Below are 52,273 nucleotides of genomic sequence, written 5' to 3'. Positions count from 1 at the left end.
GCCGCACGCCCCCGGCGTCGTCCGCGGGACGATGCCCGCGTCAGCTCACTCCGCCATCGCGGACAGGTCGCCGTGGCTGCCGACCTTGTGCACCAGGATCGAGTTCGTCGTCCCCGGAACGCCCACGGGAGCACCCGAGACGATGACGACGCGGTCGCCCGGCTCGGCGAGCCCGTTGGCGCGCAGGGTCGAGTCCACCTGGCCGACCATCGCGTCGACGCTGTCGACCTTCGGCACCTGGTAGGTGGTGGTGCCCCAGGTGAGCGCGAGCACGCTGCGCACGCTCTCCTCCGGCGTGAAGGCGAGCAGGGGGATGCCCGAGCGCAGGCGCGACATGCGCTTCGCCGAGTCGCCCGACTGGGTGAAGGTCACGAGGTACTTCACGCCCAGCGAGTCGCCGATCTCGGCCGCCGCCCGCGTGATGACGCCACCGCGGGTGTGCGGCGACGAGCCGAGCGGGGCGATGCGCTCGCGGCCCATCTCCTCGGTGGCCTCGATGATCCGGGCCATCGTCTGGACCGTGACGATCGGGTAGTCACCGACGCTCGTCTCGCCCGAGAGCATGACCGCGTCCGCGCCGTCGAGCACCGCGTTGGCGCAGTCGGACGCCTCGGCGCGCGTCGGCGTCGGGCTGGTGGTCATCGACTCCAGCACCTGCGTGGCGACGATCACCGGCTTGGCGTTGCGGCGGGCGAGCTCCACGATGCGCTTCTGCACCAGCGGGACCTGCTCCAGCGGCATCTCCACGGCGAGGTCGCCGCGCGCCACCATGAAGCCGTCGAAGGCCGCGACGACCTCCTCCAGGTTCTCCACCGCCTGCGGCTTCTCGATCTTGGCGACGACGGGGACCGTGCGGCCCTCCTCCGCCATGATCGCCGCGACGTCGTCGTAGTCCTTGGCGGACCGCACGAACGACAGCGCGATGATGTCCGCGCCGAGGCGCAGCGCCCACCGCAGGTCGTCGGTGTCCTTCTCCGAGAGCGCCGGCACGGAGACCGCGACGCCCGGGAGGTTGATGCCCTTGTTGTTCGAGACCGGGCCGCCGACCTCGACGGTCGTCACGACGCGCGGGCCCTCGACGGCGGTGACGCGCACGCGCACCTTGCCGTCGTCGATGAGGAGCGGGTCGCCGACGCGGGCGTCCTTCGCCAGGCCCTTGTGGGTCGTCGAGACGAGCTCCTTCGTCCCCTCCACGTCCTCCGTGGTGATGGTGAAGGTGTCGCCCTCGTTCAGGAAGTGCTTCTGGTCGCCCGCGAACCGGCCGAGCCGGATCTTGGGGCCCTGGAGGTCGACGAGGACTGCGACGTTGCGGCCGGACTCCTTCGCCGCCTCTCGTACACCGTGGTAGACGGCCTCGTGCTCGGCCTGCTCCCCGTGGCTCCGGTTGATCCGGGCCACGTCCATGCCCGCGTCGACCAGCTCACGGAGCTTGGTCGGCGACGCCGTCGCGGGTCCGATGGTGCACACGATCTTCGCTCTGCGCATGTCTCCAGCCTCGTCGTCGATCCGCCCCGGCGCGAGCCGGGGCGGCCCCCGGGGGGCGCTCGGCCACCCGGTACGGGGTCTTGGGTGTTAGTATTTTACAAGCAGCGCGACCGTCCGCGGGCCCACCGGCGCGGGCAGCTCGCTGCTGCCCTGCAGGTAGGCGTCGACCGCGGCCGCCGTCGCACGGCCCTCCGCGATCGCCCAGACGATCAGGGACTGCCCGCGACCCGCGTCGCCCGTCGCGTACACGCCGGGCAGGCTGGTGGCGTAGTCGTCGCCGCGCCGGACCAGCCCGCGGGTGGTGAGCTCCGCGCCGGTCTGGGTGACCAGCTCGTCCGTCTCCGGACCGGTGAAGCCCATCGCGATCAGGACCAGGTCGGCGGGGATCTCCCGCTCGGTGCCCGCCCGGGGCACCCGGCGGCCGTCCGGCAGGTACTCCGTCTCCGCGACCCGCAGGGCCCGGACGTTCCCGTCCTCGCCGCCCACGAATTCTACCGTCGAGGCCAGGTAGCTGCGCTCCCCACCCTCCTCGTGAGACGTGGAGACCTCGAACACGATCGGGTCGGTCGGCCACGGCTGGCCCGCCGGACGCTCGAGCGGCGGCTTCTTGCCGATCGCCAGGGTCGTCACGCTCGCCGCACCCTGGCGCAGCGAGGTGCCCAGGCAGTCCGAGCCCGTGTCGCCGCCGCCGATGATCACGACGTGCTTGCCCTCGGCCGTCGGGGCGCCCTCGACAGGGTTCCCCGCCGCGGCCTTGTTCGCCGGCGTGAGGAAGTCCATCGCGAAGTGGATGCCCGGCAAGTCGCGGCCCGGCAGCGCCAGGTCGCGCGGCACGGTCGCGCCGGTGGCCACCACGACGGCGTCGAACCGGCGGCGCAGCGCGTCCCACGTGATGTCACGCCCGATGGCGACGCCCGGGCGGAACCGGGTGCCCTCGGCCTCCATCTGCGCCAGCCGGCGCTCGATGTGGAGCTTCTCCAGCTTGAAGTCCGGGATGCCGTAGCGCAGCAGGCCACCGATGGCGTCGTCGCGCTCGTACACGACGACGGTGTGGCCCGCCCGGGTCAGCTGCTGGGCCGCCGCCAGGCCCGCGGGGCCGGACCCCACCACGGCCACGGTCGAGCCCGTGAGGCGCTGCGGGACCTGGGGCGTGACCAGGCCGCGGGCGAACGCCTCGTCGATGATCGAGACCTCGACGTTCTTGATCGTCACCGCGGGCTGGTTGATGCCGAGCACGCAGCTGGTCTCGCAGGGCGCCGGGCAGACGCGACCGGTGACCTCGGGGAAGTTGTTGGTCGCGTGCAGACGCTCCACGGCGTCGGCCCACTGACCGCGCCACACCAGGTCGTTCCACTCCGGGATCAGGTTGCCCAACGGGCAGCCCTGGTGGCAGAACGGGATGCCGCAGTCCATGCAGCGTCCCGCCTGCTCCTTGAGGAACGGCTGCCCGTCCTCCCGGTGGGCGTGCGTGTCCTTCCAGTCACGCAGCCGCACCTCGACCGGGCGGTTCGGCGGGAGCTCGCGCTCCCGCACCTTCAGGAATCCGCGGGGGTCAGCCACGCGCCACCTCCATGATCTGCTCCCACATCGCCGGGTCGAAGTCGTCGCCCTCGCCCAGCGTCTTCCCGGCGGCCTCGGCCTCGGCCAGCGCCGCCCGCACGCGGGCCCAGCCCGCGGGCAGCACCCGCGAGAACCGCGCCCGCGCGCCGTCGTCCTCGAGGAGCTCGGCCGCCACGGGCGAGCCGGTCTCCGCGAGGTGCCGCTCCAGCAGGGCGCGCACGCTGTCCCAGTCGGCGTCGTCGAGCGGCCCCACCTGGAGCTCGCCCGCGGCCACCGACTGCGTGTTCATCGCCACGTCGCGCAGGTTGAGCACGTACGCGACACCACCCGACATGCCCGCGCCGAAGTTGCGGCCCGTCGGGCCGAGCACCAGCACGGTGCCACCGGTCATGTACTCGCAGCCGTGGTCGCCCACGCCCTCCACGACCAGCGTGGCGCCCGAGTTGCGCACGCCGAAACGCTCGCCGACGCGACCGCGCAGCAGGATCTCGCCCGAGGTCGCGCCGTAGCCGATGACGTTGCCCGCCACCACGTTGGCAGCACCCTCGAGCACGGCCGAACGGTCCGGGCGGACCACGATGCGGCCGCCCGACAGGCCCTTGCCGACGTAGTCGTTGGCGTCGCCGTACAGGCGCAGCGTCACACCGTGCGGGAGGAACGCGCCGAGCGACTGGCCGGCGGAGCCCGTGAGGGTGACGTCGATCGTGTCGTCCGGCAGGCCGGCGCCGCGGTACCGCTTGGTCACCTCGTGGCCGAGCATCGTGCCGACCGTCCGGTTGACGTTGCGCACGGGCAGCTCGATCCGCACCGGCAGCGCGTCCTCGAGCGCGGGCCGCGCCTGGTCGATCAGCTGGTTGTCGAGCGCCTTGGCCAGGCCGTGGTCCTGCGTCACCGCCTGGTGCAGGACGGCGCCGTCCGCCGCCGACGGTGCAGCGAGCACCGGGGCCAGGTCCAGGCCCTCTGCCTTCCAGTGGTCCACGGCCTTGCGGGTGTCGAGCGCCTCGACGTGACCCACGGCCTCCTCGATCGAGCGGAAGCCGAGCGACGCCAGGTGCTCGCGGACCTCCTGCGCGATGAACTCGAAGAAGTTCACCACGAACTCGGGCTTGCCCGTGAACCGCTTGCGCAGCTCCGGGTTCTGCGTCGCGACGCCCACCGGGCAGGTGTCGAGGTGGCAGACGCGCATCATGACGCAGCCGGAGACCACCATCGGCGCCGTGGCGAAGCCGAACTCCTCGGCGCCCAGCAGCGCGGCCACGACGACGTCGCGCCCGGTCTTCATCTGGCCGTCCACCTGCACCACGATGCGGTCGCGCAGGTTGTTCAGCACGAGGGTCTGCTGGGTCTCGGCCAGGCCGATCTCCCAGGGCGTCCCCGCGTGCTTGAGCGACGTCAGCGGGCTCGCGCCCGTACCGCCGTCGTGGCCGGAGATGAGCACGACGTCCGCGTGCGCCTTGGACACGCCCGTGGCCACGGTGCCGACGCCGAACTCGGAGACGAGCTTCACGTGCACACGGGCCGACGGGTTGGCGTTCTTGGCGTCGTGGATCAGCTGCGCCAGGTCCTCGATCGAGTAGATGTCGTGGTGCGGCGGCGGCGAGATGAGGCCGACGCCGGGCGTGGAGTGCCGCGTCCGGGCGACCCACGGGTACACCTTGGGGCCGGGCAGCTGGCCGCCCTCGCCCGGCTTCGCGCCCTGGGCGAGCTTGATCTGGATGTCGTCCGCGTGCGTGAGGTACTCGCTCGTCACGCCGAACCGGCCGGACGCGATCTGCTTGACCCGCGAGCGACGCTCGGGGTCGTACAGGCGCTCCGGGTCCTCGCCCCCCTCACCGGTGTTGGACCGTCCGCCGATACGGTTCATGGCGATCGCGAGGGTCTCGTGGGCCTCGGCCGAGATCGACCCGTAGGACATCGCACCGGTGTTGAACCGCTTGACGATCTCGCTGACCGGCTCGACCTCGTCGATCGGGACCGGCTCACGGTCGGGCGTGAACCGCAGGAGGCCGCGCAGCGTCATGAGCCGGCGCGACTGCTCGTCCACGCGACGCGTGTACTGCCGGAAGATGTCCATCCGGCCCGTGCGCGTGGCGTGCTGGAGCCGGAACACGGTCTCCGGGTCGAACAGGTGCTCCTCGCCGTCCCGGCGCCACTGGTACTCGCCGCCGCTCGTGAGGCGCTGGTGGGGCTTGTGGTTGCCCGACGCCGGGTACGCCTCGGCGTGGCGCGCCGCGACCTCGGCCGCGATGACGTCGAGCCCGATGCCGGCGAGCCGGCTGGTCGTCCCCGTGAAGTAGTCGTCCACCAGCTCGTGCGAGAGCCCGACGGCCTCGAAGATCTGGGCGCCCCGGTACGACATGATCGTCGAGATGCCCATCTTGCTCATCACCTTGAGCACGCCCTTGCCGAGGGCCTTGATGAGGTTCGCGACGGACTTCTCGGGGCTGACGTCGAGGTACCCGCGCAGCGCGAGGTCCTCGACCGTCTCCATGGCGAGGTACGGGTTGACCGCCGCCGCGCCGTAGCCGATGAGGAGCGCGACGTGGTGCACCTCGCGCACGTCCCCCGCCTCGACGACCAGCGAGATCCGCGTGCGGGTCTGCCGGCGCAGGAGGTGGTGGTGCACGGCGCTCGTGAGCAGCAGCGACGGGATCGGCGCCAGCTCGGAGTCCGAGTCACGGTCGGAAAGCACGATGTGCGTGGCCCCCGCCTCGATCTCGGCGTCGACCTCGGCGAAGATCTCCTCGAGGCGGGCCTGGAGCGCACGTCCGCCGCCCGAGACCTCGTACAGGCCCCGGACCATGTGCGCCCGGAACTCGCCCTCGAGGCGCTCGTCGCGGTCGATGCGCACGATCTTGGCCAGCTCGTCGTTGTCGAGCACCGGGAACGGCAGCACGAGCTTGCGCGCGTGCTTCGGGTCGTCCGACAGCAGGTTCGGCTCGGGACCGATCGCGCCGCCGATCGACGTGACGAGCTCCTCGCGGATCGCGTCCAGCGGCGGGTTGGTCACCTGCGCGAACATCTGCGTGAAGTAGTCGAACAGCAGGCGCGGCCGGCTGGAGAGCACGGCCACCGGCGTGTCCGACCCCATGGCGCCGAGGGGCTCCGCGCCCTGGTTCGCCATCGGGGTCAGGATGATCTTGAGCTCTTCGGAGGTGTAGCCGAAGGCCCGCTGGCGCCGCTGCACCGAGGCCGGGCTGTGCGCCACGTGCTCGCGCTCGGGCAGCGACTCGAGCGAGATCGAGTTCTCCTCGATCCAGCGCGCGTAGGGGCGCTGGGCGGCGAGCTGCGACTTGAGCTCGTCGTCCTCGACGATCCGTCCCTGGGCGGTGTCGACCAGGAACATGCGGCCCGGCTCCAGGCGACCCTTGCGCACGATCGTGGCCGGGTCGAGGTCGAGGACACCGGCCTCGGACGCGAGCACGACGAGCCCGTCCTCCGTGACCCAGTAGCGCCCCGGGCGCAGCCCGTTGCGGTCCAGGACCGCACCGATGAGCGTGCCGTCCGTGAACGTGAGGCAGGCGGGCCCGTCCCAGGGCTCGATGAGGTTCGCGTGGTACTGGTAGAACGCCCGGCGCGCGGGGTCCATCTCGGCGTGGTTCTCCCACGCCTCCGGGAGCATCATCAGCACCGCGTGGGGCAGGGAGCGCCCGCCCAGGTGGAGCAGCTCCAGCACCTCGTCGAGGCTCGCGGAGTCGCTGGAGCCCTCCGTGCACACCGGCAGGAGCGACGTGAGCTCGCCGAGCTCCTCGCTGACCAGCGTCCCCTCGCGGGCGGCCATCCAGTTGCGGTTGCCGCGCACCGTGTTGATCTCGCCGTTGTGCGCCACGAGCCGGAACGGCTGCGCCAGGGGCCACGACGGGAACGTGTTCGTGGAGAAGCGCGAGTGGACCAGCGCGATCTCCGACGCGTAGCGCGGGTCGGACAGGTCCGGGAAGAACGGCTCGAGCTGCGCGGTCGTGAGCATGCCCTTGTACGTCAGGGTGCGGCTCGACAGGGACGCGAGGAACAGGTCCAGCTCGTGCTGCGCGCGCTTGCGCAGGCGGTACGTGCGCCGGTCGAGCTCGAGGCCCGCCAGCTCGCGCGACGGCGCCGCGACGACGACCTGCCGGAACAGGGGCATCGACGCGCGTGCCGTCGGGCCGACCAGGTCGGCCGTCACCGGCACGTCGCGCCACGCGAGCACGTCGAGCTTCTCCTCCGCCGCGATCGCCTCGAACTGGCGCGCGAGGGCGTCGGCCTCGGCGACGTCCTGCGGCAGGAAGGCCATGCCGATCGCGTAGTGGCCGGCGGGCGGGAGCTCCGCCGCGACGACGTCGCGGACGAAGGCGTCCGGTATCTGCGTGAGGATCCCTGCCCCGTCACCGCTGTTCTCCTCGGCGCCCACCGCTCCGCGGTGGTCGAGGTTCAGCAGGGCCGTCAGGCCTGCGTCCACGATGTCTCGGCCGGGCGTCCCTCGCAGGGTCGCGACGAACGCGACACCGCACGCGTCGTGCTCTGCCGTGGGGTCGTAGAGGCCCTGGGCCGAGGGCCGCGCGACCCGATGCTGCGGCGTGGTCATCAACACCGTCCTCCTGCACGCCCGCACGCGGGCGCGTCATGCTCAATGGTGGTCGGGACGTCGTCGGCCCGTCGGAAACATCAGACGCCCCGCCCGGGTGGTACCCCGGGTGGGAGTCGCCTCAGGCGCGGCCGGCCGGACCCTGGTCGGGTCCGGCGCCGTCCGCGTCGGCACGGTGCGGGCCGCCACCGCTGTCGCGGCGGTCGTCCCGGCCGGGGGCGCCCGTGGCGGCCCCGGCGTGCGCGGTGCTCGAGGTGTCGAGCTCGGTGTTCTGCTGGTCGTCCGCGTCGGCCTGCGCCGACCCGTCCCGGGTGTCCTGCTCCCCCACCTGCCCGCCGCGTCCGCGACCCGGCAGCTCGACCCCGTCCTCCCGCTCCGGGTGACGCCTGCCGATGAGGACGAACGCGACGAGGGCCCCGAGGCCCACGATGATCGACGTCCACACGTTCAGACGCAGCCCGAGCACGTGCTCGGCGGTGTCGATGCGGAGCATCTCGATCCACACCCTGCCGAGAGTGTAGAGCGCGACGTAGGCCCAGAATACCCGCCCATGACCGAGCCTGTACCGACGGTCGAGCCAGACCAGGAACGCCGCCGCGGCGAGGTTCCAGAGCAGCTCGTACAGGAACGTGGGGTGGAAGAGCGTCCCCTCGGCGTACGCCGCGCCCGTGGACGGGTCGATCGGGAGGTACTGCGGGTCGATCCGCAGCCCCCAGGGCAGGGTCGTGGGGGCACCGAAGAGCTCCTGGTTGAACCAGTTCCCCAGGCGCCCGATCGCCTGCGCCACGAGCAGGCCAGGGGCCAGGGCGTCGGCGAAGCTGCTCAGCCGCACGCCCTTGCGGCGGCAGCCGATGAGCGCCCCGATGGCGCCGAGCGCGACGGCGCCCCAGATCCCCAGGCCGCCCTCCCACACGTACAGGGCCCGCACCGGGTCCCCGCCCTCGCCCCAGTAGGGCTCCGGGGTGCTGATCACGTGGTACAGCCGGCCGCCGACGATGCCGAACGGCACGGCCCAGAACGCGATGTCGAGCACGTCGTCCGCCACGCCGCCCCGGGCGACCCAGCGCTTCGTGGTGATCCAGATCGCGACCGCGATGCCCGCCAGGATGGCGAGCGCGTACGCCCGGATCGGGACCGGGCCCAGGTACCAGGTGTGCTGCGGCGGGCTCGGGACGGCGGCGTGCACGGACGCCGCGAGGATCACGGGGCTCACGGACGCTCCTCCGAGGGCAGGGCCGGCTCCCGGCGCGACCGGCGCACGCCGTCGGCGAGGTCCGCCACCGTCGCCCGCAGGGCGTCGAGGCGCTGCGACCAGGGCTGGTCGGTGAGCAGCGGGCGCACGAAGGCCGACCCGACGATGACGCCGTCGGCGTACCGGCCGACCTCCGCCGCCTGGTCGCCCGTCGAGACGCCGAGACCGACGCACACGTGCTCGGCGCCGGCCGCGCGGGTGTCCGCGACGAGCTGCTCGGCCCGCGGGCCTACCTGGGCCCGCGCTCCGGTCACACCCATCGTCGACGCCGCGTACACGAAGCCGCGCGAGGCGCGCGCGGTCAGCGCCAGCCGCTCGGGGGTGGAGCTGGGGGCGACGAGGAAGACGCGGTCGAGCCCGTGCGCGTCAGAGGCGGCGATCCACTCCTTGCCCTCGTCGGGGATCAGGTCGGGAGTGATGAGGCCCGCGCCGCCGGCGCCGGCGAGGTCGCGCGCGAACGCGTCGACACCCTGGCGCAGCACCACGTTCCAGTACGTCATCACGAGGGCCGGCACCCGGCCGCCCGAGCTCTCGGCCACGGCCTCCACCACGCGGAAGACGTCGCGGACCCGTGCCCCGCCGGCCAGCGCCGACTCCGCGGCACGCTGGATCACGGGCCCGTCCATGACGGGGTCGGTGTACGGGACGCCGATCTCGACGACGTCCACCCCGGCCTCGACCATCGCCAGGACCGCCTCGACCGAGCGGTCCACGTCGGGGAAGCCGACGGGCAGGTAGCCGACGAGGGCAGCGCGCCCCTCGGCACGCAGGGCGTCGAGCCGCGCGGCCGTGGGCGAGCCCGCCGGCGACACGGCCGTCGGTGCGGCGTCGGTGCTGGTGCTCACTGGTCCCCCTCCGGCGTCCCCGGGGCGTCGGGGTCGGCCTGCTCGTCGAGCAGCCCGAACCAGCGCGCCGCGGTCGCCACGTCCTTGTCGCCGCGACCCGACAGGTTCACCAGGACGATCTCGTCGGTGCGACCCGCCTCCGCGGCGGCCCGGCCGACGCGCAGCGCCCCGGCGAGGGCGTGCGCGGACTCGATCGCGGGGATGATCCCCTCGGTGCGGCACAGGAGGCGGAACGCCTCCATGGCCTCGTCGTCGGTCACGGGCTCGTACGTGGCCCGGCCCAGGTCGTGCAGCCACGAGTGCGCCGGCCCCACGCTCGGGTAGTCCAGGCCCGCCGAGACGGAGTGGCTCGGCAGCGTCTGGCCGTCGTCGTCCTGCAGCAGGTAGGAGCGGGCGCCGTGCAGCACGCCCGGGGCGCCGCCGGAGAACCGCGCGGCGTGCCGACCGGACTCGACGCCCTCGCCGCCTGCCTCGAACCCGTAGAGCGCGACGCCCTCGTCGTCGAGGAAGGCGTTGAAGATGCCCAGCGCGTTCGACCCGCCACCCACGCACGCCGCGACGACGTCGGGCAGGCGCCCGGCGCGCTCGAGGATCTGGGCGCGCGCCTCCTCGCCGATGATGCGGTGGAACTCGCGCACCATCTCCGGGAACGGGTGCGGCCCCGTGACCGTGCCCAGCAGGTAGTGGGTGGTCTCGACGTTGGCCACCCAGTCGCGCAGCGCCTCGTTGATCGCGTCCTTGAGGGTGCGCGACCCGATCTTGACCGGGATCACCTCGGCGCCGAGCAGCCGCATCCGGGCGACGTTGAGCGCCTGGCGCTGCGTGTCCTCCTCGCCCATGTACACGACGCACTCGAGGTCGAGCAGGGCGGCCGCGGTGGCGGTGGCGACGCCGTGCTGGCCGGCGCCGGTCTCCGCGATCACGCGGGTCTTGCCCATCCGCTTGACCAGCAGCGCCTGGCCGAGCACGTTGTTGATCTTGTGCGACCCCGTGTGGTTGAGGTCCTCGCGCTTGAGGAAGACCCGCTGGCCGCCGGCGTGCGCGGCGAACCGGGGCACCTCCGTCAGGGGCGACGGACGGCCGGTGTACTCACGGTGCAGCCGGGCCAGCTCGTCGGTGAAGGCGGGGTCGCCCAGCGCCTTGCGGTACTCGGTCTCGAGCTCGTCGAGCGCGGCGATCAGGGCCTCGGGCACGAATCGGCCGCCGAACTGCCCGAAGTACGGGCCCTCGACGTCCGCCAGCCGCCCGAGCACCTGGTGCGCCAGGGTCTCGGTCAGCGCCTCCCGTACGGGTTGTTCGGGCACGGGTCCTCCGTCTCTCGTCGTCACCGCTCGGCGGGTCTGCATGAAGGGTCGTCCGAGGGTACCGGTCGGCAGGACCTCGGCGGTGCGGCGTCCTACGACCACCGGAGCGGCCCGCCGCGGGCCGTCCGGGCGGACGTCACGGCTGGGCCGCCGGGCGGACCGACCACAGGGCGGGGTGCTGCCCCGCGGCGACCAGGTCGGCGACGGAGCGGCGCGGCGCACCGTCGGTGACGAGCGCCTCCCCGACGAGGACGGCGTGCGCGCCCGAGCGCGCGTAGTCGAGCACGTCGTGCGGTCCGCGCACGCCCGACTCGGCGACGCGCACGACGTCGTCCGGGATGAGCGGGGCGAGCCGCGCGAAGGTCGAGCGGTCTACCTCGAGGGTCTTGAGGTCACGGGCGTTGACCCCGACGACGCGGGCGCCGGCGTCCAGCGCCCGGCGCACCTCGTCCGCGGTGTGGGCCTCGACCAGCGCCGTCATGCCGAGCGAGTGCACCCGCTCGATCAGCGACGTCAGCACGGTCTGCTCCAGGGCCGCGACGATCAGCAGGACCAGGTCCGCCCCGTGGGCGCGCGCCTCCCACACCTGGTAAGGCGTGACGACGAAGTCCTTGCGCAGCACCGGGACGTCCACCCGGGAGCGCACCGCGTCGAGGTCGGCGAGGCTGCCGCCGAACCGCCGCTGCTCCGTGAGCACGGAGATCACGCTGGCGCCGCCGCGGGCGTACTCCTCGGCCAGGGCCGCCGGGTCGGAGATCGGTGCCAGGTCGCCCTTGCTGGGGCTGGATCGCTTCACCTCGGCGATCACCGCGACCCGGTCCTCCGAGAGCAGGCGTCCGCAGCACTCGAGCGCGCCGGGCACGCGTGCCGCGCGCTCCTTGAGCTCGTCGAGCGACGTCCGCGCCTGGCGCACCGCGAGGTCCTCGCGGACCCCCGCGACGATGTCCTCCAGGACCGTCATGGTCTGCCTCCCCGTCCCGTGACGCCGCACCGACGTCCTGCCAGCCATCGTAGGCCCGTCCGCGGGACGGCCCGGACACGTCTCCGACCGTGAGACGCCGGTGGAACGCCGACGGCGCGCACCCTCCTCGCGGAGGCCGCGCGCCGTGGCACGTCAGGTCCTGCGCTCAGTGGCGCGAGCTCGCCTTGCGGGGCGTCACGCCCGGCTTCGCCTGGCCGAAGCCCAGGTTGCGCAGCACGGCGCCGAGCACCAGGGCGCCCGCGACGATCACGGCGCCCACCCAGACCAACACGTCGGAGACGTCGGGGAGCATCCCCACGGCGCCGATGGCCACGCCCACCATGATGCCGATCATCGCCGTCCACGCGGCGGTGGTGTGGCCGTGGTTCGTGGGCGGGACGGCCGGGGGCAGGTAGGCGACCTCGGCGTTGCGGTTGTCGGTCATTGGAATGTGATGCCCTTTCGTGACGTGGTGCGCGGTCCAGCCTAGCGGTCCGCGGACGGGTCCGTGCCCCGGGAGAGCGCGTCCCAGGCGTCGTGCGGGTCGTGCTGTCCGGCCTCGTCGGCGTCCTGCGCCGCCCCCGTCGCGCCCGGGGCCGTGGCCGCGGGCCGGGCACCGGTCTCGGCAGCGCCCGCCCGAGGCGTCGCGGGCGCGCGCTCGTGGCGCCCGGACGTCGCTCCCCAGGCCGGGGCGCCGGCGGCGGCGAGCACCACGACGACCACCGCCAGGGCGCCGAGCACGACGGTCAGCCACGGCCACACCGCCACCGCGACCGGCGAGGTGAGGTCCGTCACCCCGGCCGTGTCCGAGGCCCCCGTGGTCGCGGCGGGCAGCGGGTCGGCCAGCACGGTGAGTGCCGACGCCGCGGCGAGGGCGCCCGCCAGGGCCACCACGACGAGCGCCACCCAGCGCGCCGCGCGGCCGGCGATCGCGAGCGCGACGCCGCCGGCGACGACCACGAGCGCGGCAGCGGCGACCGCAGGTGCCGCCGTCGTGCCCGGCACGGTGATGTCCACCGTCGGCTCGAGCGCCGTCGACACGGTGGTGCTCACCCAGGTGGGCGACGCCGTCGCCAGGGTGAGCCCGCCGACGGCGACCACCGCCCACACCGCGCGCGACCGTGCCCGCAGCGGCCCGCGGCCCCGTGCGGGGTGGGGGCCGGCCGTGCCCGCTGCCTCGTCGATGTCGTCGATGTCGTCCGTACCGTCCATCTGCCCTGTCCGTCCGTCCTGCCCGTCAGTCGTGCGCACGGCTCACAGCGCCCGGAACCGCGCGGCCAGCTGCACGGCGCGCACCGCGGCGGCCGCCTTGTTGCGCGACTCCTCGTACTCCAGCGCGGGCACCGAGTCCGCGACGATCCCGCCGCCGGCCTGCACCCACGCCCGGCCGTCGCGGATGCACGCCGTGCGGATCGCGATGGCCATGTCCATGTTGCCGCCGAAGTCGAAGTACCCGACGGTGCCGCCGTAGATCCCGCGGGACGCGGGCTCGAGCTCGTCGATCAGCGCGATCGCCCGCGGCTTGGGCGCCCCGGAGAGGGTGCCCGCGGGGAACGTCGCGCGCAGCGTGTCGAGCGCCGTCGCACCGGCCCGCAGCCGGCCGACGACGGTGGAGCACAGGTGCATGATGTGGCTGAACCGGCGGGTGGCCATGAACTCGACCACCTCGACCGACGTCGGCTCGCACACCTTGACGAGGTCGTTGCGCGACAGGTCGACCAGCATGAGGTGCTCTGCGCGCTCCTTCGGGTCGGCGAGCAGCTCCTCACCGAGCGCGACGTCCTCCTCCACCGTGGCCCCGCGCGGACGCGAGCCGGCGATCGGGTACGTCGTCACGTGCCCGTCGGTCACCTTCACCAGCGTCTCCGGGCTGGACCCGACGACGGAGAGCTCCCGCCCGTCCGGCCCGGTGAGGCGGAAGTAGTACATGTACGGGCTGGGGTTGATGGTGCGCAGCGCCCGGTAGACGTCCAGCGGCGCCGCCGGGCAGTCCAGGCCGAGGCGCTGGGAGAGCACCACCTGGAACACCTCGCCGTCGCGGATCGCCTCCTGGCCCGATCGCACCGCCGCCTCGAACTCTGCCCGCGTGGAGCGGAACTCGAGGTCGGGCTCGGCCACCTCGTCCGGGCTGCGCAGCACCGTCGGCACGGCGGGAGCCGGGGCGGCGAGGCGCGCCTGCATCGCGTCGAGGCGGGCCACGGCGTCGGCGTGCGCCTCGTCCACGCGCTCGTCGGTGCCGTCGCCGTTGATCGCGTTGGCGATGAGCCACACGGTGCCGGTGTGGTGGTCGATCGCGACGAGGTCGGTCGCGAGGCTCAGGGCGACCTCCGGCACGCCGAGCTCGTCGGGGGCGTTCGCCGGGAGCGTCGGCTCCCAGTGCCGCACGACGTCCCACCCGAGCGCGCCGGTGAGCCCGCCCGTCAGCGGCGGGAGCCCCTCGACGGGCGGCGTGCGCAGCGCCTCCAGCGCCGCGCCGAGCACGTCGACGACGTCGCCCTCGGTGGGGATGCCGGCGGGCACGTCACCGTGCCACACGGCCTGCCCGTCACGGGCGGTCAGGGTGGCTCGCGAGTCGACCCCGACGAAGGACCACTGCGACCAGCCCCCCGACGACTCGGCGGACTCCAGCACGAAGGTGCCCGGGCGGTCCTGCGCGAGGGTGCGGTAGAGGCCGACCGGGGTCACGTCGTCGGCCAGCACGCGCCGCACCACGGGGATCACGCGCCGGTCGGCGGCCAGCGCGCGGAACGTGCCCAGGCCCGGCCACGTCGCGCCCCACGCCAGGTCCTGCGCCGAGGGGCCCGCCACGGGGGCGGCCTCGGGGGCGGGGTGGGGCTGCGTGACGGCGGGCGTGGTCACCGGTCCTCCTGGGTGGTGTCGGTCGGGCTGTCGGCGGGGGTCGGGCTCGCGGGCGGGAGGGGCGCGACGACGGCTCCCAGGTCCCCGCCCGCCTCGAAGCAGGTGCGGGTGCCGGTGTGGCACGCGGCACCCACCTGGTGCACGCGCACGAGCAGGGCGTCGCCGTCGCAGTCCAGGGCGACGGACCGCACGAGCTGGGCGTGCCCGGAGGTGTCCCCCTTGCGCCAGTACTCCTGCCGCGACCGGCTCCAGAACGTCACCCTGCCCTCGGTGAGGGTGCGGCGCAGCGCCTCGTCGTCCATCCAGCCGAGCATGAGCACCTCGCCCGAGTCGTGCTGCTGCACGACAGCGGCGACGAGGCCGTGCTCGTCGCGCTTGAGCCGTGCTGCGACCGCAGGGTCGAGCGAGGCGTCGTGCGCGGTGTCGTGCGCAGCGACGAGGGGTGCGTCAGGGAGGGCGGGCGTGGTCACCCGAGCATCTTGACACGTCGGCGACACCCCTCGGGACGAGGTCCGCCGGTCAGCGTCCCTCGCCCAGGGCCCGGGAGGCTCAGCGCGTCTGCGCCACCCAGCTCGCGTGCATCCGGGCGTACACGCCGCCCGCCGCGGCCAGCTCGGCGTGCCCGCCGACCTCGACCACCCGGCCCTCGTCGACCACCACGACGAGGTCGCTCGCCTCGGCCGTCGAGAGGCGGTGCGCGATCGTCAGGGTGGACCGGCCCGAGGTCAACGAGTCCAGCGCCCGGGCGATCCGGACCTCGGCGGCGGGGTCCACGGCGGAGGTGGCCTCGTCCAGCACCAGCAGGTCCGGCGCGGCGAGGTAGGCGCGGGCGATCGCGACCAGCTGCCGCTCCCCCGCGCTGAGCGCCTCGCCGCGCTGCCCGACCGTGGTCGCCAGGCCCTGCGGCAGGCCCGCGACCCAGTCCGTCAGCCCGAGCGCGTCGACCGCCTCCGCGACCCGTGCTGCCACCGCGGCACCCCCCGCCCCGGTCGCGGCGTCGTCGCCCCGCAGGCCGTACGCCACGTTCTCCGCGACCGTGCCGTCGAAGAGGAAGCCCTCCTGGGGCACCAGGACCACGCGTTCCCGCAGCGAGTCGAGGGTCAGGCCGCGCAGGTCGGCACCGTCCAGCAGCACCTGGCCCGCGGTCGGGTCCATGAGCCGGGTGACGAGCTTGGCCACCGTCGTCTTGCCGGACCCCGTCCGCCCGACGACGGCGACCTTGCGGCGCGCGGGGATCTCCAGGTCCACCCCGTGCAGCACCTCCGGGCCGCCCGGGTACGCGAACCGAACACCCCGCAGCGTCACCGCCGCGGGGCCGCGCGGGCTGGGCTCGGCGTCCGCGGCCTCCGCCACGTCGACCGGCGTCTCCAGGACGGCGAGCACGCGCCGCCAGCCGGCCACCGCGTTCTGCAGCTCGTTGAGGATCTCGGTGGCCTGCTGCACGGGCCCGGTGAAGAGCTGCACCAGGAACAGGAACGCCACCACCTGCCCCGCCGTGAGCCCCCCGCCCACCCCGAGCAGGGTGCCGACGACCACCACCACGGCGAGCACCAGGTTGGCGACCAGCACACCGCTCGAGAACACGGTCGACACGAGGAGCTGGGCGCGAGCCTGTGTCGCGCGGGTCTCCTCGATCGCCGCGTCCACCCGGCGGCCCGTGCGGCGGGCCACGCCGTAGGCACGCACGGTCTCGGCGCCGACCACGGCCTCGGAGATCGCGCCGAGCATCGCGCCGACGGCCTGCCGCACGGCCGCGTAGGCCCGGTTGACCGAGCCCTGCGCCCGGCGCAGCAGGAGGAACAGCGGGACGAAGCACGCCCACACCACGAGGGTCAGCTGCCAGGAGTACACCGCCATGAGCGCCGTGGCGACGAGGACCTGCAGCGTGGAGACGAGCAGCTGGATGCCGCCCCACTGGACGAACAGCGAGATCGTGTCGACGTCGGAGGTCACCCGCGACACCAGCGCGCCCCGCCGCTCCGTCCCCTGCGCCAGCGTGGACAGGTCGTGCACGTGCCGGAACGCCTGCACGCGCAGCGCCGCCAGGCCGGCCTCGGTGCGGCGGAACAGCCGCACGTTGACCACGGCCGTGCACAGGCCGGCGACGACCACCGCCCCCGCGGCCAGCCCCGTGAGCAGGGCGACGCGCCCAGCGTCGGGACCACCCGCGGCGAGGATGCCGTCGTCGATCGTGCGCTGCACCGCGACGGGCACGACGACGCGCCCCGCGGCGGCCAGGACCGCGAGCGCCAGCGTGACCCACAGGCCGTCGACGATCTGCGGGGAGATCTGCACGCCTCGGCGGAGGGTGGCGAGCACGCCCAGGTCGCTGGCGGCGGCGATGCGCGACTCGCTCATGCGGCCCCCTCCCCGTCCTGCTCCGGTCCGGCGTCGTCCACGTCCTGCCCGGCGGCCCGCTCGTCCGCGACCTCGCGTGCCCGCCGGGCGGTCTCCCGCTCGTAGGCGGTGGCCAGCGCTCGGTACCCGTCGTCTCGGTCGAGCAGCTCCTCGTGCCGGCCGACGTCGACCACGCGCCCGCCCTCCAGGTGCACCACGACGTCGGCCAGCGCGACCGACGACATGCGGTAGGCGACCATGACGACCGTCGTGGCGCGTGCACCGTCGGCGGCACGCACGCTGGACAGGGAGCCGAGGATCTCCGACTCCACGCGCGGGTCCACCGCCGAGGTGGCGTCGTCCAGCACGAGCAGCCGTGGCCGGCGGACCAGCGCCCGCGCGATGGCGAGCCGCTGCCGCTGGCCGCCCGACAGGTTGGCGCCCCGCTCGCCGAGGGGTGCGTCGAGCCCGCCCGGCAGCTCGCGCACGACGTCGTCCACGCGGGCCACGCGCAGCGCCTCCCAGACGGCGGCGTCGTCGGGCGCGCCGTCGTCCCCGACGTCGGCGAGGGTGACGTTCGCGCGGACGGTGTCCTCGAAGACGAAGGTCTGCTGGGTGACGAGCGCGACCTGCGCGGGGATCTCGCCGGCGGCCAGGTCCCGCACGTCGGCCCCGTCGAGCAGCACCCGTCCCCGGGTGGGGTCGCTCAGGCGGGCGAGCAGCGACACCAGGGTGGTCTTGCCCGCCCCGGTGCTGCCCACCACGGCGACGGTGGCGCCGGGCGCCACGTCGAGGTCCACGCCGTCGAGCAGCGTGGACGTGGCCCCGGCAGCCGGGACGTCGACGCCGACGCCGTCGAGCCGCACCCCCAGCCCGCCGCCCGCCCGGGGCAGGGCGTGCTCGCCGGCCACGAGGGTGACCCGGGCGTCGAGCACCCCGGCGATCCGGTCGTAGCCCACGAGGGCGCGCGGCAGCTCACCGAGGACCCAGCCGAACGCGCGCACGGGCACCGCCATGACGGTCAGCAGGTAGGCGGCGGTGACGACGTCGCCCGTGTCGACGGCCCCGACCGACGCCCGCCAGGTCCCCACGCCGAGCACGACGAGCGTGCCCAGCGACGGCAGCAGCTCGATGACCGGGTCGAACATCGCCCGCACCGTGCCGACGCGCACGTTGGCGGCCCGCAGCGCGTCCGTACGCTCCGCGAACCGGGCCTCCTCCCGGCCGGCGGTGCCGAGCGACTTGACCAGGAGCGCCCCTTCGAACGACTCGTGCGCGACGTCGGCCACCTCGGCGCGCAGCTGCTGCGCGCGCGTCACGGCGGGCGTCATGTGCCGCTGGAACACGACGTTCGCCGCGACGGCGGCCGGGACGACCAGGAGCGCCGCGACGGCGAGCCACACGTCGACCGCCAGGAGCATCCCGGCGGCGACGGCGATCATCACGACGACGCCGAGCGCGAAGGGCAGCGGGTTGAACACGCCGGTGGCGGCCTCGACGTCGGCGCTCGCCGCCGACAGGAGCCGCCCTGCCGGGTGCGCGCGGTGCCAGGAGACCGGCAGGCGCAGGTACTGCCCGGACAGGCCGCGCCGGTGGTGCGCCTGGATGGCCGCGAACCCGTAGCCTGCCCAGACACGCCGGCCGGCGACGCCGAGGGCGAGGGTGAGGGCGACGGCGGCGAGCACGAGGCCGGCCAGCCAGATGCGCCCCTGCGCGGCGGTGTCCCCCGCGACGGCAGGCACGACGACGGCGTCGGTGGCCCAGCCGACCGCGCGGCTCACCGCCACCGTGGCCGCGCCGAACACCGCCGAGGCGCCCACCGCCAGCACGTACAGGCGGGGTTCGGAGCGCATGCCCCGCCACACGAGGGTCCACGAGCGGCGCAGCCGCGAACCGGAGAGCGTCAGCCCCTCGGGACGACGGGCGCCGGTGCCGGGACTGCCGCTCATCGACAGCCGCTCATCGACGGACCTCGATGCCTGCGGCGGCGAGCGCGTCCTTGACCTGCCCGACCGTCAGGGCGCCGAAGTGGAACACGCTGGCGGCGAGCACCGCGTCCGCGCCGGCGCGCGCCGCGGCCACGAAGTGCTCCGGCTCCCCGGCACCGCCCGACGCCACGAGGGGCACGTCGACCCGCTCCCGGACGGCCGCGAGCATCTCGAGGTCGAAGCCCGCGGTGGTGCCGTCGGCGTCCATCGAGTTCAGCAGGATCTCGCCCGCGCCGAGGTGTGCGGCACGCGCCGCCCACTCGACGGCGTCGAGGCCGGTGCCGCGGCGACCGCCGTGGGTCGTCACCTCGAAGCCGGAGGGCGTGACCGTCCCCCCGGTGACGCGTCGGGCGTCGACGGACAGCGTCAGGACCTGGCGGCCGAACCGGGCGGCGATCTCCGCCACCAGCTCGGGGCGCGCGATGGCGGCCGTGTTCACGCCCACCTTGTCCGCGCCGGCGCGCAGCAGGCGGTCGACGTCCTCCGTCGAGCGCACCCCGCCACCCACCGTGAGCGGGACGAAGACCTGGTCGGCGGTGCGGCGCACCACGTCCACCATGGTGGCGCGGTCGCCCGACGACGCCGACACGTCGAGGAACGTCACCTCGTCCGCGCCCTCGCGGTCGTAGCGCGCGGCGAGCTCGACGGGGTCGCCGGCGTCGCGCAGGTGGGTGAAGTTGACGCCCTTGACGACCCGCCCGTCGTCGACGTCGAGGCACGGGATCACACGGACGGCCACGGACATGCGGGACTCACCCTTCCTTGCTGTCGTCGCCGGGCTGCTGCTCCGGCTCTCCGCCGTCGTCGCCCTGGGACTTCCCGGCGGACTTTCCGGTGGACTCGTCCTCCGTCACCTGGAAGTGCGCGTCCAGGATGTCCACGACGTAGACCAGGGTCTCGCCGGCGAGGTCGCTGCTGGTGCCACCGTAGCCGAGGCTCGGGGGCACGACGAGCAGCACCTGGGAGCCGACGGTCTGCTCGACCAGCCCCTGGTCCAGGCCGTCCACGAGTTGGCCGATACCGATCGTGGCGGACTGCGGCCTGGTGCCCGGCGTCCACGTCGTGTCGAACTGCTTGCCGTCGCTCCACCGCACCGCCGTGAACCGCATCGTGACGACCTGCCCGACCTGCACCTGGGGGCCGGTCCCGCGCAGCAGCGGCTGCACCTGCAGGTCCTCCGGAGGCGCCCCCTTGGCCGGCACCCGGACGGTCGGCGTGCCGTCGTCGGCCCGCGCGACCGTCGGCAGGCCGTCCGCGACGGGCACCTCGACGCCGGACGCGCGGGTCGGCAGCACGTCGACCACCAGGATGACCGGCACCCCGTCGTCCTCCTCGACGAGCAGCATGCGCGCGCCGACCTTCTGGCCGCGCAGCGTGTCGTAGAGGTTGGAGCCGAGCGACTCCGGCGACATCGTGTACCAGGCCGGGGCGTCGATGTACGTGCTGGAGATGACGGTGCCGTCCCGCCCGTTCTCGGCGTACATGTTCAGCAGCACCGGCTCGTCGTCGACGACGGCGTCGCCCGACCCCGGCCACACGGTCCGTGCACCCGGGCGCACCACGTCGTAGGGCTGCTCGTAGTGGAGGGCGGGCGGCTCGCCGACGGCACCGGACACCTGCACGGGCGCCACGGACGGCTGCGACGACGGCCCGTCGCCCAGCCCGCCCAGCAGCGACGAGCCGCAACCACCGAGGACGAGGGAGCCGCCGAGCAGCAGGGCCAGCAGGAGGGTCAGTCGGCGGAGCACCGCGACAGTCTGCCACGGCCACCGGTCCCGGCCGCGCGGACGCCCACACTGCGCCGCTACATGGACTCGATCAGCCGGTCGACGCGCTCGTCGACGCTGCGGAACGGGTCCTTGCACAGGACCGTGCGCTGTGCCTGGTCGTTCAGCTTCAGGTGCACCCAGTCCACGGTGTAGTCGCGGCGCGCCTCCTGCGCGGCGCGGACGAAGTCGCCGCGCAGCTTGGCCCGCGTGGTGGGCGGCGGGACCGCCGTCGACTCGAACACCTCGAGGTCGGTGACCACGCGCTCCACCATGCCGCGGGCGGCGAGCAGGTTGTACAGCCCCTCGGTCCGCGAGATGTCGTGGTAGGCGAGGTCGAGCCGGGCGATGCGCGGGTCGTCCAGCGGCAGGTCGTGCTTGGCCTGGTACCGCTCGATCAGGTTCAGCTTGATCACCCAGTCGAGCTCGCGCTCGACGAGCGACAGGTTGCCGGACTCCAGGGCGCGCAGCCCGCGCTCCCACAGGTCCAGCACCTGCTTGACGACGGGCGTCGCGCCGTCGTGGCTGTCCACGTGCTCGCGCACCCGGTGGAAGTACTCCCACTGGATGTCGACCGCCGTGGCCGTGCGGCCGTTGGCGAGCTGCACGGGGTGCAGGCCGGTGCGGTCGTGGCTGATCTCCCGGATGGCGCGGATCGGGTTCTCGAGCGACAGGTCGCGCATCGGCACCCCGGCCTCGACGAGACGCAGCACGAGGTCCGTCGCGCCGACCTTGAGCATCGTCGTGGGCTCCGCCATCGAGGAGTCGCCCACGATGACGTGCAGGCGGCGGTAGCTCTCGGCGTCGGCGTGCGGCTCGTCACGCGTGTTGATGATCGGGCGCGACCGGGTGGTGGCGCTGGAGACCGCCTCCCAGATGTGGTCGGCCCGCTGCGACAGGCAGTACACCGCCCCGCGCGGGGTGGCGAGCACCTTGCCCGCGCCGGTGAGCACCTGCCGGGTGATGAGGAACGGCACCAGCACCTCGGACAGCCGGGAGAAGTCCCCCTGCCGGCGCACGAGGTAGTTCTCGTGGCAGCCGTAGGAGTTCCCCGCCGAGTCGGTGTTGTTCTTGAACAGGTGCACCTTGCCCGACAGGCCCTCGTGCTCGAGCCGCTCCTGCGCGTCGGCCACGAGGCCCTCGAGGATGCGCTCGCCGCCCCGGTCGTACGCCACGAGCTGGTGCACGTCGTCGCACTCGGCCGTGGCGTACTCGGGGTGCGAGCCGACGTCGAGGTAGAGGCGGGAGCCGTTGCGCAGGAAGACGTTCGACGACCTCCCCCACGCCACGACCTTGCGGAACAGGTAGCGCGCCACCTCGTCCGCGGACAGGCCGCGCCCGTCGTCCGCCGCGCACGTCACTCCGTACTCGGTCTCGAGACCGAAGATCCTGCGGTCCACGACGTCTCCCCTCTGTCGGCCCTGCTCGCCCGTCTCAGTCGCCCGGCTGCTCGAGCAGCCCGGCCAGCGCGGCACCCTGCAGCCGGCGGAACGCCCGCCGCCGGCCTCCGCGCTCCAGCACCGCCACCTCGAGGCCGGCGGGTGCGATCTGGCGCTCCTCGCCCGGCGCAGCCACCGAGCCGTCCGCCCCGACCGCGCCGAGCGTCCGCACCGCGAGCGCGATCGTCTCGGCCAGGGACATCCCCTCGTGCCAGGCCTCGCCGACGCGGGCGCCGAGCTGCTCCGCCTGGCCGCCCATGACCACGTGGCCGTGCTCGTCCGCGACCGAGCCGTCGTAGGACAGCCGGTAGATCTGGTCGGCCGACGGTGTCGCCCCGACCTCCGCGACGACCAGCTCCACCTCGAGCGGCTTGGACTCCGTGGTGAACACCGTGCCGAGCGTCTGGGCGTACGCGTTCGCGAGCCCGCGCGCGGTGACGTCGGTGCGGTCGTAGGAGTACCCGCGCAGGTCCGCGTACCGCACGCCGGCGACCCGGAGGTTCTCGAACTCGTTGTACTTGCCCACCGCGGCGAACGCGATGCGGTCGTAGATCTCCGAGATCTTGTGCAGCGCCCGCGACGGGTTCTCCGTCGCGAAGGCGATGCCGCCCTCGTAGGCCAGGACGACGACCGAGCGGCCCCGGGCGATGCCCTTGCGGGCGAAGTCGGCCCGGTCCTTCATCAGCTGCTCGGGCGAGACGTAGAACGGCATCGTCATGCGCGCGCACCTCCCCGCGTCCCGCCGCCCGCTGGGCGGTCCCCGTGGGCGGCGCGGTGCGCCGCCCCTCGCTCGGCGACGATCCGCTCGACCGTCGCCGCCAGCTCGTCGTCGCCCACCCGGCGCACGCCGTCCGCCGTCACGACCGTCACGACCGGCCAGATCTGCCGGACGGGGTCCGGGCCGCCGGTCGCGCTGTCGTCGTCCGCCGCGTCGTAGAGCGCCTCGACCGCGACGCCGACGGCGGCGTCGGCGTCGAGCCCCGGTCGCCACAGCTTCTTCAGGGCGCCGCGCGCGAACACCGAGCCCGACCCGACCGTGTGGTGGTCGTGCTCCTCGTACCGGCCGCCGGTGACGTCGTAGCTGAACAGCCGGCCGTACCCGCGGTCGAGGTCGTAGCCGGCGAACAGCGGCACCACCGCGAGGCCCTGCAGGGCGAGCGGCAGGTTCCCGCGGATCATGGTCGACAGACGGTTGGCCTTGCCGTCGAGGGACAGCAGCGACCCCTCGATCTTCTCGTAGTGCTCCAGCTCGAGCTGGAAGAGCCGCACGACCTCGATCGCCACGCCTGCCGAGCCGGCGATGCCGACCACCGAGTACGCGTCGGCCGCGAAGACCTTCTCCATCTCCCGGCTCGCGATGAGGTTGCCCGCGGTGGCCCGGCGGTCGCCCGCCATGATCACGCCGCGGCCGCCGTCGTCGGACCCGAACGTCAGGGCCACGATGGTGGTCGCGTGCGGCGCCAGGCCCTCGGCGGACGCACCCCCGGAACCGGGCCGCCGGCCGGGCAGGAGGTCCGGGGAGTACCCCGCGAGGAAGTCCACGAACGAGGACGAGCCAGGACGCAGGAACGCGTCCGGCAGGCGTCCCGAGGTGTCAGCGCTGGTCATGGGCGATCACTGACCGCCCTTCTGGACGAAGCCGCGGACGAACGACTCGGCGTTCGTCTCCAGGACCTCGTCGATCTCCTCGAGGAGGGCGTCCACCTCGGCGTCCCGCTCGGTCGCCGCCGGGGCCACCGGCGCGGGGGCGCCCGCGTCGTCGTCGGGCGTGCGGTCCTCGTGCTGCGGGTTGATCCGTTCCTGACCGGCCATGGTCCGCCTCCTTCGCTGCTGCGGAGTCCCCGAGAGGAGCTCCGGGGAGAGTCTCGCGTCGTCAGCCTATGCGCTGCGGGCGACACTGCGCGGCGACGTCCACGCGCGTTGCGCCCAGGGCTGAACGAGTCCACCCGCAGGGCACCCGGATCGGCCCCGACAAGGGCGTCGCCGCCGGTCAGTCGCCTCCGCGCAGCCCCTTGAGGAGGGCTGCGGCGTCCGGGCTGGCGTCCAGCAGGGCGCCGATGTGCGCCCGGGTGCCGCGCGACGGGTCGAGCATCGGCACCCGTTGCAGGGCGGCCGCCCCGGGGACGTCGAAGATGACGGAGTCCCAGCTCGCCGCGGACACCTGGTCGGCGTAGCGCGCCATGACCTCGCCGCGGAACCACGCGCGGGTGTCGGCCGGCGCGTGGTGGACCGCGTCGGCGACCCGCTCGTCGTCGACGAGCCGCTCCACGGCCCCCGACGCCACGAGCCGGTGGTAGATGCCGCGCTCGGGTCGCACGTCGGTCCACTGCAGGTCCAGCGCGTGCAGGCGCGGGTGGTCCCAGCCGAGACCGTCGCGCGAGCGCATCCCCTCCAGGAGCCGGCGCTTCGCCACCCACTCGACCTCGCGCGCGCAGGTCGCCGGGTCGGTGGCGAGCCGGCCCAGCACCGACCGCCAGCGGTCGAGCACGTCGGCGGTCTCGGCGTCGGACGCCCCGGCCGCGAGCGCCGCCACCGACCGGGCGGCGACGTCGGCGTACGCCTCCTGGACCTGCAGGGCGGTGAGGCGACGGCCGTCCGCGAGCTCGAGCGTCGCCGTCAGGTCCAGGTCGCGCGAGACCCGCTGCACGTCCGCGACCGGGTCCACCAGCCGCAGGGCCGCGAGCTCGGCCCGCGCCGCCACGCCCGCCTCCGCCAGCTCGTCCAGGTGCTCGAGCACCCACAGCACGAGGGACGTGGTGCCGAGCTTGAGGAACGTCGCCACCTCGAAGAGGTTGGCGTCGCCGATGATTAGGTGCAGGCGGCGCCAGCGCGTCCGGTCCGCGTGCGGCTCGTCGCGCGTGTTGACGATGGGGCGGCGCAGGGTCGTCTCCAGCCCCACCTCGGCCTCGATGTAGTCCGCGCGCTGCGAGAGCTGGAACCCCGCCTCGGCCCCGGTGGGCCCGAGGCCCACGCGGCCCGACCCGGTGAAGACCTGGCGGGTCACGAGGAACGGCGTCAGCAGGTCGACGAGCGTCCCGAACGGCAGGCCGCGGTCGACGAGGTAGTTCTCGTGCGTCCCGTAGCTGGCGCCCTTGCCGTCGACGTTGTTCTTGTAGAGCACGACGTCGCCGCCCGGCACCTCCGCGAGCGCGCGGACCGATGCGAGCATCACCCGCTCGCCCGCCACGTCCCACAGGACGCCGTCGCGCGGGCCCGTCACCTCCGGGGACGAGTACTCCGGGTGGGCGTGGTCGACGTACAGGCGCGCCCCGTTGGTGAGGATGCAGTTCGCGGCGCTCGGGTCGTCGTAGTCCTCGGCCGCCGGGCGCTCCACCTCCTCCGGCTGCTGCCGGGGCGGGCGCGCGGCCGCCCGGCCCCGCGCCGACGCGCCCGGCGTCCCGGCCGCGGACGCGACCTGCGCCGAGGCCGGCGTGTCGCCGGCTCCGCCGACCGGGCCGGACGGCGCGGGCCGGGACGGGTCGTCGGTCAGGAGCGACGGGTGCGCCGAGGCGCGCTGCAGGTGGAACCCGCGGGCGTCCTGCAACGGGTCCTCGTCGTCGTAGTCCCACCGCGCCGGCGGCCTGGCGCCCGCGCTGGCCACGAGGGCGCGGTACGTCATGACCACCTGCGAGCTCATCAGCATCGGGTTGGCCATCGGCCGCCCCGGTGCCAGCACGCCGTACTCGGTCTCGATCCCCATCACGCGACGAACGCTCACGCCACCACCCTAGGTGTCCGGGAACGAGATCGAGGTACCTGTCTCGACGCCGCCCCGGGGACGGTGTCGAGTCAGGTACCTCGATCCTTGCGCGCGACGTGACCGCGGGCGACGACGCGCTACAGGTACTGGCCGGTGCTCGTCACGGTGTCGATGGTGCGCGGAGCACCGTCGCCGCCCTTCTTCTGGACGATCGTGCGGATGAAGACGATGCGCTCGCCCTTCTTGCCGCTGATCCGGGCCCAGTCGTCGGGGTTGGTCGTGTTGGGCAGGTCCTCGTTCTCCTTGAACTCGTCGACGCACGCCGACAGCAGGTGCTCCACCCGGATGCCGCGCTGCCCGGTCGCCAGGAAGTCCTTGATGGCCGACTTCTTGGCACGGTCCACGACGTTCTGGATCATCGCGCCGGAGTTGAAGTCCTTGAAGTACAGGGTCTCCTTGTCCCCGGACGCGTACGTCACCTCGAGGAACTGGTTCTCCTCGTCCTCGGAGTACATCCGCTCCACGACGCTGCGGATCATGGCCCCGAGCGCCTCCGTCTGGCTGCCCCCGTGCTCCGCGAGGTCGTCGGGGTGGATCGGCAGCGCCGGGGTCAGGTACTTCCCGAAGATCTCGGTCGCACCCTCGGCGTCGGGCCGCTCGATCTTGATCTTCACGTCCAGGCGGCCGGGCCGCAGGATCGCGGGGTCGATCATGTCCTCGCGGTTCGAGGCGCCGATGACGATGACGTTGTCGAGGCGCTCGACGCCGTCGATCTCGGCGAGCAGCTGCGGCACGATCGTCGTCTCGACGTCCGAGGACAGGCCGGTCCCGCGGGTGCGGAACAGCGACTCCATCTCGTCGAAGAACACGACGACGGGGGCGCCCTGGGTCGCCTTCTCGCGGGCCCGGGCGAAGATCAGGCGGATGTGCCGCTCGGTCTCGCCGACGTACTTGTTGAGCAGCTCCGGGCCCTTGACGTTGAGGAAGTAGCTCTTCGCCGTCGGGTCCCCGCCACGGGTGGACGCCACCATGCCGGCGAGCGAGCTCGCCACGGCCTTCGCGATGAGCGTCTTGCCGCACCCGGGCGGGCCGTACAGCAGCACGCCCTTGGGCGGGCGCAGCCCGTGCTCGCGGAACAGGTCGGGGTGGGCGAAGGGCAGCTCGACGGCGTCGCGGATCTGCTCGATCTGCGGCCCCAGCCCGCCGATGTCCTCGTAGGCGATGTCCGGGACCTCCTCGAGGACCAGCTCCTCGACCTCGGACTTGGGCACCACCTCGTAGACGAACCCGCTGCGCACGTCGACCGTGAGCGCGTCCCCGACGCGCAGCGTGGTGTCGGCCACGGACCCGGCGAGGCGCACGACCCGCTCCTCGTCGGCGCGCCCGACCACGAGGACGCGCTCGGCGTCGAGGACCTCCTTGACGGTCACCAGCTCGCCGGTGCGCTCGTACCCGCCGGCCTCGACGACCGTCATGGCCTCGTTGAGCTTGACCTCCTGGCCCGGACGCAGGCCCTCGACGTCGAGCGAGGGGCTGGACTGGACGTGCATCTTGCGGCCGGCCGACGAGATGTCGACCGAGCCGTCCTTGTGGGCGGCGAGGAACGTGGCGTACGTCCCCGGGGGTTTGGCGAGCTCGTCGATCTGGCCCTTGAGCTCGACGATCTGGTCGCGCGCGGCGCGGAGCGCCTCGGCGAGCCGCTCGTTCTTCGCGGCGAGGAGGGCGAGCTGGGCGTCGTGGCTCGGTCCGGTCGGCAGCCCCGACGTGTCCGGGCGGACAGGGTTGTCGGTCATGGCATCCCCTCTCGTGCGGCCCGGGTGGTCACCTGCCCGGGCGGGAAGCGCCCCCGGAGTACAGCACCCTAGACACGAACACCGACGGCCGGGGGTTCATTTCACGGAGCGGTCGCGACGTCGCCCGACCGAGACCTCCCGGTGACCGGGCCGTGACCCGCGGCCGTCGCCGGTCCCCGGGCGCTCCCCCACGCTCAGTCCTGTGCCGTCGGCGCGTCGGGCGCCACGCCGAGGTCGCGCCGCACGCGACGGATCTTCTTGTCCGACACGGCGCGCTCGCCGAGCTCCTCCTCGGACCACTCGGCGTCCGGCGCGGGGTAGGAGCCCTTGGCCGGACGACGGGTGCGCTCGGGCGGTGCCACGCCGTCCGCGAGCCGCCGGGCCGTGACCAGGAAGCCCGTGTGGCCGATCATGCGGTGCTGCGGGCGCACCGCGAGGCCCTCCAGGTGCCAGCCGCGCACCATCGACTCCCACGCCTGGGGCTCGGCGAACCGGCCGTCGGCGCGCAGGTCCTCCGCGGTCCGCGACAGCTGCGTGGCCGTCGCGACGTAGCAGATCAGCACGCCACCGGGCACCAGCGCACGGGCGACCGGGTCGACGTTCTCCCACGGCGCCAGCATGTCGAGGACGACACGGTCCACGGTGCCGGGCTCTGCGACGGTGGGCAGCACGTCCGCGAGGTCGCCCACCGAGAGCCGCCAGGCCGGGTGCTCACCGCCGAAGAACGACTCGACGTTGCCCCGCGCGATGGCGGCGAAGTCCTCGCGCCTCTCGATGGAGTGCAGTTCGCCGGCGTCGCCGACTGCGCGCAGCAGGGACATGGTCAGTGCTCCCGAGCCAACGCCGGCCTCGACCACGCGGGCTCCCGGGAAGATGTCGGCCATCTGCACGATCTGGCCGGCGTCCTTGGGGTAGACGACGGCGGCCCCGCGCGGCATCGACAGCACGTAGTCGCTCAGCAGCGGGCGCAGCGCCAGGTACTCGACCCCCGCCGTGTTCGTGACGACCCAGCCCTCGGGCCGGCCGATGAGGTCCTCGTGGCGGAAGTAGCCCTTGTGCGTGTGGAAGGTGCCGCCGGGCTTCAGCGTGATCGTGTGCAGGCGACCCTTGGGGTCGGTCAGCTGCACCCGGTCCCCCTCGCGCAGGGGCCCCCGGCGCAGGTCGGCGCCGGTGGCCGTGCCGGTCGACGAGGGGGCCGGGTCGGCGGTCGGTCGGTTCTCGGGCGCGGCGGGATCGGCGTGGGTCACGACGGGCGAGTCTACCGGCCGCCCTATCGGCGCAGGGCGGCGGCGACCCGTGCGACGTCGAGCACGCCCGTGACGCGGCCCGCCTCCAGGACCGGCACCACCCGCGCCCCCGACGACCCGTGGGCGAGCCGGTCGAGCAGCGCGTCCCCCTCGAGGTCGGACGTGACCGCGGAACCCGGCGGGAACGGCACGACGACGGACTCCACGGGCGTGGCGTCTGCCCGGGCGGCGGGGACGTTCGCCACGGCGGCCGGGTCCACCCAGCCGACCGGCTCGCCGGACGGCCCGACGACGGCCACGACGGCGCCCGGGCTGCCGGCCGCCGCCACGGAGACCCCGGCGACCGTGGTGGCCACCGGGACGACGACGGCGGGCACCGCGAGCCCGCGGGCGGACAGCGTCGCGACCCGGGCGCGCGTCTGCGCCCCCTTGATCGCGTCGCCCGCGCCGGACCACAGGAACGCGCCGATGAGCGCCGCCCACACGACCGTCACCCAGGACGGGGTCCCGCCGTCCAGGAGGGGCCACAGGAGCGCCCAGGCCAGCACGCCGATCGCCACGACCCGGCCCACCCAGCCGGCGGCGAGGGTGCCCTTGGAGCGCGAGCCCGTGGCGCCCCAGACGATCGACTCGAGGATCTGGCCGCCGTCGAGCGGCAGGCCGGGCAGCAGGTTGAAGAACCCGACGAACGCGTTGGAGACCGCCCCGGCGAACAGCAGCATCGAGGGCACCGTCCCGATCGGCTGCAGCTGGAAGGCCACCCAGAACGCCCCTGCCAGCGCGAGGTTGGTCAGGGGGCCCACCACGGCCACCAGGACCCCGTCCAGCGGTCGCCCGCCCGGACCGGTGTAGGCCGTGTGGCCGCCCCAGAGCGTCAGCGCGAGCTCCGTCACCCGGTGGCCGCGCGAGCGCGCGACCAGCGCGTGCGCCACCTCGTGCAGGAAGACGGAGGCGAACAGCAGCAGCACGAACGCGAAGGCGACCACGAGGACGCCGGTCGTCGTCATGCGCGGCGCGAACCACGACCGGACCGTCGGCGCGAACACCAGCGTCAGGACGAGTGCGCCGAAGAACCACGAGGGGGTGACGAGGACCGGCGCGCCCGCGATGCGGCCGACCACCCATCCCCGGGAGCGAGAGGTCACCCGGTCAGGCTATCCGGCGTCGGCGGCCGTCCCGGCACCCGGCCGGGTGTCCCCGCCCGACCGTAGGGTGGCGCGCATGACGACGACCGCCACGACGGACCTGCCCGACGGGGCACCGGAGGCCGAGGCCCGGCCGCCCGCGCTGTCGCCGTCGCGTGCGAGCGACTTCGTGCGCTGCCCGCTGCTGTTCCGCTTCCGCGCGGTCGACCGCCTGCCGGAGCCGGCGTCGTCGGCGGCGGCGCGGGGCACCCTCGTGCACGCCGTCCTCGAGCGTCTCTTCGACGCCCCGCCCGGCGAGCGGACCCGCGAGGCGGCCGCGGCGCTGGTGCCCGGGGAGTGGGCACGCCTCGTCGAGGCGGAACCGCGGTACGCCGCCCTGTTCGACGCCGACGGCGACGCCGCAGGGACCACGCCCGAGCGCTGGCTCGCCCGCGCCCGCCAGCTGGTCGGCACCTACTTCACCCTCGAGGACCCGAACCGGCTGCAGCCGGAGGCGCGGGAGCTGCGCGTCGCGACACCGCTGGACGGCGGTCCCCTGCTGCTCGGGGTCGTGGACCGGCTCGACGTCGCGCCCGACGGCGCGCTGCGGGTGGTCGACTACAAGACCGGCCGCGCTCCTGGCCCCGCGTTCGAGGCCTCCGCGCTGTTCCAGATGCGGTTCTACGGACTGGTCCTGTGGCGCGACCGCGGGGTGGTGCCGCGCATGCTGCAGCTCCTCTACCTGGGCGACGGCCAGGTGCTCCGCGCCCAGCCGACGGAGCAGGAGCTCGAGGCCACGGAGTCCAAGGTGCGGGCCCTGTGGTCGGCGATGCAGGACGCCGCACGTACGGGCGACTGGCGTCCGCGCCCCGGTCGCCTGTGCGGGTCGTGCGCGCACCAGGCCCTCTGCCCCGCGTTTGGCGGCACGCCACCGGCGATCCCCGCGGGCGCGCTGCGCGCCCGGCTTGGGGTCGACGGACCCGACGGGCAGGTGCTCGCCGGCGGGTGAGGTCAGCGGGTGAGGTCGACGACCTCGCCGGCCGCGATCCGCGCGATCGTCGGCACGTCGACCCGCTCGAGCGACGCCGCCCGGCTGAGCCCGTCCAGGCGCGGCACGGGCAGCACCGCCTCGACGCCCAGCGTCGCGACGCCGGCCGCCCGGGCGGACGCGATCCCGGTCGGCGAGTCCTCGATCGCGACGCAGTCCGCCGGGTCGACGCCGAGCCGCTGCGCGGCGATCAGGTAGGGCTCCGGGTCCGGCTTGCCACGCTCGACCTGGTCGCCGGTGACGACCGTCACGAACGCGCCGGCCGGCCCGCGGGAGACGACCTCCTCCGCCAGGACGGTGTAGCTCATGGTCACGAGCGCGCAGGGCACGCCGGCCTCCGCGAGGGCGGTGAGGAGCTCCAGGGCGCCAGGCTGCCACGGCACGTGCTCGCGCACCTGCTCGACGACGCGCCCCAGCAGGCGCTCGACGATCGCGTCGACGGGCAGGTCCACCCCGCCCTGGTCGCGCAGGATCGCCGCGGACACGGTCAGGTCGTTCCCGACGAGCTGCAGCGCCTGCTCGTGGCTCCACGTGCCGCCGTGCTCCGCGACGAGCTCGTGCTCCGCCCCGATCCAGTACGGCTCGGTGTCGACGAGGGTCCCGTCCATGTCCCACAGGACTGCCGCGGGCAGTGCCGGCGGCGTCGTCACAGAGGTCTGCGGGGCAGGGGCGAAGGTCTCAGGCACCCGTCCATCGTACGGACCACGGGCCGCGCCCCCGCCGTGGCGACCGCGTGAGACGGGCCACGCGGCACGGCCTCAGACGGGCCGGGTGCTGTATACGCTGGACGAATGACGACCCAGCCGGAGCCCACCGGGCGCCACACCGCACGGCAGACCGTGATGATCGCCGCGTTCGAGGGCTGGAACGACGCGGGCAACGCCGCCACGGCCGCGCTCGGTCACCTCGCGCAGGTCTGGGACGCGGAGCAGGTGCGCGAGCTCGACCCGGAGAACTACCACGACTTCCAGGTGAACCGGCCCGTGGTCGAGACGGGGCCGGACGGGGAGCGGACCATCACCTGGCCCACGACCACGGTCTCGGTCGCCGAGCTGCCCGACCGCACGGTCGTGCTCGTGCACGGCATCGAGCCGTCGTTCCGCTGGCGGTCGTACTGCGCCGAGCTGCTGGAGCTCGCCGAGGAGCTGGGGGTGCGCACCGTCGTGACCCTGGGCGCCCTGCTGGCGGACGTGCCCCACACGCGACCCATCCCGATGACGGCCACCACGGAGAGCGACGGCATGCAGGCGGTGCTCGACGTCGAGCCGAGCACGTACGAGGGCCCCACGGGCATCGTGGGCGTCCTGCAGCACGAGGCGGACCGGCGCGGCTTCCAGGCGGTGTCCCTGTGGGCCGCGGTGCCGCACTACGTCGCGAACCCGCCCTCGCCCAAGGCGACGCTGGCGATCCTCACCCGCGTGGAGGAGCTCATCGCCGCGACCGTGCCCCTGGGCGACCTGCCCGAGGACGCCGAGGCCTGGCAGCACGGGGTCGACGAGCTGGCCTCCGAGGACGCCGAGATCGCCGAGTACGTGCAGCAGCTGGAGGAGGCCAAGGACACCGCCGACCTGCCGGAGGCGTCCGGCGAGGCCATCGCGCGGGAGTTCGAGCGCTACCTGCGCCGCCGCGACGTCGGCGGGGACAAGGGCGGCGACAAGAGCTAGAGGTTCGGCTAGAGCCGCACCCCGAGCAGGGCGTTGACGGCGCGGGCCAGCACGCCCGGCGCGCCCTCGTGGTCGTCGGCCGTGTCCCGCCCGGGCTGGAGCGCGAGCTCGGCCCAGGCGTCGACGGCGGCGAGCGCGGCGGGGGCGTCCAGGTCGTCGGCGAGCGCCGCGCGGAGCGCCGCGAGGGTGCCGGTGGCGTCGGGGCCGCCGTTGCCGGACACCGCGGAGCGCCACCGCTCCAGGCGGGCCACGCCGGCCGCGAGGTCGGCGTCGGTCCACTCCCACTCGGTGCGGTAGTGGTGCGCGAGCAGGGCCAGGCGGATCGCCATCGGGTCGACGCCGGCGCGGCGCAGCGCGGACACGAACACGAGGTTGCCGCGGGACTTGCTCATCTTCTCGCCCTGGTAGGCGACCAGGCCGGCGTGCACGTGCACGCGTGCCCCGCCGCCGCCCAGCAGGCGGTCGTGGGACGTGGACATCTCGTGGTGCGGGAACAGCAGGTCCGCTCCCCCGCCCTGCAGGTCGAACGGCAGGCCGAGCCCGTCGCGCGCGATCACCGCGCACTCGATGTGCCAACCGGGACGCCCGCTCCCGAGGGACGCGCCGTCCCAGGCCGGCTCGCCGGGGCGCTCGCGGCGCCACAGCAGCGGGTCGAGCGGGTCCTTCTTGCCCTCGCGCCGCGGGTCTCCGCCCCGCTCGGCGAAGAGCTCGGCCATCGCGTGCGGGTCGAGCCGGGCGACCTGGCCGAAGTCGGGGTCGGCGGACAGGTCCGCGTAGACGTCACCGAGACAGGGGTCCTCCCCGCCTGCGCCCGGCTCGACCGGGACGCGGTAGGCCGCGCCCTCCTCCAGCAGGCGCTCGACCGCGGCGACGACCGCCGGGACGGACTCGACAGCGCCGGTCCAGGTCGCCGGGGGCACCATGCCGAGCGCGGTCATGTCCTCGCGGAAGAGCGCCACCTGCTCGGCGGCGAGATCCTGCCAGTCCACGCCGGTGGCGGTGGCCCGCTCCAGCAGCGGGTCGTCCACGTCCGTGACGTTCGAGACGAAGGTCACGGCCTTGCCGGCGTCGCGCCACGCGCGGTGCAGCAGGTCGAACGCCAGGTAGGTGTTCGCGTGGCCGAGGTGGGTCGCGTCGTACGGGGTGATGCCGCAGACGTAGTAGCGGGCGGTGTCGCCGGGAGCCGGGTCCACGAGCCTGCCCGTGGTGCTGTCGTGCACCCGGACGGGGGTGCGGCGGCCGTCGGCCGGGGCGGGGAGCTCGGGGATCTGCGGGGCGGGCCAGGAACGCACGCGCCCAGGCTACCGGGCGTCTCACCCGCTCCGGGCACGCGCCCAGATCACGCCGTGCCCTGTCAGACCGTGGTGCCGCCCATGGGGGTCAGCACACCGGTGAGCAGCAGCACGACGACCACCGCGGCCAGGCCGAGCCGGTACCAGACGAACGGCATGAACGAGTGCGTGGTGATGAGCTTGAGGAAGCCGATGATGACGATGTACCCGACGACGAACGCCACGAGCGTGGCGATGAGGGTCGCCCCCGCGCCCGGCGCTCCAGGAGCCGGGGTCTCCCCGACGGACTTGCCGAGCTGGTAGAAGCCGGACAGCAGGACGGCGGGCACGGCCAGCAGGAACGAGTAGTCCGCGGCGGCCTTGCGGGTGAATCCCATGAGCAGCCCGGCCGTGATCGTGCCGCCCGAGCGCGACACGCCCGGGATGAGCGCCAGCGCCTGCGCGAAGCCGAAGGCGACGGCCCGCTGCGGCGTCAGCTCGTCGAGCCGGCGCTTGCGGCTGCCGACCTTGTCCGCCCAGCCCAGCAGCAGGCCGAAGACCACGAGCGTCGTGACCGTGATCCACAGGTTGCGCAGGGAGGTCTCGATCGCGTCCTGGAAGAGCAGGCCGAGCACGCCGATCGGGATGGAGCCGAGGGCGATGTACCAGGCCATGCGCGCCTGCGGGTCGTGCGCGCCGAACCGGGCGGCGCGGTCGCGGCCGTGCGCGCCCGTCAGGGACTTCCACCACGCGACGCAGATGTCGCGGATGGTCCGGCGGTAGTAGAGCAGGACGGCCGCCTCGGTGCCGATCTGCGTGATGGCGGTGAAGGCCGCGCCCGGGTCGTCCCCGCCCAGCAGCTCCCCCACGATGCGCAGATGGGCGCTCGAGGAGATCGGCAGGAACTCGGTCAGCCCCTGGACCAGGCCGAGCAGGATCGCTTCCCAGGCATTCACGGGCGGTCACACTACCCGGACCTGCAGGGTTTGCCGGTAGCGTGGCCCGCCATGGAGCGTCGTCAGGTAGGCCGCACAGGCCTGCGCGTGTCCGAGCTCGGCCTGGGGACCATGACCTGGGGCCGGGACACCGACGACCTGGACGCCGCGGAACAGCTGCGCGACTTCGTCGACGCGGGCGGCAGCCTCGTCGACACCGCCGCCACGTACGGCGACGGTGACGCGGAGCGTCTCATCGGGTCGCTCCTGGACGACAAGGTCTCCCGCGACGAGCTGGTGCTGTGCACCAAGGGCGGCGTCCGTGCGGGCCGGTCGGGCGCGCGGGTGGACGCCTCCCGGGCCGGCCTCCTCGCCGACCTGGACGCGTCCCTCGCACGGCTCGGCACCGACCACGTGGACCTGTTCCTCGTCGCCTGCCCCGACCCTGCGACGCCGCTCGCCGAGACGGTGTCGGCGCTGCGTCTGGCGGTGTCCTCCGGGCGCGCCCGCTACGTCGGCCTCGCCAACCACCCGGGCTGGGCCGCCGCCCGGGCGGCGACGCTCCTGGAGGCGGACGGCACCGGCCTGAGCGCGCTGGAGCTGGAGTACTCCCTGCTGCAGCGTGGCGTGGAGCGGGACGTCGCGCCCGCGGCGGACGCGCTGGGACTCGGCCTGCTGGCCTGGTCGCCCCTCGGGCGCGGCGTGCTCACGGGCAAGTATCGGCGAGCCATCCCGGCGGACTCCCGCGCGGCGTCCGTGCACCTGGCGGCCTTCGTCGACCCGTACCTGGACGCGGCCGCGTCGTCGGTCGTCGAAGCGGTCGCGACGGCCGCCGACGGCCTCGGCCGCGCACCGCTCGAGGTGGCGCTGGCCTGGCTGCTCGCCCGCGACACCGTCGCGAGCGCGATCGTCGGGGCGCGCACGCCCGCCCAGCTCCGGGCGTCCCTCGCCGCCCTCGACCTCGACCTCCCGGCCGAGGTGCACGCCGCGCTCGACGACGTCTCCGCCCCGGAGGTCGGCTACCCCGAGCGCTGGTAGGCCTGGCCGGGCGGCTCGGTGCCGACCGACTCGTCCGGCGTCGCGCCGGGCCCCCGCGGCCTCGCGCCCAGGTCGGAGGCGAGGTCGGCGTCGAGGTCCGCGTCGAGGTCGTCCTCGTCGTCCCTCTCGTCGTCCTCGTCGTCCTCGTCCTCGTCGTCCCCGTCGTCATCGCCGTCGTCGAGGAAGAACGGCGTCACCTCCGAGTACACCTGGGCCAGCGCGTCCTCGTAGACCTCGAACGCGTCGGCCAGCACCTCGTAGGCGTCGTCGACCGCCGGGTCGTCGTCGCCCCTGCGGGTCGAGACCGCGTGGTAGTGCGCCTCCAGTGCGGCGACGAAGCGGTCGAGCGCGGCACGCGGGTCAGCGGTCATGCTCTGACGGTAGCGCCCCGGGGGGCACAATGGGCAGACGAAAATCGCTCGCGAGCACTTCGGGAGGACGGCGGATGGCTTCGACCTCGTCGACCACGCAGGCAGGCGCACGGCAGGGCACGACCTCTGCCTGGCGCAAGCACGGACAGTACGAGTTCCGCGTGCTGACGATCGACCGGGGCACCAGCGTCCCGGACGCACGCAAGATGCTCACCGACGAAGCCGAGTACGGCCGGTGGGAGCTCGCTCGCACGCGCCTCTACATCGGCGGCGAACGCCGGGTGTGGCTGCGGCGCAAGATCATCAAGGTCACGCCCACGTTCTGACCTGGCCCGTCCCCGGCCGGTCTCCGGCCGGGAGCACGGACGGCACTGGTGGCACGCATGGCCGACTCCTTCCGCAAGTCGCGCACGCACGCGCCGCCCGGGTTCTTCGTCACCGAGGCGGCCGGGCTGCGCTGGCTCGCCGTGCCGGGCGGCCCGCGGGTCGCCCGGGTGGTCGGCGTCGGCGCGGGCCACCTCGACCTGGAACGGGTCCGGCCGGTGCACCCGACGCCCGACGCCGCGCGGGACCTCGGCCGCCGCCTCGCCGTGCTCCACCGCGCCGGGGCGGACGGTTTCGGCGTGCTTCCGCCGGGCGCAGCCGCCGGATACTTCGGCCCCCTGGACGACCCCCTGCCGATGACCGACGGCACGTGGGGCGACTGGCCCGCGTTCTACGCGAACGCACGGCTGCGGCCGGTGGTGGAGCAGGGCCGCGAGCGCGGCGTGCTCGACGCCGCCGACGCGGCCGCCGTGGCGCGCGTGTGCGGCCGGCTCGGCGCGCTCGCCGGCCCGGCGGCACGGGAGGCGCCGGCGCGCGTGCACGGGGACCTGTGGTCCGGGAACGTGCTGTGGGCGCCCGGGCCGGCGGGCGCCGCCGAGGCGGTGCTCATCGACCCCGCGGCGCACGGCGGACACCGCGAGGCCGACCTGGCGATGCTCGCCCTCTTCGGCGCGCCCTACCTCGAGGAGACCCTGGCGGCCTACGACCGGGCCAGCCCGCTCACGGCCGGGTGGCAGGGGCGCGTGGCGCTGCACCAGCTGTACCCGCTCGCGGTGCACGCCGTGCTGTTCGGCGGCACCTACGTGGACCGCACCCGAGAGCTGCTGGCTCGCCTCGCGGGCTGACCCGGACGCAGGCCGCCGTCAGCAGGTGCCCAGCAGCCGGTCCAGCACGCGGGTGCCGAACCGCAGCGACTCGGTGGGCACGCGCTCGTCGACCCCGTGGAACATGCCGGAGAAGTCGAGGTCGGCGGGCAGCCGCAGCGGCGCGAACCCGTAGCCGGTGATGCCGAGGCGCGAGAGCGACTTGTTGTCCGTGCCGCCCGAGAGCGTGTAGGGCAGCACCGTGGCGCCCGGGTCCTCCGCCAGGAGCGACGCGACCATGGTGTCCACCAGGTCCCCGGAGAACGGCACCTCGAGGGCGGTGTCCTGGTGGATGGCCTCCACCCGCACGCCGGGTCCGGCGAGCTCGCGCAGCGTCGCCATCCCCTCCTCCTCGTGCCCGGGCAGCAGCCGGACGTCCACGGTGGCCTCGGCCCGGCCCGGGATGACGTTGGCCTTGTAGCCGGCGTCGAGCTGCGTCGGGTTGGACGTGTGGCGCACGGTGGCACCGACGAACCGGGCCGCCGGGCCCAGCGCGGCGACGAGGGCGTCGATCGCCTCCGGGTCCTCGCCGTCGTACGGCAGCCCGGCGAGGTCGGAGACCCCGCGCAGGAGCTTCTCCACCGTGGGGGTGAGCGTGTACGGCCACCGGTGCTGCCCGATCCGCGCGACCGCGGCAGCGAGCTCGGTCACGGCGTTCTCCGCGTTCACCTGGGAGCCGTGCCCGGCGCGGCCGTCGGCGACGAGGCGCAGCCACGCCAGCCCCTTCTCCGCCGTCTGCAGCAGGTACGCGCGCCGCCCGCCGACCTCCACCGAGAAGCCGCCCACCTCGCTGATCGCCTCGGTGGCGCCCTCGAAGAGCTCCGGGCGGTGCCGCACCGCCCACTGCGCTCCCTGGACGCCGCCCGCCTCCTCGTCCGCGAAGAAGGCGACGACCACGTCCCGGGCCGGGCGGCGGCCCTCGCGGACCATCTGCCGCACCACCGACAGGATCATGGCGTCCATGTCCTTCATGTCGACGGCGCCGCGGCCCCACAGCAGGCCGTCGGTCTCCTCGCCGCCGAACGGGTCGACCGTCCAGTCGCCGGCGGCCGCGGGCACGACGTCGGTGTGGCCGTGCAGCACGAGGGCGGGACGCGTCGGGTCCGCACCCTCGAGCCGCGTCACGACGGACGTGCGGCCGGGCGCCGGCTCGAACACCTCCACGTCGAGCCCGACCTCGGTGAGCAGCGTGGCGACGTGCTCGGCGGCGCGCCGCTCCCCCGGTCCCTCCCCGTTGCCGTAGTTCGACGTGTCGATCCGCAGCAGGTCCTGGCAGATCCCCACCACCTCGTCCTCGGCGGTGGGGGTGGGCACGGAGGGCACGGAGCTCTGCTCGGTCGTCGGGTCGCTCGTCATGCGCCCACCGTAGCGGCCGACCGGCACGCCCCCGCCGTCAGGTGCGGGAGAGGGCGCCGGAGGGGTCCAGCACCAGCTCGGCGTCCAGACCGAGCCGGGCGAGGAACGCGCGGTCGTGGCTCACGACCAGCAGGCCGCCGCGGTACGCCGACAGCGCCTGGACCAACTGGTCGGTGCTGGCGAGGTCGAGGTTGTTGGTGGGCTCGTCGAGCACCAGCAGCTGCGCCGGCGGGTCGGACAGCAGCAGGCGCGCCAACGTGACGCGGAACCGTTCCCCTCCGGAGAGGGTCGCGACCGGGCGGCCGGTCTGGTCGCCCCGGACGAGGAAGCGGGCGAGCCGGTTGCGCAGCTCCCCCGGCGCCACGTGCGGCGCCCCCGCCCGTACCGCGTCGAGCACCGTCTCGTCGTCGTCCAGGACGTCGAGCCGCTGCGGGAGGTAGCCCACCCGGTCCGTGAGGGCCTCGGCCCGCGCTCCGGTCCCGCCGCCGGACCCGCCGGGCTCGCTGGACCCGCCGGGCTCGCCGTCGTCGGCACGGCGCGACGACGCGACGAGCCGCTCCAGGAGGGTCGTCTTGCCCACGCCGTTCGGCCCGGTGAGGGCCACCCGCTCGGGCCCGGCCAGGACCACCTCGCGCCCGTCCGTGCCACGCAGCACGGCGAGGCGGCGCCCCGCCGGCACCCCGGGGTCGGGCAGGTCGACGACGATGCGGTCGTCGTCGCGCACGGAGCGCTCGGCCGCCTCGACGGCGGCGCGGGCGGCCGTCTCCTTGTCGGCGGCCGCCCCGCGGCGGGCACCCTGCGCCTTCTGCGCGGAGTTGCGCCGGTCGTTGACGACGGCCTTGACGTAGCGGCTGTTCGCGGCGTCCTTGCGTCCCTGGCGCTCCGAGTGGGCGATGCGCTCCTCGGCCTCGATCCGCTGCCGCTTCTCGCGGCGCAGCGTCTGCTCGGCGTCGCGCAGGGCGGCCCGGGCGGCCTCCTGCTGCGCGGCCAGGTACTCCTCGTACTGCGCGTAGGTGCCGCCGAACGTCGTCAGGCCCCCGGTGCGCAGCTCGGCCGTCTCGTCCACGAGCTCGAGCAGCTCGCGGTCGTGCGAGACCACGACGAGCGTGCCGCGCCAGGTGCGCACGATCTCGTGCAAGCGCTCGCGCGCCCCGCCGTCCAGGTTGTTCGTCGGCTCGTCGAGCAGCGCGACGTCCGCGCCACGGAGCCGGACGCCGGTGACGGCGACCAGCATCGCCTCGCCGCCCGAGAGGGTTCCCACCGGGCGGTCGAGGACGCCGTCAGCGGACGGGAGCCCCGCGGCGGCCAGCTCCGCGAGGGCCCGTTCCTCCACGTCCCAGCCGTCGCCGACGACGTCGAACAGGGCCGCCAGCCGGTCCTGCGGCACCTCGCCGTCCGTGATGGCACGGACGGCGTCCACGACGTCACGCACGCCCAGCAGGTCGGCGACAGTCGCCCCGGTGTCGAGGGTCAGGCGCTGCGGCAGGTAGTCGGCGACGCCCGAGACGGTGATCGTGCCGGAGGTCGGGCGCAGGCGGCCGGCGACGAGCCGCAGCAGCGTGGACTTGCCCGCGCCGTTGAGGCCCACGAGGCCGGTGCGACCGCGGGAGAACGCGCCGGTGACGCCGGCGATCGGGGTGGCCCCGTCGGGCCAGGAGAAGGTGAGGTCGTGCAGGACGACGGAGGACGGGGTGGTAGGCACGCAAGGCTCCAGCAGGTGGCGGGACGGCGGACGGCAGGTGCGTCGACGCCGCTCCCGCGGGCCTGCTCATGCAGGCGGGGAGCCTCGGGGTCGACGCGCTCAGGCGGTCCGGGTGCCCGTCATCGCTCGGTGTGTGCCTCTCGTCCTGGAGCCGTCCCCTCTCACGCGCGGCGGAGCCGCGGGGACGGCGTCGAGGTTCGCACACCGCCTCGCGGCGCGCAACCTCTTTCCCTTCCCGCGGCTCCCGCGGGGACGCCCGGGCCTACGATCTCCCGGTGACCCCGGCACCGTCCCGCGCCCCGTGGACCGACGACGAGTTCGACCGCTGGTACGGCCCGTGGGCGGCGCGCACGCCTCACGACGTCGCCGCACTCCTGGCGGACTATCCCGGGGTCTGGTGGGTGGCAGGCGGGTGGGCCCTGCAGGCCTTCACGGGCGTCGAACGGCCTCACGAGGACATCGACCCGGCCACGCTGCGCCAGGACCTGCCGGCGCTGCGTCGCCATCTCGCTCCGAGGCTGCACACCTGGACCGCCGCGTCCGGCACGCTGCGGCCCCTGCGCCCCGACGACGCCCCCGACGGCCCGGCCGACGACGTCCTGCCGGAGGGCTGCGGGCAGGTGTGGACGCGGCGGGACGCCACCTCGCCCTGGGAGTTCGACATCCTGCTGAGCCCGGGCACCCCGCGCACGTGGGTCTACAAGCGCGACCCCGGGCTCACGATGCCGATGGCGGACGCGCTGTGGACCGCGGACGGGGTGCCGTACCTGCAGCCGGAGATCCAGCTGCTGTACAAGGCGCAGGGGCTGCGCCCCAAGGACCAGCGCGACTTCGACGCCACGCTCCCGGCGCTCGACCGGGGTCGGCGCTCGTGGCTCGCCGACGCCCTCGCGCGCACCCTGCCCGGTCACCCGTGGCTGGGCGCCGTGAGCTGACCTGCTCAGCCGCCGCTCGCGCCCCCTGCCGGCCCGCGGCGGGCCAGCCACGCGTCGAACGCCTCGCGCGACGTCAGGCGCGGCTGGTAGAGCTCGGCCTTGAGCCGCGTGTTGTCCAGGACCGGGCGGTAGCGCAGGAACCCGACGCGCTCCGGGCCGTGCACCGTGAGGCGCAGGGCGTGCCCGACGCGCAGCGCGGCGGCGAGCGCCCAGGCGGGGACGTCGAGGGTGCGCCTGCCGAGGCGGGCCGCGATGTCCGCCACGGTCATCACGCCGTCCCCGCAGACGTTGAACGCGCCCGTGGCTGCGCCCGTCGCGCCCGCGACGACGGCGCCGGTGACGTCGTCGACCCACGCAAACACGAACGGGCTCTCCGCCCCGCGCACTCGCAGCAGCCGCCGCGCCTCCCACAGCGCCGTGATCTGGTTGTCGACCCCCGGGCCCAGGATCGTGCCGATGCGCAGCACCACCTGGCCCAGCCCCGGGTGCACGACACGGAAGTGCGCCAGCATCTCCTCGACCTCGCGCTTGTGGCGCGAGTACGTGAACTCGGCGTTGCCGCGCAGCGGGTCGGTCTCGGTCAGGGGCACGGGGTTGTCCGCGTGGTACCCGTACGCGGCGCCCGAGGACGAGACCACCACCCGCCGCACGCCCGCCGCGACGCAGGCGTCCAGGACGTTCCGCGTGCCGTCGACGTCGACCGCGCGCTCGGCGGCCTCGTCCAGCGTCCCCGGGTTCACGATCGCGGCCAGGTGCACCACGGTGTCGATCCCGTGCTCGTCGATCACCCGGCGCACCGACGCGGGGTCGGTGACGTCGAGCCGAGCCCGCACCGCGCCGTGGGGCACCCGCGCCTCGCGCAGGTCGCCCGCGACGACGTGCGCGACGTCCTCGTGCGCCGCCAGGGCCGCCACCGCGTGCGACCCGAGGAACCCGGCGCCGCCGGTGACCAGGACGCGCCTCATGCCGCCACCTCCTGCCGGGAGCGGGAGCGCCGCGCCCAGACGGTCGCCAGGGCCAGGCCCGCGACGATGTCCCAGATGCCCCACCAGCCGGCGACGACGGCCATGCCGCCCAGTCCACCGAAGAAGGCGAACACCAGCCCGAGACCGAGGCCGGCGTTGCGGATCCCGGTCTCGAACGTCAGGGCCTTGACCTCGCGAGGCCCGAGGCCGCCGAGCCGCCCGGTGGCGTACCCGACGCTCAGCGCCACCGCCTCGTGGCAGAACACGGCGAACGCCACGACGCCGACGTACGTGACGAAGATCGAGAAGTTCCCGACCAGCGCGGCCAGGATGAACCCGACCAGCGCGAGCAGCGAGAACCAGCGCACCGGTCGCTGCACCCGGGCCGCGAGCCGCGGCCAACGGGCCCGCACCCCGAAGCCGACGGCGAACGGCAGGCCGATCACGAGGACGACGTCGGTCAGCACCTCCAGCGGGTCGAGGCTGACCTCGGCGAGGATCGCCGACGCCGTGGGGTGCAGCCCGCCCCAGAACGCGATGCTGACCGGCATCGCGACGATGTACACGACGTTCGCCACCGCGGTGAAGGACACCGACAGCGCGACGTTCCCGCCGGCCCGGTAGGTGAGCACCTGCGAGACGTTCCCCGGCGGGCAGCACGCCACGAGGATGAGCCCCAGGGCGAGGGACGCGCGCAGGTCGAGCGCGAGCGTCAGACCGAACGTGACCGCGGGCAGCAGGACGAGCTGGGCGACCAGCGCGAGCAGCATCGCCTTCGGGGCGCGCCGGACCACCGCGAAGTCCGCGGGGGCGGTGTCGAGCGCGATGCCGAGCATGATCAGCCCGATCACCACGTTGAGGGCCGTCATCGACCCGGGCGAGAAATTCAGGACGACGTCGTCGATGCTCACGCGGCACGCTCCGCGGCTGCCGGGCCGGCCGGCGTGGCGTCGGGCGCGACGTCCGGTGCGGAGTGCCGGTCGCTGCCGCGTGGCGCGGGGGCCAGCTCCGCCGCCAGCCGACGCACGGTGCGCCGGTAGGCGTCCTTGTTCACGTAGTAGCTCATGCGCTCGAGCCCGAGGTACCGGTAGCCGCCCGTGAGGTCGGGCCACGGGTCGGTCAGCCGGCGCCGGAACCGCGCGGCCCGCTCCGCCGCCGCGGCGTCCCCGCCGTCCCCGCCGGCCTCGGCGGCGAGGTAGCGCGCCACCAGCTCGGCCTGCTCCGCGCGGCCCTGCCAGCCGATGCCGGACGCCTCGAGCATCCCCACGACGAACAGCCCGTTGGCCGTCGGCGGGACGATGTTGCAGAACAGCCGCGGCGCGGTGCCCGAGCCCGGGCCGGCCCAGGCGAGGTGCTGCGGGTCGAGGAACGGGTAGTCGAGCCGGTAGCCCGTGGCGAGCAGCACCAGGTCGTACTCGTCGCTGCTGCCGTCGGCGAAGTGCACGGTACGGCCCTCGAACCGGTCGAGGTCGGGCCGCACCCGCAGGTCGCCCTGCCCGGCGTGCTGCAGCACGAGGGAGTTCACCACGGGGTGGGACTCGTAGATCTTGTGGTCCGGCTCCGGGAAGCCGAAGCGGCGCGGGTCCCCGTTGAGCAGGCGCAGCAGGCGCGAGTCGACGGCCTGCTTGACGCGGGCGGGCAGAGGCCGACCCTGGTTGAGGGTGTCGGTGGGCCGGCCGAGGAGGTAGCGCGGCACGAACCAGTAGCCGCGGCGCACGGACAGGTCGACCGACGCGGCCCGGTGGACGGCGTCGACGGCGATGTCGCAGCCGGAGTTGCCGCCCCCGACGACAAGGACGCGCTTGCCCGCGAACACGTCCGCGCTCTTGTAGGCGCTGGAGTGCAGCAGCTCGCCGTCGAACGTGCCCGTGAAGGTGGGGACGTTCGGCTCGGCGAGCGTGCCGTTGGCGATCACGACGTGGGAGTAGGTGCGCGCCACGGGCTCCCCCGCTGCCGAACCGCCGGGCTCGGTGGGCTCGGTGGGCTGGGACCGCACGACCCACCCGCTGCGCCCGGTCGCGTCCCCGCCCGCGGGCTCGACCGCGACCACGCGGGTGCCGAAGCGGTAGCGCTCCCGCAGCCCGAAGACGTCGGCGTAGCGGCGGAAGTACCGCAGCAGCTCGCGGTGGCTCGGGTAGTCGGCGCCGGAGTCCATCGGCAGCTCGTCGAACTGCGTCGTGGTGCGCGAGGAGATCAGGTGCGCCGACTCGTAGACCGTCGACCGCGGGTTGTCGATGTCCCACAGGCCGCCGACGTCGTCGTGCGCCTCGTACCCGTCGAACGCGAGGCCGGCGCGGTCCAGCGCCCGCGCGGCGGCGAGGCCGGAAGGGCCTGCCCCGATCACCGCGACCCGTCGTTCCAGCCCCATCGCCAGCCTCCTTGCTCCCGGCGCGCGCCCTGCGTGCCGACACTGCGCGCCGTCATGGCGCGCACGGAGTGTACGGGTGGGCGGGGGCGGGCCCCAAAGCGCGGGGCGCCGCCCCCGGGGAGGCGGTCAGGACTCGTCGGGCCAGGGTTCGTTCGGCTCGCGCGGGTCGCCCGGCACGTAGGAACCGACCCACGTGTCCTGGAGCACGCCGCGCTGCGCGCCGAAGCGGCGCAGCATTCCCTCGTAGCGGAAGCCGAGCTTCCAGGCGACCCGTCGCGACGCCCAGTTCCCGACGTTGGCGCGCCAGCGCACGACGCCGAGGCCGAGCCCTTCCGGGTCGACGGCCCAGTCGACGACGAGACGTGCCGCGGCCGTCATCAGTCCCTGACCGCGCGCCTCCGGCGCGCACCAGAACCCGAGCTCCCCGGCCGGCTGGACGCCCGGCGCGCCCTCCCGCGACATGCCGACCATGGCCAGCACCGGTCCGTCATCCCCACCGGGTGCGCGGACCGCCCACGTGAAGTCCTTCTCCTCGGCCCAGCCGTCCGCGACGAACTGGTCCACGAACCCCTCGGCGTCGGCCCGCGTGTACGGCGACGGCACCGTGGTCCACCGCGCGATGACGGGGTCCGTGCAGATCTCGGCGATGCGGTCGACGTCGGCAGCCGTGGGCACGGACAGGCGGACGCGGTCGGTGGTGAGGACGAACGGCTCCATCCGGGCATCGTGGCACGTCGGCCCGGGCGGTCTCACGCTATTTGTCCGGAGTCTCCTCCGGGGCGTCTGCGGCTCCCCCGCCAGCCTGCTCGGGGTCGGTGGCGGGCGGGTGGATGACGGGTGCCACGGCCATCGGCCCGCTGCCGAGCCCGACGGGTTCGTCCAGCTCGGGGTGGTCCCGGTCCCCGCGCAGGGTGGAGAAGACCGTCCAGGCGACCGCCATGAGCGGCACGGCGATGATCGCGCCCAGGATCCCTGCCAGCACGGTGCCTGCCGTGACGCCGATGCCGATGACCAGCGGGTGCAGCGCGACCTGCTTGCCCATGATGAGCGGCTGCAGCACGTGACCCTCGAGCTGCCCGATGAGGGCGATCCCGATGGTGACGATGAGGGCGGTGACGATGCCGTTCGCCGCGAGCGCCACGACGGCGGCGATGATCATGGCGAGCGGCGCGCCGATCAGGGGGATGAAGGCGCCGATGAACACGAGGACGGCCAGGGGCGCGGCGAGCGGGACGCCGAGGATCGTCAGGAGGATGAACGCCAGGACGCCGTCGGTGAACGCGATGATCACGGTGCCGCGGGCGTAGCCCGAGAAGCTGTACCACCCGGCGCCCGCGGCGGCCTGCCAGCGGGAGCGGTGCTGCTCCGGGAGCTGGCCCAGGAACCAGCGCCACATCTTGCCGCCCGACGCGACGAAGAAGACCGTGCAGAAGATGGACAGGGCGAAGACGGCGAAGCCCTCGAACACGGACCCGGCGCTCTGCGCCGCCTGGCTGACGAGCGAGTCGGCGTTGTCCGTCAGCCACTGCCGGCCCTGGTCGATCCACTCGTTGATCTGGTCGAGGGTGACGGACAGGCCGAACGGACCGCTCTCGAGGTACTGGAGGATCTGCTGCACACCGGTGTCGAACTGCCCCGCCAGCTTCTCCCACTGCCCGGCCACCGACGCGACGACGTACGTGATCAGGCCACCGAGCACGAGGAACGCGCTGAGGATCGCGAGCGCGGTCGCCAGCGCGCGGGGCATCACCTTCGCGTAGAGGTCTGCGACGGGGTTGAGCACCGAGGCGAAGACGAGGCCGAGGAACACGGCGACGAAGACGAGCTGGACCTGCACGGTCGCCCAGAACACGAGCGCGACCGCTGCTGTCAGGGCGATCAGGCGCCAGGACCACCCCGCCGACGTCCGCAGCCACGCCGGGACGTTCTCGTTCGAACGCTTCGCCACCCTGCACCTCTCTCGCGGTCGTCCGTCCAGTCTGCCGCACCGCGCCGCAGGACGAGGGAGGTCGCGCCCGGGGCGTCGCCGTCGCGTGCGCCGCAGGGTCTCGCTGGGTGCCGGAGGGTGAATTGCGTCGCTGGCGACCCGGGCGCGCTGCGCTCCTGCGTGGACGGGACGACGATGGGCTCACGCCCGAGTCCCGGAGGCGTCGGCGAGAGGAGCCCGCGATGGCGGTCGCACCGTCGGAGCCCAGGGGAGCCAGCAGGACCGGCGTGCCCTCGTACGACGCCGAGGAGCTCGGCGCGCTGCTCGCCCTGCTCCCCGACGTCGACTCCGTGGAGCTCAAGCTCACCGTGCCGGCCGTCGACCACCGCCGCGTGCTCGACCGGCTCGGCATCGACGCGCTGGACGCGACGATCCGGCAGGTGGCCTTCGTCGACACCCCCGGCCTGGACCTGTCTGCCGCGGGCCTGGTCGTGCGGGCGCGGCGCACGCAGCGCAAGGACGGCGACGTCACCGTCAAGCTGCGGCCGATGCTGCCCGCGGACGCCCCACCCCAGGCGCGGGGCGCCGACGGCTTCAAGGTCGAGGTGGACGCCTCGCCCGCGGGCTTCGCCTGCTCGTGCTCGCTCACCCGGAGGGTGCCCGACCGCGAGGTCCGGGCGCTCGTGGCGGACGCCCGTCGTCTGCGGGACCTGCTCGACCCGGTCCAGCGCGCGGTGTTCGACGAGCGGCTCCCGGCGGGCGTGTCACCGGCCGACCTGCGCGTCCTCGGCCCGCTCTCGCTGCTCAAGGTGAGGTTCGCACCGCCTGAGCTCCCCCGCCGCATGGTCGCCGAGCTGTGGTTCCTGCCCGACGGCGAGCGCGTGCTGGAGCTCTCGAGCAAGACCTCCCCCGCCACCGCGTTCCAGGCGGCGGCGGAGACGAAGGTGTTCCTCGCGCGGCACGGGGTGGACCTCGGCGCCCCGCAGGAGACGAAGACGCGGGCGGCCCTCGCCGCGCTCGTCGCCGGGCATGAGGGCCAGGGGTGAAGGGTCCTCCTGGCCGCGGATCGCGCTTCTGAGCCTGGGGTGAGCCTCGGCCCACCGGCCCGTGCCCCGTCGGACGAGCCGCACGCGACAGCGGCCAGCCGCCCGAACAGCGAGACGCCCCCGCGATGTGGATTCGCGGGGGCGTCTCGATCCGCTGTCTCATTCGGATCCCGCCGACGCTCACGCGCCGGAAGTCTTCCCCGATCCTACCCGGCCCGGGCCCGCGCGTTGCCCCCGACTGCTCAGGCGCCTCCACACCTCCCGCCGTGAGGCGCTCCACGACGCGCAGGGAAGCTCGCGGGCGCAGTGTCGCCACGCAGGCCCGGCCGCATCACACGCATCGTGGCTGCAGGTATCCCCAGCCGATTCATTCTTTCCAGGCTTCAAGTTGTTCACGGCAAACCTCGCGAACCACATGCCGTCGATACCGTCTCAACTGGCACACGCATCACGTCTGCAGCAACCTCGGCTCGGCGCGACCTTCTCCTGGGGAACTTCCTGTCGGCGCATACCTGTCACGCCGCTGATCGCACGCCGACCACATCCGCCTCGCCAGCAGCGCCGACCAGATCAGGTCCCACAAGCCGCCGACGATGAACCGGCGGTGCGGTTTCCGACCGCCTGCCAACCATCCACCTCCCACCACGACGCTGGCAGGCGCTGCCAGCACAAGTGCTATTCGATACAGCGCAGGCGAAGACTTCAGCGATCTACGCCCCTCCATGAAGTCCCAGTGCGGTACCCACAGACGATCTCCTCCATCACCGTGCGGTGAGCAGCATGCGCCACACCCGTCGGGTTGGCCACCCGATGTGAACGGCGTGAACCGCTCCCGCTGCCCACAGGTCAACACCGCGGGTCCCCAGCCCAAGTCCAGGATCGAAGACGCGGATCATCGAGATCCCAGCGCAGCGCTCAGGCCCGTCGCTCCCAACATGACACAAATGGTCGAACAGATCACAACTGTAAGTCGCGGCCTGAGCCCACCCGTAGCAGACTCCAATCTGTAACGAACGTTTGGCGCGACCAAACGATCCACCAAGGCGTCAAGCCAGGCCGCGATTCGCGCATTAAGCACAAGCCCGACAACTCCGAGCGAAAGAATAAGGGACAACGCCGCGATCACAAGCGCAACCATCGTTCACAGCCCTACTTCCAGTAAAGGTCTATCCGGCTCCGTAGGCACACCGCTCCCACAGCACCAGTATGCGCAAGCACTTCGAGTTCAGCCGTCAATAGTTCCCGATGAGCGGAGCCCCGACAACCGCGCACGTCTCGTAGCGCGGTCCAGGTACGGCTCATTTGCTGAACGGACAATCCGTCCCGTCCTAGGGTCGACCTGAACTAGATCCTTGCGGTGGCGCGGATATGTCGTGTAGCCCATTCGGATTTCCTTCTGCTCTTTCACGTAAGTCCAGGGGTAAACAATTACCAAAATGAACACACAGAAAATCGCCGCCGCCATGAGCGCCATCAACCACGGAGAAGCCATGTAACCTGCCGAATTAGTCACAACCCCACCCACAAACATGCTGATGACACAAAGCCCGCCCACTAGTCCCGAAGCGATTGTCCACCGCCCAAGAGTTACCGCGGCTGGGCCCTTCGCGGTCTCCACCTTGCCCCCAAAGACGCGCTCAGTCATTCCTTGTTCCCGTGATGTCGGCATCATGCTTGCCCCTTGCCCTTGCGCGCCATCCGAAGCCCCGGTGTTCCGCGAAGCTCGACCGGCACGAACCAGCCCGGGCGCGCAAACTCTCGCTCGAACCAAGCCCAAACCCAAAGCACCAAGGTCGCGAAGAGTGCACTTCCGCAAATGACTAGCTGAAACTCCAAGAACTTCGCGCCGAGCACACCGATGAGAACAAGAACGATCGACCAGACGGACATAATCATCAGGTACGGCATCCGTGAGCGCAGATGGGCAGCGGCGGCCGTGAGGTCACCGTTATGCATGGCCCCCGCCACTACCTCAACGCGGGCTGGCCGACCCTTGCCGTACATGCGCCCAATGATTGACAATGCCCCCCAGCCAGCCGCAAAGAGTCCGGCAAGCCGTGCAAACACAAACGGTAGCCGGAACGGGATTGTGGCCGCGACCTCAGCAAATCTATCCACTAGAACCAGCCTTCCTGTCGCATCATTTCCCGTAGTTTTGCTCGAGGTTCGTCCAATACTTCGCCGCCCCGCCCAGCACGCTGGTGGACGGTGTCGTCGTGCACGTCGCCGAGGACTACTGCGCCCACCTCCGTCAACCCACAGAGTTCAGCACCGACCTTCGCACGGATACTCGAAATGCGACTATTCGTTCTCGGGGTTCGCACATCTTTGACAACGCCATAGAATTGCTGGTTTCGCTCTACGACTTCGGCGCTCCCCGTTCTTCGCTCCATCAATCCAGCGCTTCCTCTAAGAGTGAGTAATCCGCGCGACCTTCAGAGTGAATTACTCGCGCCCTCTCCAAGCCACGAACTGACCCGTCGTGGCCGCCCCCTCCGAGACCTTCGACAGCTCACCCTCCGCATCCCACGCCAGTGTCTGCGCCGGCCTGCCAGCCACCGCGCGGCCGCTCACGCGTAGTTCACCTACTCGCCCCCTCACCGAGCACGGACTGCTGAACCCTCATCTGCGTTGAGCGGTCAGTTTCATTTCCCGGATGCCATGAGACGCTCGACGAGATGATGCCAGTCCCAAACTGCAGCAGGCTCCAAATCACGGACCTGCTCTTCGGTTGCCGGCTCCATTTTGCCCCGATGGTAGATCCTCGATCTACCGGTAAGCACGTCTCGAACGCTATATGGCGGCGGCCACTCGTCGTCCGGGTCCGCACTGGCGTCCATCCCGACAACGGGCACGCCCTCCGTGCGTAACACGTCCTCGTAGACACCAACGACAAACTCGTACTCACGGGCCCCTATTGGCGGGCACCCAGGGCGGTCAGACCTTGACGATAGAACGCCACAGACGCATCTCTCAACACTCTTCCGTAGGCATATCTTCCGTCAGGCAATGCAATCTGAATAACCGTCCCCGGTTCCGGCGCCTGGCTCCTCATGGTCCCCCAACCTCGTTCCATGCTGATTCCATGTACATTTGAAGCTGTGGATTCAGCAAACTTACCGCGTTGATGGCATTAGCCAACACATCCTGTTCCCAAAAGTGTTCGATGAGCCGTTTCTCTTGCCCGCGAACTGCGGCATCACTTCTGGATTGGTCGAGCGGTACCCGATCAAATGGCTTTGTCGTTGAACGCGTCACGTGCGTCGCCACGAGCTAGATGCTGGAGCGGTTCTCGGTGCAACTTGTGCGATCAACGTACACCTGGCCTGTTGTGGGTCGATTTTGGTATTGGCCTGAAAGGTCTTTTCCAGTTTGACGCACCATCGCCGAATGCCCAACGGCCCAAGGACTGGCCTGAGTCTTCGATGGCGGCAGCATCGGTATCGCGATGTAATGCAGCACGGAACGGCCGCCAAATCCTTCAGCCACCCGTGGCATCTCATGCCACAAGGCCGCTCGACGTGACAACTCGACCAGATCGCACGAACGCACCTTCCCTGGTATTCGACTGTGAATGCCGCGAGCTCGATTGCGAGCCGCCCGGAAACTACCGCGACGACCGTTGCCCGGGGAAAACGCCGAGCGGGTGAAAGCTGCGCGGCCCGCTGCGACCTCAGCACGGGCGAGGAGCATGGTCATCGAGTGCAGGAGGAAGGCCACCTGAGCGCCGGGCCTCTCAGACATGGGGCTACTCCTCCGGCCGCCTGCCACCCACTTGCCAAGCCGCCTAGGGGGCCGGAGCAGCGCCGTCCGGCGGCCCACACGAGGTTCCGTCGAGCACCCCCAAAATGAGCCTCATCGCCCGGTGGGTACGGCGCCGAGAAGACCGCCGAGGCGACCCCGGTGGACGGGTGGGTTTCGCGCCTGGATCGCCCCGGCGAAATCCCTGGCCCGCTGGCACCGCGATCGCTGCCACTCTCGCCCCGTGGTCGATTCGGCGCTAGAGGGCCCGCCCAGGCAGCAACGCGGCCGACGACGATGGCGCTCGAGTCGATCGCCGTGCGTTGCGCGATTCGACCTACATGACCGCACTCACACGGGGGAAGCTGTGCTGCCCCGAAACCGCAGAAGGCGCCCACCCCGCGGGGTGGGCGCCTTCTGCGTTTCCGGCCCCGTTGCCCTCCGACTGACTGAATGACTGTAAGGCTGCGGAGCAATTCCTGCGTGTCCGGAGGGGAC

44 protein-coding genes are annotated in these 52,273 nt (G+C 73.4%); 7 read left to right on the top strand and 37 right to left on the bottom strand.

Going from position 1 to position 52,273, the window contains the following annotated elements; translation table 11 throughout:
* Positions 1-45 precede the first annotated feature (45 nt).
* The 23 genes from pyk to ACFT55_RS03145 form a co-directional block, all read right to left on the bottom strand.
* Positions 46-1,485, bottom strand: a complete 1,440-nt coding sequence (pyk, locus tag ACFT55_RS03255) for a pyruvate kinase (RefSeq protein ID WP_380241414.1) — start codon at positions 1,483-1,485, stop codon at positions 46-48.
* Positions 1,486-1,572: 87 nt separating this feature from the next.
* On the bottom strand, positions 1,573-3,045 hold the full coding sequence (locus ACFT55_RS03250; protein ID WP_380241412.1) for a glutamate synthase subunit beta: 1,473 nt from the start codon (positions 3,043-3,045) through the stop codon (positions 1,573-1,575).
* Positions 3,038-7,606, bottom strand: a complete 4,569-nt coding sequence (gene gltB / locus ACFT55_RS03245) for a glutamate synthase large subunit (protein ID WP_380241410.1) — start codon at positions 7,604-7,606, stop codon at positions 3,038-3,040. Before gltB ends, ACFT55_RS03250 begins: the two co-directional genes overlap by 8 nt.
* 121 nt (positions 7,607-7,727) lie before the next feature.
* The gene (gene lgt / locus ACFT55_RS03240) at positions 7,728-8,819 is read right to left on the bottom strand and encodes a prolipoprotein diacylglyceryl transferase (RefSeq protein ID WP_380241408.1); all 1,092 of its coding nucleotides are present in this window, start codon (positions 8,817-8,819) and stop codon (positions 7,728-7,730) included.
* Positions 8,816-9,703, bottom strand: coding sequence for a tryptophan synthase subunit alpha (gene trpA, locus ACFT55_RS03235; RefSeq protein ID WP_380241406.1), 888 nt, complete (start codon positions 9,701-9,703; stop codon positions 8,816-8,818). Before trpA ends, lgt begins: the two co-directional genes overlap by 4 nt.
* Positions 9,700-11,049: a tryptophan synthase subunit beta gene (gene trpB, locus ACFT55_RS03230; protein ID WP_380241404.1), complete on the bottom strand. Its 1,350-nt coding sequence runs from the start codon at positions 11,047-11,049 to the stop codon at positions 9,700-9,702. Before trpB ends, trpA begins: the two co-directional genes overlap by 4 nt.
* 94 nt (positions 11,050-11,143) lie before the next feature.
* Entirely contained in the window at positions 11,144-11,968 is an 825-nt protein-coding gene (trpC, locus tag ACFT55_RS03225; RefSeq protein WP_380241402.1) for an indole-3-glycerol phosphate synthase TrpC, read from the bottom strand.
* A gap of 166 nt (positions 11,969-12,134) precedes the next feature.
* Positions 12,135-12,413 (bottom strand): HGxxPAAW family protein, encoded by a 279-nt coding sequence (locus tag ACFT55_RS03220; protein ID WP_380241400.1) that lies wholly within the window; start codon positions 12,411-12,413, stop codon positions 12,135-12,137.
* A gap of 41 nt (positions 12,414-12,454) precedes the next feature.
* Entirely contained in the window at positions 12,455-13,180 is a 726-nt protein-coding gene (locus ACFT55_RS03215) for a Trp biosynthesis-associated membrane protein (protein ID WP_380241398.1), read from the bottom strand.
* A gap of 42 nt (positions 13,181-13,222) precedes the next feature.
* Complete coding sequence (locus ACFT55_RS03210; RefSeq protein ID WP_380241418.1) at positions 13,223-14,776, bottom strand: anthranilate synthase component I; 1,554 nt, start codon at positions 14,774-14,776, stop codon at positions 13,223-13,225.
* A gap of 47 nt (positions 14,777-14,823) precedes the next feature.
* Complete coding sequence (hisI, locus tag ACFT55_RS03205) at positions 14,824-15,297, bottom strand: phosphoribosyl-AMP cyclohydrolase (protein ID WP_380241396.1); 474 nt, start codon at positions 15,295-15,297, stop codon at positions 14,824-14,826.
* 79 nt (positions 15,298-15,376) lie between these two features.
* Complete coding sequence (locus ACFT55_RS03200) at positions 15,377-17,185, bottom strand: ABC transporter ATP-binding protein (protein WP_380241394.1); 1,809 nt, start codon at positions 17,183-17,185, stop codon at positions 15,377-15,379.
* Positions 17,182-19,113 (bottom strand): ABC transporter ATP-binding protein, encoded by a 1,932-nt coding sequence (locus ACFT55_RS03195; protein WP_380241392.1) that lies wholly within the window; start codon positions 19,111-19,113, stop codon positions 17,182-17,184. Before ACFT55_RS03195 ends, ACFT55_RS03200 begins: the two co-directional genes overlap by 4 nt.
* A 10-nt stretch (positions 19,114-19,123) precedes the next feature.
* Complete coding sequence (gene hisF / locus ACFT55_RS03190) at positions 19,124-19,897, bottom strand: imidazole glycerol phosphate synthase subunit HisF (RefSeq protein ID WP_380241390.1); 774 nt, start codon at positions 19,895-19,897, stop codon at positions 19,124-19,126.
* Positions 19,898-19,904: 7 nt separating this feature from the next.
* Positions 19,905-20,900 carry an FKBP-type peptidyl-prolyl cis-trans isomerase gene (locus ACFT55_RS03185; RefSeq protein WP_380241388.1) on the bottom strand — a complete coding sequence of 332 codons (996 nt, stop codon included), beginning with the start codon at positions 20,898-20,900 and terminating at the stop codon, positions 19,905-19,907.
* Between the two features lie 56 nt (positions 20,901-20,956).
* Positions 20,957-22,318 carry a Pup--protein ligase gene (gene pafA, locus ACFT55_RS03180; RefSeq protein ID WP_380241386.1) on the bottom strand — a complete coding sequence of 454 codons (1,362 nt, stop codon included), beginning with the start codon at positions 22,316-22,318 and terminating at the stop codon, positions 20,957-20,959.
* A gap of 34 nt (positions 22,319-22,352) precedes the next feature.
* Positions 22,353-23,075 (bottom strand): proteasome subunit alpha, encoded by a 723-nt coding sequence (gene prcA / locus ACFT55_RS03175; protein WP_380241384.1) that lies wholly within the window; start codon positions 23,073-23,075, stop codon positions 22,353-22,355.
* Complete coding sequence (gene prcB / locus ACFT55_RS03170) at positions 23,072-23,965, bottom strand: proteasome subunit beta (protein WP_380241381.1); 894 nt, start codon at positions 23,963-23,965, stop codon at positions 23,072-23,074. Before prcB ends, prcA begins: the two co-directional genes overlap by 4 nt.
* A gap of 6 nt (positions 23,966-23,971) precedes the next feature.
* Positions 23,972-24,169, bottom strand: a complete 198-nt coding sequence (locus ACFT55_RS03165; RefSeq protein WP_380241378.1) for a ubiquitin-like protein Pup — start codon at positions 24,167-24,169, stop codon at positions 23,972-23,974.
* A gap of 178 nt (positions 24,170-24,347) precedes the next feature.
* Complete coding sequence (gene dop, locus ACFT55_RS03160) at positions 24,348-26,057, bottom strand: depupylase/deamidase Dop (RefSeq protein WP_380241416.1); 1,710 nt, start codon at positions 26,055-26,057, stop codon at positions 24,348-24,350.
* Positions 26,058-26,194: 137 nt separating this feature from the next.
* Positions 26,195-27,850: a proteasome ATPase gene (gene arc, locus ACFT55_RS03155; protein WP_380241376.1), complete on the bottom strand. Its 1,656-nt coding sequence runs from the start codon at positions 27,848-27,850 to the stop codon at positions 26,195-26,197.
* A gap of 194 nt (positions 27,851-28,044) precedes the next feature.
* Positions 28,045-29,097, bottom strand: coding sequence for a tRNA (adenine-N1)-methyltransferase (locus ACFT55_RS03150; RefSeq protein ID WP_380241373.1), 1,053 nt, complete (start codon positions 29,095-29,097; stop codon positions 28,045-28,047).
* Positions 29,098-29,120: 23 nt separating this feature from the next.
* Positions 29,121-30,242 carry a site-2 protease family protein gene (locus ACFT55_RS03145; protein ID WP_380241371.1) on the bottom strand — a complete coding sequence of 374 codons (1,122 nt, stop codon included), beginning with the start codon at positions 30,240-30,242 and terminating at the stop codon, positions 29,121-29,123.
* Between the two features lie 76 nt (positions 30,243-30,318).
* Here ACFT55_RS03145 and ACFT55_RS03140 point away from each other — a divergent pair, with 76 nt between their 5' ends.
* Positions 30,319-31,230: a RecB family exonuclease gene (locus tag ACFT55_RS03140; RefSeq protein ID WP_380241369.1), complete on the top strand. Its 912-nt coding sequence runs from the start codon at positions 30,319-30,321 to the stop codon at positions 31,228-31,230.
* A gap of 2 nt (positions 31,231-31,232) precedes the next feature.
* On the opposite strand, the gene ACFT55_RS03135 is transcribed toward ACFT55_RS03140, so the two are convergent.
* Complete coding sequence (locus tag ACFT55_RS03135; protein WP_380241367.1) at positions 31,233-31,955, bottom strand: HAD family hydrolase; 723 nt, start codon at positions 31,953-31,955, stop codon at positions 31,233-31,235.
* Between the two features lie 105 nt (positions 31,956-32,060).
* Between ACFT55_RS03135 and ACFT55_RS03130 the strand changes: the two genes are divergently transcribed.
* A complete protein-coding gene (locus tag ACFT55_RS03130; protein ID WP_380241365.1) occupies positions 32,061-32,933 on the top strand; it encodes a PAC2 family protein in 873 nt (290 codons plus the stop codon).
* Positions 32,934-32,941: 8 nt separating this feature from the next.
* Here the strand turns inward: ACFT55_RS03130 and mshC are convergent, their stop codons facing one another.
* Positions 32,942-34,225 carry a cysteine--1-D-myo-inosityl 2-amino-2-deoxy-alpha-D-glucopyranoside ligase gene (mshC, locus tag ACFT55_RS03125; protein ID WP_380241363.1) on the bottom strand — a complete coding sequence of 428 codons (1,284 nt, stop codon included), beginning with the start codon at positions 34,223-34,225 and terminating at the stop codon, positions 32,942-32,944.
* Between the two features lie 62 nt (positions 34,226-34,287).
* Entirely contained in the window at positions 34,288-35,160 is an 873-nt protein-coding gene (locus tag ACFT55_RS03120) for an undecaprenyl-diphosphate phosphatase (RefSeq protein ID WP_380241361.1), read from the bottom strand.
* A 51-nt stretch (positions 35,161-35,211) separates the two neighbouring features.
* On the opposite strand from ACFT55_RS03120, the gene ACFT55_RS03115 reads away from it, so the two are divergent.
* The gene (locus tag ACFT55_RS03115; RefSeq protein ID WP_380241359.1) at positions 35,212-36,177 is read left to right on the top strand and encodes an aldo/keto reductase; all 966 of its coding nucleotides are present in this window, start codon (positions 35,212-35,214) and stop codon (positions 36,175-36,177) included.
* Here ACFT55_RS03115 and ACFT55_RS03110 read toward each other — a convergent pair.
* Positions 36,159-36,548 (bottom strand): primosomal protein, encoded by a 390-nt coding sequence (locus tag ACFT55_RS03110; protein WP_380241357.1) that lies wholly within the window; start codon positions 36,546-36,548, stop codon positions 36,159-36,161. The genes ACFT55_RS03115 and ACFT55_RS03110 overlap by 19 nt on opposite strands.
* Before the next feature lie 74 nt (positions 36,549-36,622).
* On the opposite strand from ACFT55_RS03110, the gene ACFT55_RS03105 reads away from it, so the two are divergent.
* Both ACFT55_RS03105 and ACFT55_RS03100 read left to right on the top strand, forming a co-directional pair.
* Positions 36,623-36,874, top strand: a complete 252-nt coding sequence (locus ACFT55_RS03105; RefSeq protein WP_380241355.1) for a DUF5703 family protein — start codon at positions 36,623-36,625, stop codon at positions 36,872-36,874.
* A 57-nt stretch (positions 36,875-36,931) separates the two neighbouring features.
* Complete coding sequence (locus tag ACFT55_RS03100) at positions 36,932-37,717, top strand: fructosamine kinase family protein (RefSeq protein WP_380241353.1); 786 nt, start codon at positions 36,932-36,934, stop codon at positions 37,715-37,717.
* An 18-nt stretch (positions 37,718-37,735) separates the two neighbouring features.
* Here the strand turns inward: ACFT55_RS03100 and ACFT55_RS03095 are convergent, their stop codons facing one another.
* Together ACFT55_RS03095 and ACFT55_RS03090 are read right to left on the bottom strand one after the other, a co-directional pair.
* Complete coding sequence (locus ACFT55_RS03095) at positions 37,736-39,091, bottom strand: M20/M25/M40 family metallo-hydrolase (protein ID WP_380241351.1); 1,356 nt, start codon at positions 39,089-39,091, stop codon at positions 37,736-37,738.
* 37 nt (positions 39,092-39,128) lie between these two features.
* A complete protein-coding gene (locus ACFT55_RS03090) occupies positions 39,129-40,793 on the bottom strand; it encodes an ATP-binding cassette domain-containing protein (RefSeq protein WP_380241349.1) in 1,665 nt (554 codons plus the stop codon).
* A gap of 275 nt (positions 40,794-41,068) precedes the next feature.
* Here ACFT55_RS03090 and ACFT55_RS03085 point away from each other — a divergent pair, with 275 nt between their 5' ends.
* Complete coding sequence (locus tag ACFT55_RS03085; protein WP_380241347.1) at positions 41,069-41,728, top strand: nucleotidyltransferase domain-containing protein; 660 nt, start codon at positions 41,069-41,071, stop codon at positions 41,726-41,728.
* Positions 41,729-41,733: 5 nt separating this feature from the next.
* Here the strand turns inward: ACFT55_RS03085 and ACFT55_RS03080 are convergent, their stop codons facing one another.
* The 5 genes from ACFT55_RS03080 to ACFT55_RS03060 all read right to left on the bottom strand — a co-directional run bounded on the left by ACFT55_RS03080 (position 41,734) and on the right by ACFT55_RS03060 (position 47,009).
* Positions 41,734-42,693 carry an NAD-dependent epimerase/dehydratase family protein gene (locus ACFT55_RS03080; protein WP_380241345.1) on the bottom strand — a complete coding sequence of 320 codons (960 nt, stop codon included), beginning with the start codon at positions 42,691-42,693 and terminating at the stop codon, positions 41,734-41,736.
* Positions 42,690-43,604, bottom strand: coding sequence for a bile acid:sodium symporter family protein (locus ACFT55_RS03075; protein WP_380241343.1), 915 nt, complete (start codon positions 43,602-43,604; stop codon positions 42,690-42,692). The genes ACFT55_RS03080 and ACFT55_RS03075 overlap by 4 nt, the downstream gene beginning before the upstream one ends.
* A complete protein-coding gene (locus ACFT55_RS03070; protein WP_380241341.1) occupies positions 43,601-45,061 on the bottom strand; it encodes a flavin-containing monooxygenase in 1,461 nt (486 codons plus the stop codon). Before ACFT55_RS03070 ends, ACFT55_RS03075 begins: the two co-directional genes overlap by 4 nt.
* Positions 45,062-45,187: 126 nt before the next feature.
* Complete coding sequence (locus tag ACFT55_RS03065; protein ID WP_380241339.1) at positions 45,188-45,778, bottom strand: GNAT family N-acetyltransferase; 591 nt, start codon at positions 45,776-45,778, stop codon at positions 45,188-45,190.
* A gap of 37 nt (positions 45,779-45,815) precedes the next feature.
* On the bottom strand, positions 45,816-47,009 hold the full coding sequence (locus ACFT55_RS03060) for an AI-2E family transporter (protein WP_380241337.1): 1,194 nt from the start codon (positions 47,007-47,009) through the stop codon (positions 45,816-45,818).
* Between the two features lie 221 nt (positions 47,010-47,230).
* On the opposite strand from ACFT55_RS03060, the gene ACFT55_RS03055 reads away from it, so the two are divergent.
* Entirely contained in the window at positions 47,231-48,034 is an 804-nt protein-coding gene (locus ACFT55_RS03055) for a hypothetical protein (RefSeq protein ID WP_380241335.1), read from the top strand.
* A gap of 1,668 nt (positions 48,035-49,702) precedes the next feature.
* Here ACFT55_RS03055 and ACFT55_RS03050 read toward each other — a convergent pair.
* From ACFT55_RS03050 to ACFT55_RS03040, 3 genes are all read right to left on the bottom strand, one after another.
* Positions 49,703-50,038, bottom strand: a complete 336-nt coding sequence (locus tag ACFT55_RS03050) for a hypothetical protein (protein ID WP_380241333.1) — start codon at positions 50,036-50,038, stop codon at positions 49,703-49,705.
* A gap of 910 nt (positions 50,039-50,948) precedes the next feature.
* Positions 50,949-51,089 (bottom strand): Imm26 family immunity protein, encoded by a 141-nt coding sequence (locus tag ACFT55_RS03045; RefSeq protein WP_380241331.1) that lies wholly within the window; start codon positions 51,087-51,089, stop codon positions 50,949-50,951.
* On the bottom strand, positions 51,086-51,304 hold the full coding sequence (locus ACFT55_RS03040; RefSeq protein ID WP_380241329.1) for a hypothetical protein: 219 nt from the start codon (positions 51,302-51,304) through the stop codon (positions 51,086-51,088). Before ACFT55_RS03040 ends, ACFT55_RS03045 begins: the two co-directional genes overlap by 4 nt.
* Between the last annotated feature and the right edge of the window lie 969 nt (positions 51,305-52,273).

This window comes from Isoptericola sp. NPDC057191, assembly GCF_042670225.1.
Lineage (GTDB): Bacteria > Actinomycetota > Actinomycetes > Actinomycetales > Cellulomonadaceae > Isoptericola.
The sequence above is the reverse complement of the archived record's forward strand: the minus strand, read 5'-3'. Positions and strand labels throughout refer to the sequence as shown.

Bases quoted from the DNA above. Each gene is read 5' to 3' on its own strand.
- pyk (WP_380241414.1), bottom strand. From the start codon at position 1,485: ATGCGCAGAGCGAAGATCGTGTGCACCATCGGACCCGCGACGGCGTCG.
- gltB (WP_380241410.1), bottom strand. From the start codon at position 7,606: ATGACCACGCCGCAGCATCGGGTCGCGCGGCCCTCGGCCCAGGGCCTC.
- trpB (WP_380241404.1), bottom strand. From the start codon at position 11,049: ATGCAGACCCGCCGAGCGGTGACGACGAGAGACGGAGGACCCGTGCCC.
- trpC (WP_380241402.1), bottom strand. From the start codon at position 11,968: ATGACGGTCCTGGAGGACATCGTCGCGGGGGTCCGCGAGGACCTCGCG.
- ACFT55_RS03220 (WP_380241400.1), bottom strand. From the start codon at position 12,413: ATGACCGACAACCGCAACGCCGAGGTCGCCTACCTGCCCCCGGCCGTC.
- ACFT55_RS03215 (WP_380241398.1), bottom strand. From the start codon at position 13,180: ATGGACGGTACGGACGACATCGACGACATCGACGAGGCAGCGGGCACG.
- ACFT55_RS03200 (WP_380241394.1), bottom strand. From the start codon at position 17,185: ATGAGCGAGTCGCGCATCGCCGCCGCCAGCGACCTGGGCGTGCTCGCC.
- ACFT55_RS03195 (WP_380241392.1), bottom strand. From the start codon at position 19,113: ATGAGCGGCAGTCCCGGCACCGGCGCCCGTCGTCCCGAGGGGCTGACG.
- hisF (WP_380241390.1), bottom strand. From the start codon at position 19,897: ATGTCCGTGGCCGTCCGTGTGATCCCGTGCCTCGACGTCGACGACGGG.
- prcA (WP_380241384.1), bottom strand. From the start codon at position 23,075: ATGACGATGCCGTTCTACGTCTCGCCCGAGCAGCTGATGAAGGACCGG.
- prcB (WP_380241381.1), bottom strand. From the start codon at position 23,965: ATGACCAGCGCTGACACCTCGGGACGCCTGCCGGACGCGTTCCTGCGT.
- ACFT55_RS03165 (WP_380241378.1), bottom strand. From the start codon at position 24,169: ATGGCCGGTCAGGAACGGATCAACCCGCAGCACGAGGACCGCACGCCC.
- dop (WP_380241416.1), bottom strand. From the start codon at position 26,057: ATGGGGATCGAGACCGAGTACGGCGTGCTGGCACCGGGGCGGCCGATG.
- arc (WP_380241376.1), bottom strand. From the start codon at position 27,850: ATGACCGACAACCCTGTCCGCCCGGACACGTCGGGGCTGCCGACCGGA.
- ACFT55_RS03140 (WP_380241369.1), top strand. From the start codon at position 30,319: ATGACGACGACCGCCACGACGGACCTGCCCGACGGGGCACCGGAGGCC.
- ACFT55_RS03130 (WP_380241365.1), top strand. From the start codon at position 32,061: ATGACGACCCAGCCGGAGCCCACCGGGCGCCACACCGCACGGCAGACC.
- ACFT55_RS03115 (WP_380241359.1), top strand. From the start codon at position 35,212: ATGGAGCGTCGTCAGGTAGGCCGCACAGGCCTGCGCGTGTCCGAGCTC.
- ACFT55_RS03110 (WP_380241357.1), bottom strand. From the start codon at position 36,548: ATGACCGCTGACCCGCGTGCCGCGCTCGACCGCTTCGTCGCCGCACTG.
- ACFT55_RS03105 (WP_380241355.1), top strand. From the start codon at position 36,623: ATGGCTTCGACCTCGTCGACCACGCAGGCAGGCGCACGGCAGGGCACG.
- ACFT55_RS03100 (WP_380241353.1), top strand. From the start codon at position 36,932: ATGGCCGACTCCTTCCGCAAGTCGCGCACGCACGCGCCGCCCGGGTTC.
- ACFT55_RS03095 (WP_380241351.1), bottom strand. From the start codon at position 39,091: ATGACGAGCGACCCGACGACCGAGCAGAGCTCCGTGCCCTCCGTGCCC.
- ACFT55_RS03080 (WP_380241345.1), bottom strand. From the start codon at position 42,693: ATGAGGCGCGTCCTGGTCACCGGCGGCGCCGGGTTCCTCGGGTCGCAC.
- ACFT55_RS03070 (WP_380241341.1), bottom strand. From the start codon at position 45,061: ATGGGGCTGGAACGACGGGTCGCGGTGATCGGGGCAGGCCCTTCCGGC.
- ACFT55_RS03065 (WP_380241339.1), bottom strand. From the start codon at position 45,778: ATGGAGCCGTTCGTCCTCACCACCGACCGCGTCCGCCTGTCCGTGCCC.
- ACFT55_RS03055 (WP_380241335.1), top strand. From the start codon at position 47,231: ATGGCGGTCGCACCGTCGGAGCCCAGGGGAGCCAGCAGGACCGGCGTG.
- ACFT55_RS03050 (WP_380241333.1), bottom strand. From the start codon at position 50,038: ATGTACGGCAAGGGTCGGCCAGCCCGCGTTGAGGTAGTGGCGGGGGCC.
- ACFT55_RS03045 (WP_380241331.1), bottom strand. From the start codon at position 51,089: ATGAGGAGCCAGGCGCCGGAACCGGGGACGGTTATTCAGATTGCATTG.